This is a genomic window from Pantoea graminicola (assembly GCF_048452665.1).
GTDB lineage: Bacteria > Pseudomonadota > Gammaproteobacteria > Enterobacterales > Enterobacteriaceae > Pantoea.
In genome coordinates, this window is the sequence record NZ_JBLWSJ010000008.1 from 172777 (window position 1) to 230447 (window position 57671).

The 57671-nt window shown below is 58.2% G+C and carries 54 protein-coding genes (2 of these 54 only partly in view); 16 read left to right on the forward strand and 38 right to left on the reverse strand.

What is annotated here, in order from left to right:
* The 7 genes from dnaA to ACNY69_RS17780 all read left to right on the forward strand — a co-directional run.
* On the forward strand, nt 1–619 hold the 3' portion of the coding sequence (dnaA, locus tag ACNY69_RS17750) for a chromosomal replication initiator protein DnaA (protein WP_293773483.1). The gene continues 797 nt to the left of window position 1, outside the view; the window shows 619 of its 1416 coding nt (coding positions 798–1416); its start codon lies beyond the left edge, outside the window; it ends in the stop codon at nt 617–619.
* A gap of 4 nt (nt 620–623) precedes the next feature.
* Entirely contained in the window at nt 624–1724 is a 1101-nt protein-coding gene (gene dnaN, locus ACNY69_RS17755) for a DNA polymerase III subunit beta (RefSeq protein ID WP_111141694.1), read from the forward strand.
* 234 nt (nt 1725–1958) lie between these two features.
* Nucleotides 1959–3044, forward strand: a complete 1086-nt coding sequence (gene recF, locus ACNY69_RS17760) for a DNA replication/repair protein RecF (protein WP_111141692.1) — start codon at nt 1959–1961, stop codon at nt 3042–3044.
* Nucleotides 3045–3062: 18 nt separating this feature from the next.
* On the forward strand, nt 3063–5471 hold the full coding sequence (gene gyrB, locus ACNY69_RS17765) for a DNA topoisomerase (ATP-hydrolyzing) subunit B (protein WP_111141690.1): 2409 nt from the start codon (nt 3063–3065) through the stop codon (nt 5469–5471).
* Nucleotides 5472–5664: 193 nt separating this feature from the next.
* A complete protein-coding gene (locus ACNY69_RS17770; protein WP_418799384.1) occupies nt 5665–6144 on the forward strand; it encodes a NanQ anomerase/TabA/YiaL family protein in 480 nt (159 codons plus the stop codon).
* 99 nt (nt 6145–6243) lie between these two features.
* Nucleotides 6244–7053, forward strand: coding sequence for a sugar-phosphatase (yidA, locus tag ACNY69_RS17775; RefSeq protein ID WP_418799386.1), 810 nt, complete (start codon nt 6244–6246; stop codon nt 7051–7053).
* A 116-nt stretch (nt 7054–7169) separates the two neighbouring features.
* Nucleotides 7170–8429, forward strand: a complete 1260-nt coding sequence (locus tag ACNY69_RS17780) for a DUF3748 domain-containing protein (protein WP_418799388.1) — start codon at nt 7170–7172, stop codon at nt 8427–8429.
* On the opposite strand, the gene ACNY69_RS17785 is transcribed toward ACNY69_RS17780, so the two are convergent.
* The gene (locus tag ACNY69_RS17785; protein ID WP_418799390.1) at nt 8404–8772 is read right to left on the reverse strand and encodes a YceK/YidQ family lipoprotein; all 369 of its coding nucleotides are present in this window, start codon (nt 8770–8772) and stop codon (nt 8404–8406) included. The two genes, ACNY69_RS17780 and ACNY69_RS17785, sit on opposite strands and share 26 nt — an antisense overlap.
* A 290-nt stretch (nt 8773–9062) precedes the next feature.
* On the opposite strand from ACNY69_RS17785, the gene ibpA reads away from it, so the two are divergent.
* Nucleotides 9063–9479, forward strand: a complete 417-nt coding sequence (gene ibpA, locus ACNY69_RS17790) for a small heat shock chaperone IbpA (protein WP_009088277.1) — start codon at nt 9063–9065, stop codon at nt 9477–9479.
* Nucleotides 9480–9599: 120 nt separating this feature from the next.
* Here the strand turns inward: ibpA and ACNY69_RS17795 are convergent, their stop codons facing one another.
* The 6 genes from ACNY69_RS17795 to ACNY69_RS17820 are packed head-to-tail and all read right to left on the reverse strand — an operon-like array spanning nt 9600 to nt 15319.
* A complete protein-coding gene (locus ACNY69_RS17795; protein WP_111141051.1) occupies nt 9600–10508 on the reverse strand; it encodes an EamA family transporter in 909 nt (302 codons plus the stop codon).
* A gap of 21 nt (nt 10509–10529) precedes the next feature.
* Nucleotides 10530–11030 (reverse strand): YbaK/EbsC family protein, encoded by a 501-nt coding sequence (locus ACNY69_RS17800; RefSeq protein WP_418799392.1) that lies wholly within the window; start codon nt 11028–11030, stop codon nt 10530–10532.
* Between the two features lie 29 nt (nt 11031–11059).
* Complete coding sequence (locus ACNY69_RS17805; protein WP_418799394.1) at nt 11060–11860, reverse strand: 2OG-Fe(II)-dependent halogenase WelO5 family protein; 801 nt, start codon at nt 11858–11860, stop codon at nt 11060–11062.
* 5 nt (nt 11861–11865) lie between these two features.
* Nucleotides 11866–12573, reverse strand: a complete 708-nt coding sequence (locus ACNY69_RS17810) for a class II glutamine amidotransferase (RefSeq protein ID WP_418799396.1) — start codon at nt 12571–12573, stop codon at nt 11866–11868.
* Nucleotides 12561–13835, reverse strand: coding sequence for an ATP-grasp domain-containing protein (locus ACNY69_RS17815; protein ID WP_293773509.1), 1275 nt, complete (start codon nt 13833–13835; stop codon nt 12561–12563). Before ACNY69_RS17815 ends, ACNY69_RS17810 begins: the two co-directional genes overlap by 13 nt.
* Before the next feature lie 17 nt (nt 13836–13852).
* The gene (locus tag ACNY69_RS17820; RefSeq protein ID WP_111141060.1) at nt 13853–15319 is read right to left on the reverse strand and encodes a hypothetical protein; all 1467 of its coding nucleotides are present in this window, start codon (nt 15317–15319) and stop codon (nt 13853–13855) included.
* A 157-nt stretch (nt 15320–15476) separates the two neighbouring features.
* On the opposite strand from ACNY69_RS17820, the gene ACNY69_RS17825 reads away from it, so the two are divergent.
* Nucleotides 15477–16928, forward strand: a complete 1452-nt coding sequence (locus ACNY69_RS17825; protein ID WP_418799398.1) for an aminotransferase-like domain-containing protein — start codon at nt 15477–15479, stop codon at nt 16926–16928.
* Here the strand turns inward: ACNY69_RS17825 and ACNY69_RS17830 are convergent.
* From ACNY69_RS17830 to ACNY69_RS17865, 8 genes are all read right to left on the reverse strand, one after another.
* A complete protein-coding gene (locus ACNY69_RS17830; RefSeq protein WP_111141062.1) occupies nt 16925–18175 on the reverse strand; it encodes a valine--pyruvate transaminase in 1251 nt (416 codons plus the stop codon). The genes ACNY69_RS17825 and ACNY69_RS17830 overlap by 4 nt on opposite strands.
* A gap of 81 nt (nt 18176–18256) precedes the next feature.
* Nucleotides 18257–19231, reverse strand: coding sequence for a glyoxylate/hydroxypyruvate reductase GhrB (gene ghrB / locus ACNY69_RS17835; RefSeq protein WP_367395948.1), 975 nt, complete (start codon nt 19229–19231; stop codon nt 18257–18259).
* A gap of 115 nt (nt 19232–19346) precedes the next feature.
* A complete protein-coding gene (locus ACNY69_RS17840) occupies nt 19347–20627 on the reverse strand; it encodes an MFS transporter (protein WP_111141066.1) in 1281 nt (426 codons plus the stop codon).
* Nucleotides 20628–20660: 33 nt separating this feature from the next.
* Nucleotides 20661–21626: a sugar kinase gene (locus ACNY69_RS17845; protein WP_293773516.1), complete on the reverse strand. Its 966-nt coding sequence runs from the start codon at nt 21624–21626 to the stop codon at nt 20661–20663.
* Between the two features lie 9 nt (nt 21627–21635).
* Nucleotides 21636–22385, reverse strand: a complete 750-nt coding sequence (locus ACNY69_RS17850) for a sugar phosphate isomerase/epimerase family protein (protein WP_111141070.1) — start codon at nt 22383–22385, stop codon at nt 21636–21638.
* Between the two features lie 139 nt (nt 22386–22524).
* The gene (locus ACNY69_RS17855; RefSeq protein ID WP_418799402.1) at nt 22525–23550 is read right to left on the reverse strand and encodes a LacI family DNA-binding transcriptional regulator; all 1026 of its coding nucleotides are present in this window, start codon (nt 23548–23550) and stop codon (nt 22525–22527) included.
* Between the two features lie 361 nt (nt 23551–23911).
* Entirely contained in the window at nt 23912–24574 is a 663-nt protein-coding gene (locus ACNY69_RS17860) for an OmpA family lipoprotein (RefSeq protein WP_111141074.1), read from the reverse strand.
* A 110-nt stretch (nt 24575–24684) separates the two neighbouring features.
* Complete coding sequence (locus ACNY69_RS17865) at nt 24685–25251, reverse strand: DNA-3-methyladenine glycosylase I (protein WP_367395945.1); 567 nt, start codon at nt 25249–25251, stop codon at nt 24685–24687.
* 153 nt (nt 25252–25404) lie between these two features.
* Between ACNY69_RS17865 and ACNY69_RS17870 the strand changes: the two genes are divergently transcribed.
* The 5 genes from ACNY69_RS17870 (at nt 25405) to ACNY69_RS17890 (ending at nt 29566) form a co-directional block, all read left to right on the forward strand.
* Nucleotides 25405–26091 (forward strand): autotransporter domain-containing protein, encoded by a 687-nt coding sequence (locus ACNY69_RS17870; RefSeq protein ID WP_293773527.1) that lies wholly within the window; start codon nt 25405–25407, stop codon nt 26089–26091.
* A 75-nt stretch (nt 26092–26166) separates the two neighbouring features.
* On the forward strand, nt 26167–26847 hold the full coding sequence (locus ACNY69_RS17875) for a hypothetical protein (RefSeq protein WP_293773530.1): 681 nt from the start codon (nt 26167–26169) through the stop codon (nt 26845–26847).
* Nucleotides 26848–26954: 107 nt separating this feature from the next.
* Nucleotides 26955–27491 (forward strand): primosomal protein DnaT, encoded by a 537-nt coding sequence (gene dnaT, locus ACNY69_RS17880; RefSeq protein ID WP_111141082.1) that lies wholly within the window; start codon nt 26955–26957, stop codon nt 27489–27491.
* On the forward strand, nt 27491–28231 hold the full coding sequence (gene dnaC / locus ACNY69_RS17885; RefSeq protein WP_111141084.1) for a DNA replication protein DnaC: 741 nt from the start codon (nt 27491–27493) through the stop codon (nt 28229–28231). Before dnaT ends, dnaC begins: the two co-directional genes overlap by 1 nt.
* 201 nt (nt 28232–28432) lie before the next feature.
* Nucleotides 28433–29566: an ROK family protein gene (locus ACNY69_RS17890; protein ID WP_111141090.1), complete on the forward strand. Its 1134-nt coding sequence runs from the start codon at nt 28433–28435 to the stop codon at nt 29564–29566.
* Between the two features lie 52 nt (nt 29567–29618).
* Here ACNY69_RS17890 and xylR read toward each other — a convergent pair whose 3' ends face one another.
* From xylR to xylF, 4 genes are all read right to left on the reverse strand, one after another.
* Nucleotides 29619–30797 (reverse strand): D-xylose utilization transcriptional activator XylR, encoded by a 1179-nt coding sequence (gene xylR, locus ACNY69_RS17895; RefSeq protein WP_293773538.1) that lies wholly within the window; start codon nt 30795–30797, stop codon nt 29619–29621.
* Nucleotides 30798–30890: 93 nt separating this feature from the next.
* A complete protein-coding gene (gene xylH / locus ACNY69_RS17900; protein WP_111141088.1) occupies nt 30891–32075 on the reverse strand; it encodes a xylose ABC transporter permease XylH in 1185 nt (394 codons plus the stop codon).
* The gene (locus ACNY69_RS17905; protein ID WP_418799406.1) at nt 32068–33588 is read right to left on the reverse strand and encodes a xylose ABC transporter ATP-binding protein; all 1521 of its coding nucleotides are present in this window, start codon (nt 33586–33588) and stop codon (nt 32068–32070) included. Before ACNY69_RS17905 ends, xylH begins: the two co-directional genes overlap by 8 nt.
* Before the next feature lie 28 nt (nt 33589–33616).
* A complete protein-coding gene (gene xylF, locus ACNY69_RS17910) occupies nt 33617–34609 on the reverse strand; it encodes a D-xylose ABC transporter substrate-binding protein (RefSeq protein WP_111141404.1) in 993 nt (330 codons plus the stop codon).
* A 343-nt stretch (nt 34610–34952) separates the two neighbouring features.
* Here xylF and xylA point away from each other — a divergent pair, with 343 nt between their 5' ends.
* Both xylA and xylB read left to right on the forward strand, forming a co-directional pair.
* Nucleotides 34953–36275, forward strand: coding sequence for a xylose isomerase (gene xylA / locus ACNY69_RS17915; protein ID WP_293773545.1), 1323 nt, complete (start codon nt 34953–34955; stop codon nt 36273–36275).
* Nucleotides 36276–36292: 17 nt separating this feature from the next.
* The gene (xylB, locus tag ACNY69_RS17920; RefSeq protein ID WP_293773548.1) at nt 36293–37735 is read left to right on the forward strand and encodes a xylulokinase; all 1443 of its coding nucleotides are present in this window, start codon (nt 36293–36295) and stop codon (nt 37733–37735) included.
* Between the two features lie 116 nt (nt 37736–37851).
* Here the strand turns inward: xylB and ACNY69_RS17925 are convergent, their stop codons facing one another.
* The 19 genes from ACNY69_RS17925 to mnmG form a co-directional block, all read right to left on the reverse strand.
* Nucleotides 37852–39093: an MFS transporter gene (locus ACNY69_RS17925; RefSeq protein WP_111141401.1), complete on the reverse strand. Its 1242-nt coding sequence runs from the start codon at nt 39091–39093 to the stop codon at nt 37852–37854.
* 104 nt (nt 39094–39197) lie between these two features.
* Nucleotides 39198–39932 (reverse strand): phosphate signaling complex protein PhoU, encoded by a 735-nt coding sequence (phoU, locus tag ACNY69_RS17930; protein WP_009088225.1) that lies wholly within the window; start codon nt 39930–39932, stop codon nt 39198–39200.
* 17 nt (nt 39933–39949) lie between these two features.
* Nucleotides 39950–40723, reverse strand: coding sequence for a phosphate ABC transporter ATP-binding protein PstB (pstB, locus tag ACNY69_RS17935; protein WP_111141400.1), 774 nt, complete (start codon nt 40721–40723; stop codon nt 39950–39952).
* Nucleotides 40724–40767: 44 nt separating this feature from the next.
* Nucleotides 40768–41658 (reverse strand): phosphate ABC transporter permease PstA, encoded by an 891-nt coding sequence (gene pstA / locus ACNY69_RS17940; RefSeq protein ID WP_111141399.1) that lies wholly within the window; start codon nt 41656–41658, stop codon nt 40768–40770.
* Entirely contained in the window at nt 41655–42617 is a 963-nt protein-coding gene (gene pstC, locus ACNY69_RS17945) for a phosphate ABC transporter permease PstC (protein WP_013359566.1), read from the reverse strand. The genes pstA and pstC overlap by 4 nt, the downstream gene beginning before the upstream one ends.
* 87 nt (nt 42618–42704) lie before the next feature.
* Nucleotides 42705–43748, reverse strand: coding sequence for a phosphate ABC transporter substrate-binding protein PstS (gene pstS / locus ACNY69_RS17950; protein WP_111141398.1), 1044 nt, complete (start codon nt 43746–43748; stop codon nt 42705–42707).
* A 166-nt stretch (nt 43749–43914) separates the two neighbouring features.
* On the reverse strand, nt 43915–45744 hold the full coding sequence (gene glmS / locus ACNY69_RS17955) for a glutamine--fructose-6-phosphate transaminase (isomerizing) (protein WP_418799409.1): 1830 nt from the start codon (nt 45742–45744) through the stop codon (nt 43915–43917).
* A gap of 153 nt (nt 45745–45897) precedes the next feature.
* The gene (gene glmU / locus ACNY69_RS17960) at nt 45898–47268 is read right to left on the reverse strand and encodes a bifunctional UDP-N-acetylglucosamine diphosphorylase/glucosamine-1-phosphate N-acetyltransferase GlmU (RefSeq protein ID WP_128084225.1); all 1371 of its coding nucleotides are present in this window, start codon (nt 47266–47268) and stop codon (nt 45898–45900) included.
* 160 nt (nt 47269–47428) lie between these two features.
* Nucleotides 47429–47848 carry a F0F1 ATP synthase subunit epsilon gene (locus ACNY69_RS17965; RefSeq protein WP_008926374.1) on the reverse strand — a complete coding sequence of 140 codons (420 nt, stop codon included), beginning with the start codon at nt 47846–47848 and terminating at the stop codon, nt 47429–47431.
* 24 nt (nt 47849–47872) lie between these two features.
* The gene (atpD, locus tag ACNY69_RS17970) at nt 47873–49270 is read right to left on the reverse strand and encodes a F0F1 ATP synthase subunit beta (protein WP_111141395.1); all 1398 of its coding nucleotides are present in this window, start codon (nt 49268–49270) and stop codon (nt 47873–47875) included.
* Nucleotides 49271–49300: 30 nt separating this feature from the next.
* Nucleotides 49301–50167, reverse strand: a complete 867-nt coding sequence (gene atpG, locus ACNY69_RS17975) for a F0F1 ATP synthase subunit gamma (protein WP_418799412.1) — start codon at nt 50165–50167, stop codon at nt 49301–49303.
* A gap of 52 nt (nt 50168–50219) precedes the next feature.
* On the reverse strand, nt 50220–51761 hold the full coding sequence (atpA, locus tag ACNY69_RS17980) for a F0F1 ATP synthase subunit alpha (RefSeq protein ID WP_003849532.1): 1542 nt from the start codon (nt 51759–51761) through the stop codon (nt 50220–50222).
* A 14-nt stretch (nt 51762–51775) separates the two neighbouring features.
* Nucleotides 51776–52309 carry a F0F1 ATP synthase subunit delta gene (gene atpH / locus ACNY69_RS17985; RefSeq protein WP_111140951.1) on the reverse strand — a complete coding sequence of 178 codons (534 nt, stop codon included), beginning with the start codon at nt 52307–52309 and terminating at the stop codon, nt 51776–51778.
* Between the two features lie 14 nt (nt 52310–52323).
* Entirely contained in the window at nt 52324–52794 is a 471-nt protein-coding gene (gene atpF, locus ACNY69_RS17990; RefSeq protein WP_111140950.1) for a F0F1 ATP synthase subunit B, read from the reverse strand.
* A 108-nt stretch (nt 52795–52902) separates the two neighbouring features.
* Nucleotides 52903–53142 (reverse strand): F0F1 ATP synthase subunit C, encoded by a 240-nt coding sequence (gene atpE / locus ACNY69_RS17995; RefSeq protein ID WP_003849523.1) that lies wholly within the window; start codon nt 53140–53142, stop codon nt 52903–52905.
* A 105-nt stretch (nt 53143–53247) separates the two neighbouring features.
* Nucleotides 53248–54066, reverse strand: coding sequence for a F0F1 ATP synthase subunit A (gene atpB / locus ACNY69_RS18000; RefSeq protein WP_111140949.1), 819 nt, complete (start codon nt 54064–54066; stop codon nt 53248–53250).
* A gap of 8 nt (nt 54067–54074) precedes the next feature.
* Complete coding sequence (gene atpI / locus ACNY69_RS18005; protein ID WP_111140948.1) at nt 54075–54455, reverse strand: F0F1 ATP synthase subunit I; 381 nt, start codon at nt 54453–54455, stop codon at nt 54075–54077.
* A gap of 709 nt (nt 54456–55164) precedes the next feature.
* On the reverse strand, nt 55165–55782 hold the full coding sequence (gene rsmG, locus ACNY69_RS18010) for a 16S rRNA (guanine(527)-N(7))-methyltransferase RsmG (RefSeq protein ID WP_418799415.1): 618 nt from the start codon (nt 55780–55782) through the stop codon (nt 55165–55167).
* Between the two features lie 47 nt (nt 55783–55829).
* A protein-coding gene (gene mnmG / locus ACNY69_RS18015) for a tRNA uridine-5-carboxymethylaminomethyl(34) synthesis enzyme MnmG (protein ID WP_111140946.1) crosses the window boundary here: on the reverse strand, nt 55830–57671 show its 3' portion. 48 nt of this gene lie beyond the right edge of the window; 1842 of the gene's 1890 nt are visible here — the last part of the coding sequence; the start codon falls outside the window, past its right edge; the stop codon is at nt 55830–55832.

Consider the following 57671-nt stretch of genomic DNA (forward strand, 5'->3'; position numbering starts at 1 on the left):
GCAGATCATCCTGACATCGGATCGCTATCCTAAAGAGATCAACGGCGTCGAAGATCGCCTTAAATCGCGTTTCGGCTGGGGATTAACGGTGGCGATTGAGCCGCCTGAGCTGGAAACCCGTGTCGCAATCCTGATGAAAAAAGCGGATGAGAATGACATCCGTCTGCCGGGCGAAGTCGCCTTCTTTATTGCCAAACGTCTGCGCTCTAACGTGCGTGAACTGGAAGGGGCGCTGAATCGCGTGATTGCCAATGCCAACTTTACCGGCCGGGCAATCACCATCGACTTCGTGCGTGAGGCGCTGCGCGATCTGCTGGCGCTGCAGGAAAAGCTGGTCACCATTGATAATATTCAGAAGACGGTCGCCGAGTATTACAAAATCAAGGTGGCGGATCTGCTCTCCAAGCGCCGTTCGCGCTCGGTAGCACGTCCGCGCCAGATGGCGATGGCGATGGCGAAAGAGTTGACGAACCACAGCCTGCCAGAAATTGGCGATGCTTTTGGGGGTCGCGACCACACAACGGTGCTTCATGCCTGCCGCAAAATTGAGCAGCTGCGTGAAGAGAGCCACGATATCAAAGAAGATTTCTCTAATCTCATCAGAACATTATCTTCCTGACGCTATGAAATTTATTGTTGAACGTGAGCAGCTGCTGAAGCCGCTGCAACAAGTAAGTGGCCCACTGGGTGGTCGACCGACGCTGCCAATCCTCGGCAACCTGCTGCTGCAGGTCACTGAAGGTTCGCTGTTGCTGACCGGTACCGATCTGGAAATGGAAATGGTCGCGCGCGTGGCGCTGACTCAGGCGCACGAACCGGGTGCCACCACCGTTCCGGCCCGGAAATTCCTGGATATCTGTCGCGGATTGCCGGATGGCGCAGAAATTACGCTGGCGCTGGAAGGCGATCGTATGCTGGTGCGTTCTGGCCGCAGCCGTTTTTCCCTGTCGACGCTGCCCGCCAGTGACTTCCCGAATCTGGACGACTGGCAGAGCGAGGTGGAATTTACCCTGCCACAGGCAACGCTGAAACGGCTGATCGAAGCGACCCAGTTCTCAATGGCGCATCAGGATGTGCGTTACTACCTCAACGGCATGATGTTTGAAACCGAAGGGGAAGAGCTGCGTACCGTGGCGACCGACGGCCACCGTCTGGCCGTCTGCTCAATGCCGATTGGCCAGGCGCTGCCGAGCCACTCCGTCATTGTGCCGCGCAAAGGGGTGATTGAACTGCTGCGACTGCTGGATGGCGGCGAGACGCCGCTGCAGGTGCAGATTGGCGGCAGCAATATCCGGGCGCACGTCGGCGACTATATCTTTACCTCCAAACTGGTAGATGGCCGCTTCCCCGATTATCGCCGCGTATTGCCGAAAAATCCGGACAAAGCGCTGGAAGCGGGCTGCGATCTGCTTAAGCAGGCTTTTGCGCGTGCTGCGATCCTCTCCAACGAGAAGTTCCGTGGCGTTCGCCTCTATATCACCGAAAATCAGCTGAAGATCACCGCAAATAACCCTGAACAGGAAGAAGCGGAAGAGATGCTGGATGTCAGCTACAACGGCACCGAACTGGAAATCGGCTTTAACGTCAGTTACGTGCTGGACGTGCTGAACGCGCTGAAGTGCGAAAACGTCCGTCTGCTGCTGACCGACTCCGTGTCGAGCGTGCAGATTGAGGATGTGGCGAGTCCCGCCGCAGCCTATGTCGTGATGCCCATGCGCCTGTAGGTGGTATCTGTCGGCCTGGCTTACTTCCTGTGTTGTGCCCCGGCAGTGTTCGTCATCCTCACGTACGTCAGTACGCGCCGGTGGCGGTGTGCTGGCGGGGCGCAACATCACGGCGACGCTGTCGACCTGGTGACGTCGATACCGGGCAAACCCTGCCCCGGCATCGACGTCCTGGAATGTGACAAGGCAAAGCTCATTTCATCCCGATCACTGCCCTTCACGCTGGACTGATTCATGGCTTTAACCCGCCTTCTTATCAAAGATTTTCGTAATATCGAGCAGGCTGACCTGCAGCTGGCGCCGGGCTTTAACTTTCTGGTTGGGGTCAACGGCAGCGGTAAAACCAGTGTGTTAGAAGCCATTCATACGCTGGGGCATGGCCGGTCGTTTCGCAGCCTGCAGGCGGGCCGCGTCATTCGTCACGACGAGGCGGCGTTCGTGCTGCACGGACGGCTGGAGAGCAAAGAGCGGGAGATTTCAGTCGGGCTGACCAAAAACCGCGCCGGTGACAGCAAGGTGCGCATTGATGGCAGCGATGGTCACAAGGTCGCGGAGCTGGCGCAGCTGCTGCCGATGCAGCTGATTACGCCGGAAGGCTTCAGTCTGCTCAATGGCGGCCCCAAATACCGCAGAGCCTATGTCGACTGGGGCTGTTTTCACAACACGCCCGGTTTTTTTAACGCCTGGAACAATCTGCGTCGTCTGCTCAAGCAGCGAAACGCCGCGCTGCGCCAGGTCTCACGCTACAGTCAGATCCGCCCCTGGGATCAGGAGCTGGTTCCGCTGGCGGAACAGATCAGCCAGTGGCGCGCAGAATACAGCGCGGCCATTTCGGCGGAGATCACCGCCACCTGCAGCCAGTTCCTGCCGGAATTTGAGCTGCGCTTCTCTTTCCAGCGCGGCTGGGATAAGGAGAGCGACTATGGCGAACTGCTGGAACGTAACTTCGAGCGCGATCGCGCGCTGACCTATACCGCCAGCGGCCCGCATAAGGCCGATTTCCGTATCCGGGCTGAAGGGACGCCGGTAGAAGATTTACTCTCACGCGGGCAGTTAAAACTGCTCATGTGTGCATTGCGTCTGGCACAGGGCGAGTTCCTGACAAGCCAGAGCGGACGCCGCTGTATTTACCTCATTGATGACTTTGCTTCTGAGCTGGATGAAAGCCGCCGACGCCTGCTGGCGGAGCGGTTAAAAGCCACCCGGGCTCAGGTCTTTGTCAGCGCCATTTCGGCCGGACATGTAATCGACATGAGCGACGAAAAGGGCAAGATGTTCCGCGTGGAACAGGGTAAAATAGCGGTTCAACCTGAAGATTAAAATGAGCGAGAAACGTTGATGTCGAATTCTTATGACTCCTCAAGTATTAAAGTCCTGAAAGGGCTTGATGCGGTACGCAAACGCCCGGGCATGTATATCGGCGATACCGATGACGGTACCGGTCTGCATCACATGGTATTCGAGGTCGTGGATAACGCAATCGACGAAGCGCTCGCTGGTCACTGTAGTGACATTGTGGTCACCATCCATGCGGATAACTCCGTTTCGGTGCAGGATGATGGACGCGGCATTCCTACCGGCATTCACGAAGAAGAGGGCGTTTCCGCCGCGGAAGTGATCATGACCGTGCTGCATGCGGGCGGTAAGTTCGACGACAACTCCTATAAAGTGTCCGGCGGCCTGCACGGCGTGGGTGTCTCCGTCGTTAACGCCCTGTCTCAGAAGCTGGAGCTGACTATCCGTCGCGAAGGCAAAGTGCACCAGCAGATCTACGTCCACGGCGTCCCTGAGGCCCCGCTGGCGATCACCGGTGATACCGATTTAACCGGTACCCGCGTGCGTTTCTGGCCAAGCTATGAAACCTTTACCAACGTCCGCGACTTCGAGTATGACATTCTGGCAAAACGCCTGCGTGAACTCTCGTTCCTGAACTCGGGCGTGTCGATCCGTCTGGAAGATAAGCGTGATGGCAAAAGCGATCACTTCCACTACGAAGGCGGCATCAAGGCGTTCGTTGAGTATCTCAACAAGAACAAAACCCCGATCCACCCGACCGTGTTCTATTTCTCTAACGAGAAAGATGGCATCGGCGTGGAAGTGGCGCTGCAGTGGAACGACGGCTTCCAGGAAAATATCTACTGCTTCACCAACAACATTCCACAGCGCGACGGCGGTACGCACCTGGCCGGTTTCCGTGCGGCGATGACCCGTACCCTGAATGCCTACATGGATAAAGAGGGATACAGCAAGAAAGCCAAAGTCAGCGCCACCGGCGACGACGCCCGTGAAGGTCTGATCGCCGTGGTTTCGGTGAAAGTGCCGGATCCGAAATTCTCCTCACAGACCAAAGATAAGCTGGTCTCTTCCGAGGTGAAATCGGCCGTTGAACAGCAGATGAACGAACTGCTGGCCGAATACCTGCTGGAAAATCCGGCAGACGCCAAGATTGTGGTCGGCAAAATCATCGACGCCGCCCGTGCCCGTGAAGCGGCGCGTCGCGCCCGTGAAATGACCCGCCGTAAGGGCGCGCTGGATCTGGCCGGTCTGCCAGGCAAGCTGGCGGATTGCCAGGAGCGCGACCCGGCGCTCTCTGAAATCTACCTGGTGGAGGGTGACTCCGCAGGCGGCTCGGCCAAACAGGGCCGTAACCGTAAGAACCAGGCGATTCTGCCGCTGAAAGGTAAGATCCTGAACGTCGAGAAAGCGCGTTTCGACAAGATGCTCGCGTCACAGGAAGTCGCTACGCTGATCACCGCACTGGGTTGCGGCATCGGTCGCGACGAGTACAACCCGGACAAGCTGCGCTATCACAGCATCATCATCATGACCGATGCCGACGTCGATGGTTCACACATCCGTACCCTGCTGCTGACCTTCTTCTATCGTCAGATGCCGGAGATCATCGAGCGTGGCCACGTCTATATCGCTCAGCCGCCGCTCTACAAAGTGAAGAAAGGCAAGCAGGAGCAGTACATCAAAGATGATGAGGCGATGGATCAGTATCAGATCGCTATCGCGCTGGATGGGGCGACGCTGCACACCAATGCCAGCGCGCCAGCCCTGGGCGGCGAGCCGCTGGAGTCGCTGGTGTCTGAATTCAACAGCACCCAGAAGATGATCAAGCGGATGGAACGCCGTTATCCGGTAGCGATGCTGCGTGCGCTGATTTATCACGACACGCTGGGCGATCTGGGCAACGAAGCGGAAGTCACCACCTGGCTGAACGGTCTGGTGAGCTATCTGACCGAGCGCGAAGCCCACGGCAGCACCTGGCTGGCCCAGGTGCGTGAAAACCGCGAACAGAACCTGTTTGAGCCGGTACTGCGCGTGCGTACTCACGGCGTGGATACCGACTATCCGCTGGACGCCGAGTTCATCCAGGGCCCGGAATACCGCAAAATCTGCGCTCTGGGCAGCAAACTGCGCGGTCTGCTGGAAGAAGATGCGTACATCGAGCGTGGCGAACGTCGTCAGCCGGTGGCGAGCTTCGAACAGGCGATCGAGTGGCTGGTTAAAGAGTCGCGTCGCGGTCTCTCCGTTCAGCGCTATAAAGGTCTGGGCGAGATGAACCCGGATCAGCTGTGGGAAACCACCATGGATCCCGACAGCCGCCGTATGCTGCGCGTCACCATTAAAGATGCGATCGGTGCCGACCAGCTCTTCACGACCCTGATGGGCGATGCGGTTGAACCGCGCCGCGCCTTCATCGAAGAGAATGCGCTGAAAGCGGCCAACATCGACATTTAACCGACAGCCCCTGTCGCACAGGCCATCACTCCGGTGATGGCCTTTTTTTTGTGCCATACGGGCGGAAACCCGGATGCGCCCGCCCCGCCGCCTGCGCGCTGCGATCCCGATCACGTTTTAACCTGGTCAGCTCCCTTACTCTTGCCTCTCTTTGCGCTCTTCCGGCGCACACTTCATAACAGGGAGTTACACCATGATTGTTTGCGATCGTCACGACTGGGACAGAGAACGTCACGCCTTTCATCCGGTCGTTGATCAGGCGATAAGCTGGATTGCCGGCACAGATTTCAGCCAGCTGGAAACCGGGAAATATGCGATCCTGCCCGACGACAAAATGTTCTGTCTGGTGCAGGAGATGATGACCGAACCGGCCAGCGCGCGCCGTGCGGAGTCGCACTTTAACTACGTTGATATTCAGTATCTGCTGGCAGGCACCGAGAACATCGGCGTTGCCCGCGCCCATCCCGATCAGCAAATCACCGAAGATTTTGCTCAGCAGCGCGACGTGGTGTTTTACCAGAAGACGCTGAACGAGTCGGTGATTACGCTGATGCCCGGCATGTTCGCCCTCTTCTTCCCGCACGACATTCACCGCCCCTGCTGCGCGCCCGGCGAACCGGCAACTATCCGAAAAGCGGTGATGAAAATCCATCGCGATCTCTTTACCGCCTGACCTCGGCGACCAGGGTGCCGTTCCCGCCTGCCATGAAACTGGTCAATGTGCGCTGAATCGCGCTAGCATTGAGTAAAACCCAGACGCAACGAGGACTCTATGGCTATTAAATTGATCGCTATCGACATGGATGGCACCCTGCTCAATCCGCAACATGAGATCACGCCAGGGGTGAAATCTGCCCTGGATCGCGCCCGTGAGAAGGGGGTGGCGATTGTGCTGACCACGGGCCGGCCGTTTGTCGGCATCCAGCGCTATCTGATGGAGCTGGATATGCAGGTGCCTGGCCAGTACGCGATCAGCAACAACGGTGCGCTGGTTCATCAGGCTGAAAATGGCGACTGCGTGGCGGAAGTGACCCTGACCTTTGACGACTATCTCTACGTTGAGAAGCTGGCGCGTGAACTTGGCGTCCATTTTCAGGCGTTCGATAAATCCCATCTCTACACCCCCAACAAAGACATCAGCGAATTCACCATCCACGAGGCGAGCCTGACCGGTATTCCGGTGCGCTACCGCGCCGTGGAGGAGATGGATCCGGCCATGCGCTTCCCGAAATTAATGATGATCGATCGACCTGCCCTGCTCGACGAGGCGATTGCCCGCCTGCCTGAACAGGCTAAGCAGACCTACACCATCCTGAAGAGCGCCCCCTATTACCTCGAAATCCTCGACCGCCGGGTGAACAAAGGTCAGGGCGTCAGAATGCTGGCAGAAAAACTCGGCCTGAAACAGGAAGAGGTGATGGCGATTGGCGATCAGGAGAATGACCTGGCGATGATCGAGTACGCCGGAACGGGCGTCGCAATGGGCAATGCCATCGATTCGGTCAAACAGATCGCCCAGTTTATTACCCGAACCAATATGGAAGATGGCGTTGCGCATGCCATTGAAGAGCTGGTGCTGTAACGCCCCTGCGCTCTGCCGGGCCACGCGCGCCCGGCCTTTTTAATCCGGTAAAAAAGCTGCACCGCAAAACAGAATCGCGTAATTTGTCGGGCAACTCTTTCTCCACGGGTTTCATCATGTCAGAAAAACAGATCACCTTTGCTGCCCGTCAGCACCAGCTCACCAATATCAATGTCTGGACAGCCGACAGCCAGTGGCTGGCCTTTGACGTGCGTCCCTCTGGCGCGTCATTTACCAGCCAGACCATCGAGCGCGTCAATGTGATGACCGGGGAGGTGGAGGTGCTCTACCGGGCGCAGCACGGAGCCCACGTCGGGGTGGTGACCGTCAGCCCGGATCTGCCGCCGCGCTACGTCTGCATTCACGGCCCCGAACATCCCGATGCCAGCTGGCAGTATGACTTCCACCACCGGCGTGGCGTCATCGTGCAGAACGGCGCGGCGATCAATCTGGATGCCTGCGATATCACGCCACCCTTCACGCCCGGCGCCTTGCGCGGCGGCTCGCATGTCCACGTCTTCAGCCCGGACGGTTCGCGCCTGAGCTTTACCTACAATGACCATGTGATGCATGAGCGGGACCGTCGTCTCGATCTGCGCAACGTTGGCATCGCCGTGCCGCTGCGCGCCGTGAGGCCCGAAAAACAGCATCCGCGCGAATATGACGGCAGCTATTTCTGCCTGCTGGTAAGCCAGACGCAGGCGGACCTGGAACCCGGCAGCGATCAGATTAACCGGGCCTATGAAGAGTGCTGGATCGGCGAACGGGGCTATCAGAAAGCGGATGGCAGCTGGCAGCGCTGGGCCATCGCCTTTATTGGCGACACGCTGACGGCGCAGGGCGAAAAGTGCCCTGAAATCTTTATTGTCGATCTGCCTGAGGCGCTGGAGGATTACGCCCGTCCCGGCGAGCAGCCGCTGGAGGGCAGCAGCCAGCAGTTGCCTGCGCCACCGGCCGGTGTTCAGCAGCGCCGTCTGACGCACAGCAGAGGCGTCGCGTTGCAGCCGCGCCACTGGCTGCGTTCTGCGCCCGATGGTCGCCAGATTGCGTTTCTGATGGCGGATGCCGGGCAGACTATTCAGCTCTGGACGGTGTCACCCCAGGGCGGCGAGCCGCGACAGATCACCCGTCTCAGCCACAGCATCCAGTCCGCTTTCAGCTGGCATCCAGACGGAGAGGCGATCGCCTTTATCTGTGATAACAGTGTCATGCGATGTGATGTGGAGAGCGGCGCGTGTCAGCGGCTGACACCCCGCACGGAGGATGCGCCATCGGGGGACGCGGTGGTCTGGTCACCGGACGGCTGTCAGATTGCCTTTATGCGCGAGGTTGCGGGCTGGCGGCAGCTCTTTACGGTTGCGGCTGAGACGCCATAGCGGGCATCGGCTGCGCCTGCGCCAGGCTCTCCTGAGTGTGCGCCAGCCTTTCACTCTGCAGGATGCGTTCCCGCGGCGAGTCGAGCGTTTTATCTCTGTCGCTGCGATAGTAGTCCCACGGCAGCAGCAGCGTATCCAGCACGGCAGAGAAAGGCAGATCGATTAACGCCAGCGGCTTCAGCGCCCAGCTGGTCTGATCGTCAGTCAGCATATCGGCGCTGGCGCGGGTGCCCGGATAGTAGCCCTGACTGGCACCGGTGTGAGACATCATGCTGGAGCAGCCGGTTGTCGCCATTGTGCAGCAAATCATTCCAGCCAGAGGTAAGGTCTTCAACAATTTCATTATCATCATCCCTTCAGTCATGGCAGAAGCCTGGCTGAGTTGGCCTGCCAGACAACGTCAACACTCTGGGGCGAAGTCCGTTCGGGTCTGGCAAAAGTAATCCTGAGTGTATGTCATTTCCTCAGATTGGCGAAAAAAATTGCGTTTTGCCCTCTTGAAAATCCCCTTCTGATACCCATTTTTAGTGTACGGACGCACTCATCGTTGCCGTAAGGGAGGATGAGGTGCCGTATCCAGCCTGTCCAATAGTGGAAGGTTGCCAAAACTTGCTGAATTTCAGGAGTCTTAATATGCGTAATTTTGATCTCACCCCACTTTATCGCTCTGCTATCGGTTTTGATCGCCTGTTTAACCTGCTCGAATCTAACCAGAATCAGAGCAACGGCGGCTATCCTCCTTATAACGTAGAACTGGTCGATGAAAACCACTATCGCATCACGATTGCGGTGGCCGGTTTTTCTCAGAGCGAACTGGATATCACGGCGCACGATAACGTGCTGACGGTGCGGGGTGCTCATCCTGAAGAGCAGGCCGAGCGCAAATACCTGTATCAGGGCATTGCCGAACGCAACTTCGAGCGCAAATTCCAGCTCGCCGACCACATCGTGGTCCGCGACGCCCGTCTCGAAAATGGTCTGCTGAGCATCGACCTTGAACGTCTGGTGCCGGAAGAGGCGAAACCACGCCGTATTGAGATTCTGAAGTAATCGTGTGAGTCAGAGAGCACGATGAAAAACGCCGCGTTAGCGGCGTTTTTTTTATGTCAGCGGGCGCGGGGCCTGTACGCCATGCCCCAGAGGGTTGACGCCGCGGCGATAGTTAACTGACTACTGCGTTCGCATCGCCAGACGCTGCCCCAGCACGCCACCAAATACGTTGATCAGCAGCCCCAGAATAATCACCAGCGCCCCCAGCATCTGCTGCCCGGAGAGGTGCTCATCCAGCACCAGCGCCGCGGTAACGATCCCCACCACCGGCACCAGTAGCGACAGCGGCGCAACGCGCCAGGTTTCGTAGCGACTCAGTAGGTTTCCCCAGATGGCGTAGCCCACCACGGTCGCAATAAACGCCAGATAGCAGAGCGCCAGCACGGTCTGCAGGTCGATATGCAGCAGGCTATCCACGATCGCGGCCTGACCATCAAACAGCAGCGAGCAGGCAAAGAAAGGCAGGATCGGCACCAGCGCGCTCCAGACCACCAGCGACATGATCGGCACGCTGCGGTTCCGCATAATGATCTTATTGGTGATGTTGCCCAGCCCCCAGGAGAGCGCCGCCGACAGCGTCAGCATCATCGTGGTCAGCGTAATCCCGGCGCTGACCCGCCCGGCCATGCCTGACGTTGCCAGCATAAACATCCCCAGCGTGGCGATGATAATGCCGGTGATGTGATTCCAGCGCAGTTTCTCCGCCAGCAGCAGCGCCCCCAGCAGCAGCGTAAAAAAGGCCTGCGCCTGCAGCACCAGCGAGGCCAGCCCGGCGGGCATGCCGAGCTGAATCGCCAGAAACAGAAAGGCAAACTGACCAAAACTGATGGTCATCCCGTAAACCACCAGCCAGCGCAGCGGGATCGGCGGACGGCGCACAAAGAAAATGGCGGGAAACGCGACCAGAGTGAAACGCAATCCGGCCAGCAGGAAAGGTGGCATGCCCTGCAGCCCCAGCTTGATCACCACAAAATTCACGCCCCACGCCACCACCACGCACAGCGCTAACAACATATCTTTAACCGACATCAGAAACTCCTTGTTCCGCCCTCAGGCAGTAATCGCGATCGGGGTGGCGATATCAGCGCAGCACGCCTCCCCCACGATGCGAAAATAGTCATCCACCGCCAGCGCGATCGATCTCTCCAGCTCGCCCGCGTTAAACCACAGCGTGCCGGCCTGCTGCAGCCGCGTATCCACCCGCAGCGCCAGCCGGTCATCAAAACTAAAGGGCGGCACCGCCCCCATCACACAGCCGGTCAGCACCTGCGCCTCTGCCGGATCGGCAAAAGAGGATTTTTTACCGCCGATGGCGCGCGCCGCGCTTTTAAAATTGATCCGGCAGTCGCCCGGCACAATCGCCAGCAACGGACGCGATGGCGCACCGTCGGGCATCACGACCTCCAGCACCATCGCCTTGGCCGCCTGGCTTAGCGCATTGCCGCGTATCGCGCTGATCTGGTCGGTCTGCCCGACCGCCGCATGTTCTACCACCCGGTAGCTGGCCTGATGCTGATCCAGCAGCGCAGTAATTTTTTCAAACGTCGTCATTCCCTTCTCCTCTTCTGGCACAGCCCGGCTTAGCTCCAGGCGATAGCGTGTTTCATCTTTTTGTCGGTCAGCCCGAAAAAGAACCCCATCGTGATGCGGGTGTCCCCGTCGACCCGATCGATCTCATGATAAAAAGCGGGATTAAACAGATAAATATCGCCATTGCGCGGCGAAAATTCGCAAATTTCGCTGTTTTCGATCACCCCGCGGCGATACCCCAGCTCACCGGCCGTCTTGAACTGCTCATCCTCCGGCGCCCACTTTTTGTTGAAGATGCGCAGCGCTCCGCCCGCACTGCATTCCTGCAGGCAGACCACGCAGCTGAGCTGATGCAGGATGTTCGTCACCGCCAGCGAGGTGGCGGCCGCATCGCGCACGATATTGTCGTTATGCAGCGGGTTCGCGACGCCATCGGCGTGAAAACGGACGATAGAACCGGCGTAGTCCCCTTTCCCCGGCTCATGGGCGACGCGCAGGCTTTCCAGCCGCAGCGCATGCTCAACCCAGCGGTAGATTTGCTCACGCAGCGTCTCCAGCGAGGCGGGCAGTGACGGCCGGATATCGCGCAGTTCGGTAAAGTAGTTATCGGGGGCGGCGGTGTGGCGTGCCAGAAAGGGGCCAAGCGTGGTCAGCGCGCCGTTGGGATAGTGGGAAACCCGGATCTTCTCCCGGCACTGCTGCAGGTCAGCCACCACCGCCTCACGCACCGCAGGGGTCAGAAAATTGCGCAGCACCAGCAGCGGCACCCTGGCGGTCACGATGTCATCCAGCCAGGTTGATTCCACAAACATGTTGGGATTAATCACGCGGAACTGATTGAAAATTGCCATCTTTATCACTCCCTAAACGGTATCTCATAGAGTTCATGATTGTTCATTCGCCGCCAGTTACCGACGCTGCCAGGTATCACTACGGGTTCAGAGGCGATCAGCGTGCAATCCTCCTGCTGCTGAAAGTGCATCGTAAAATAGTCGGGCCAGGGCGTGTCGTGCGGATACCACTGCCACGCCCAGGCTTTGTCGCGGGTAACGAAAATGGCATTGCCCGCGCTGCCGCCCGGCTCAACCTGCGCCATCTTTGCGCGCAGATAGTCGCGGGTGAAATCGGCGGGCGTGATCGCGTCCACCAGATAATGCAGATACTCTTCCGAATCGAAGCGCGACGCCGCCAGGCCGAGGTGGCGATAGATCGTCGGCAGAAAACCGTTATGCATCATGTACCACTGATGTCCGCCGCTGTTGCGCCACAGCGGATGAGAAAACGCCATTCCCTGATTTTTACTCAGCGTGGCGTGGCGGACATGCACCGCCAGAAACCGGCTGCGCAGGCGATCCACATCAATCCCCGGCAGCGCGTCGGCGAACGGGCCGGTGCCGTGCAGGGTGCGGATCTCCCCCGCGTCGAGCCACAGGCAGCCCCAGCCGTTGGGGTGCGACTTTATCGGGCCATCGTGATCGGCACTTTCGCCACAGCTCATGGCGCGCGCCGCCTCCAGAATCTGCGCGCTGTCGAACCGGCCGTGCGCCATAATCATCCTGCACATACTTTGTCTCTCCCTGCGCTGACGGGCTGAGCGTCAACGATCTGCTGAAACGTGGTCATAATGGGTTCCCGCGAGGTTGCGGAGAGGCTGAACGTTGCCAGAATGCCCGCATGGCGGGTCAGATCGGCATAGAGCGATGAACGGGGCGAAACCTGCAACGCAGGCAATCTGAGGACGGGCAGCAGCGCGCCCTGCTGATGGTCGTCGATCCAGCGTTCGGCCGCCTGCAGCTGCGCCGGTTGCCGTAACCGCAGCTGACCGACCGCGCCGGAGCCGGCAAACGCAAAGCGGGGCAACGTGCCGCCCGCCTCCAGCCGGAAAGCGATCTCCGCCCAGTTGACGCCCGTCACCGCCTGCACCAGCGCGGCCACCCCCATGCCAGAGAGCCGGAACCCCATCTCCAGAAAATGGGGTACGCCGTTGACCACGATAAAATCGATGTGAAACGCGCCCTGACGGTAGCCAAAGGTTTCACAGCAGAAGCGCATCAGGCTGATGAACGACGCAGGCAGGGCCGTGGCCGCCATCGCCACATGCCCCGACTCACAGAAGCTGACGCAGCCCTCCACATCCCGCGGCTGCTCAATCACTTTCTGACAGCAGGTCAGCGCCTGAGGCGCGCCCTGATGCACCACGCCCTGCAGCGAAAACTCCGTGCCCGTCAGCGCGCTCTCCACGATAAAGCCGCTGAAGCCGCGCCCGCCGTAGTTCATGGTCTGCACCAGCTTCTGCACTACGCTGTGCAGCTGGCCCGCGTGCTCGATCAGCCAGATGCCCAGCCCGCCGCCGCCATCCACCGGTTTCACCACGCAGGGATAGATCAGCGCCTGCCCGGCCTCCAGAATGCTGAGCGGCGAGGCGAAAAAGCGGAACTCCGGCTGCGGAAAGCGCGGCCAGGCTTTTTTCAGCGCCATGCGCTGCGCATACTTATCCAGCGGGATAAAGGCGGCGGGCGCGTCCGGCCCGGCCAGCATCTCACGCAGCCGTCCGGCACTGGTGTTATAGGCTTCAAAGCCCGCCAGCACCACCGTCGGATGCACCAGTAAACCGGCGTGCAGACAGGCCTGCATCACCTCCCACGGGTTTTCAGGGCGGTCGAGGCGAATGATCAGATCAAACGGCAGCGCCAGGCTAATCGACTGGTAATCAATAAAGTCGCCCATCTCCGCCAGCACGGTAACGTACCCGTCGCGCTTCGCCACCGCACACCAGGGGTTAAGTCCGTCGCGGGTGGCGCCAATTTGCAGGAAAATCTTCTTCATCGCCTTGCCTTACCGGGTTAACGCCCGGAAATGATTTCCGTCACGATGTCGTTCAGCACACCGTTACTGACCTGAATCACCGCCTTGTGGGGATCAAAGCGCAGGACGCGCGACAGCGGATCGTCACTTTTTCCCTCCAGCAGCGAGTTGACCGGCCTGCTCTGCCAGCAGTGCCGCATCTGCGTCAGCGTCATGCCGGAGCGCTGCATCAGCTGCCGGGCCAGCGCCAGATCGTCGCTGCGCTGATCGAGCAGGTCGCGGATAGCCGCCTCATCGAGCGGAATCTGCTGCTGCGCCAGCCACTGACCGAGCTGCGCGCCCTGTCCCAGGAAGGGGGAGTAGATCAGGCAGATCAGCTGTTCGTCGCGCAGATCAAACGCCTCCCGCGCAAACGCGCTAGCGCGCTGCCGCTGCCGCTGGATGGCGGCCTCATCCTGATAGCGCGCCGCCATCTCGTCGATGAGCACGGGTGGAAACTCTTTCTTCACCATCAGCGCCAGCGCAAAACGCACATATTCCCGGATCCCTTCACCATAGCTGCGCTGCAGCAGCGTTTCGGCCCGCAGACCGCGCAGGTGCGCCATCAGCGTCGGATTACCGCAGTCGGATTCAGAAAAACTGAACATCAGCGCATCAAACCGGAAGCCCATAAAATCGCTGAGCAGCGCCCAGTGCGCGCCCGCCTCATAGGCGGTGTCCTGATAGATATTGAAAAACAGCGGATCGCGCGCCAGCTGATGGGTGATGCGGTGCGCAGGCGTCAGCTGATCGGCACCATACACCTCGCTGAAGTAGCGGCCGGCCACGCCGTCCAGCGTCTGCAGAAACCCGCTGAAGCCCCGGCTTTTGTCCGCCACCGGCGCATCAAACAGGCGTGAAAGATGGCGCGCCCAGGCCAGATAGGCGGCCTGCTCCTGCGGCGAGTCACCGGTGATAATCAGATCCACGCCGCCGTTGTAGTCCGCCGCCAGGCCAAAGGAGTTCACCATGCTGAGGTTGCAGGCGTTGCAGAAGGTCGAGCGGGCATCGGCACGAAACCGGTGGCCATTCATCAGCACATCGTTGCGATTCTGCTGCCGCACGCTCTCCGGCATCGGCAGGTCCCGGCTGAAAGGCCGGATCAGCAGGCCATCCACCACCAGACACTCCACCCGCTCATCGTCGTGCATGGCCAGCGCCTGATAAACGCGGTCGATATTCTCCATCACGCTCTGATTCATCCCCGCATGGCGGTTGGTGCTGACCCGCAGCGAGAAGGTGCGGCCCTGCTGCTGCCAGATCAGCCCCTGGATGTAACGCACCCAGGCCACCATATAGCTGCTGTCTTTTCCCCCGCCATAGGCGAGTAGCACCCGGTTCTCCTCAGGCTGCCGCGTCCGGGGTAACACCGCCAGCAGACGGGCCGCACAACGCTGCGCCGACGCAATAATGGCGGGTGACAGATACGTCTCAATCTCTTTCATCATGGCGGGCAGATTATTCATTTCTCACATTTCCTTCAGGTGAACGGCACCACGCGGTGGCCTGAACCCGGCACCGCCGGGCTGTTTAGCGTCATGAATAATTAAGAGATGCAGCCTAAAGTACTTTGAATGTACTCTGTTGAATATGCACAGATCAGCGCGATATGGGGTGGAACAGATGGCCGATATTGTCGGTGAGCAGGAGAGTCAGCGCAGTCGTTACCGCCAGATAGCCGAACAGATCAAGCAGGCCATTCATGCCGGTTCGCTGGCGCCCGACAGTCGTCTGCCGTCGGTGCGCACGCTGGCGACCCAGTACAATGTCAGCCTGACCACGGCGCTGAAAACCCTGCGCACGCTGGAGGATGAACGCTACGCCGTCGCCCGTCCCAAATCGGGTTTTTTCGTTGCGCCGGAGCGGCCCCTGGCGCGCCAGCTGCCCGCCGTCAGCGAACAGCCGCGCGCCATCGCCCCGCTGGATGAGCAGACCGAACTGCACCTGGCGATGCTCGGCTCAGACTGCCGGGTGCGGCTCGATCTGGCTAACGGCGACAGCGCGCTCTATCCGGTCAGGCGCCTCGGCCTGCTGATGCGTCAGATGGGCTACAGCAAACCGGCCCTGCTCGGCAATACGGTCAAGGGCACCGGCTATGCGCCGCTGAAAATGGAAATCGCCCGCCGCGCGGTCGATTACGGCTGCAATATCAGCGCCGATGATATCCTGATCACCAACGGCTGCATCGAGGCGATCTCGCTGTCGCTGCGGGCCACCACCCAGCCGGGAGATGTGGTGGCGGTGGAGTCGCCCTGCTATTTCGTGCTGCTGCAGATGCTGCATAACCTCAATCTGCGGGTGATCGAGGTGGAAGCCGGCCCGGAGGGATATATCAATGTCGCGAAGCTGACCGGGCTGTTTCAGCGCCGGGCGGTGCGGGTCTTTCTTACCCTCTGTAACGTCAACAACCCGCTGGGCAAGAGCATTCCCAACGAGCAGAAAGCCTATATTGCCCGCCAGGCCGATGAAAACGATGTGGTGATCATTGAGGATGATATCTTCGGCGATACCGCCTTTGGCGAGCGGCGTCCCTTTCCGATGCGCGCCTTCAGCCCCAACGCCATTCTCTGCAGCGGCTTCTCGAAAACCGTGGCGCCCGGCATCCGTATCGGCTGGGTTCACAGCGTCAACTACATGCGTAAAATCGCCTCGCTGAAATATACCTCGACCATGGGCACCTCGGTGCTGTCGCAGGCGGCGGTGGCGGAGCTGCTGCGCAGCGGCGGCTATGACGCTCACCTGCGCAAGCTGCGGCGCGAGCTGGCGCGGCAGATCCATGAAATGCGCCAGTCGGTGCTGCGGGAGTTTCCGGCGGGAACCCGGGTGTCCGATCCGGAAGGGGGATACGTGCTGTGGGTGGAGATGCCCCGACAGGCGCTGAACGTCCGCGAGCTGTTTCTGAAAGCGCGCAACGCGGGGATCGGCATTGCGCCGGGACACATTTTCGCCACCGACCCGCGTTACGATCACTGCTTCCGGCTCAATGCCGGGTTCGGCTGGAACCGGGAGGTGGAACAGGCGATTCAGCAGCTGGCACAGTGGTGCCAGCTGTCGTTAAGCACGCCGCTGGATTAGCTGTCGCGCCAGGCGATTTCGACCTCTTCCGCCAGAATCTGCACCGCCCGCTCAATGTTCTCCGCGTCCGGCACATAATTCATCCGCATACACTGATGGGTGTGCGGCCACGCCTGCTCCAGGCCGGGGAAGAAGAAGTGGCCCGGCACCATCAGCACGCCACGCGCCTTAAGGCGCTGATAAAGCAGTTCTGTCGTGATCGGCAGATCGCGGAACCAGAGCCAGAGGAAAATCGCCCCTTCCGGCTTGTGGATCAGGCAGCGATCTTCCGGCAGATAGCGTCGCAGGATTGCAAGGGTCTGCTGCACCTTCTGCTGATAAAACGGCTTAATCACCTCTTCAGAGAGACGCAGCAGATCGCCGCGACCGATCATCTCGTGGGCGATAGCCGGGCCGATACTGCCTGGCGCCAGGCTGATGATGCCGTTCATGTTACTCAGCGCCGAGATGGTCTTCTCGTCAGCGATAATGATACCGCAGCGCGCGCCCGGCAGGCCGAGTTTTGACAGGCTCATGCAGAGGATGATATTGGGATTCCACAGCGGACGGACCTCGCTGAAGATAATGCCGGGGAACGGCACGCCGTAGGCGTTGTCGATCAGCAGCGGCACATCATGCTGCTGCGCCAGCGCATCGAGCTGCATCAGCTCATCGTCAGTGATGACGTTGCCGGTGGGGTTCGTGGGACGCGAGACGCAGATCAGCCCGACCTCATCGTTCATCGGCAGATGTTCGAAATCGACATGATATTTAAACTGCCCTTCCGGCAGCAGCTCAATGTTCGGCTTCGCCGAGACAAACAGCCCCTCTTCCAGACCGGCATCCGCATAGCCCAGATATTCCGGCGCCAGCGGGAACAGCACCCGCTTTTTGCTGCCATCGGCCCGGCGACCGGCAAACAGATTAAACAGATAGAAGAAGGCGCTCTGGCTGCCGTTGGTCAGGGCGATGTTCTGCGCAGTGATCGGCCAGCCAAGCTGCTCGCTCAGCAGTGCTGCCAGCGACGCCAGCAGCGTCGCCTTACCACGCGGGCCGTCATAGTTACAGAGCGCCTCGCTGAGTTTGCCTTCCTCATGCATCTGCAGCAGCAGCTGCTGAAAGTAGTCGTTCATGGCCGGGATCTGCGCCGGATTACCGCCGCCCAGCATGATAGTGCCAGGCGTACGCAGGCCCGCGCCCATATCTTCCATCAGACGTGAGATGCCGGAATGTTGAGTAAATTTGTCGCCGAACTGAGAAAAGGACATAGCGGTTAAATATTTGTGATAGCGAATCGGGGGTCCACCATAACGCCCGCCATCGGCGGGCGCAATGGAAAGGCGTGAGGATTACTTCAGCGCCTGCGGGTTAACGCAGTTTTTATCGACGCTTCCGCCGAGCGCAGCGATGAGGTTTTCCACCGCATCCTGCATCATGCCGTAACGGGTTTCATGCGTGGCAGAACCGATGTGCGGCAGGGTGACCACGTTGGGCAGCGACAGCAGCGGAGAGTCGGCAGCGACCGGCTCCTGCTCAAACACATCCAGTCCGGCGGCGTGCAGCTTGCCCGCCTGCAGCGCGGCGATCAGCGCCTGTTCATCCACCACCGGCCCGCGACCGGCGTTAATCAGCACCGCATCCGGCTTCATCAGCGCCAGTTCAGCGGCACCGATCAGATGGTGCGTTTCGCGCGTCAGCGGCAGGCTGATGCAGACGAAATCACTCTCTTTCAGCAGCGTCTCCAGGTCACAGCGCCGTGCGCCAAAGCGCGTCTGCGCCTCTTCATGTTCACGGCGTGCGTTGTAGAGGATGTTCATGCCGAAGCCAAAGTGGGCGCGCTGCGCCAGCGCCATGCCGATACGGCCCATGCCGAGAATACCCAGGGTTTTATGATGCACGTCGATGCCGAACTGCGCCGGGCCGATGCTCTTCTGCCAGTGGCCCGCTTTGACCCAGGCATCCAGCTCCGGCACGCGGCGCGCCGTGCTCAGCACCAGCGCCATCATGGTATCCGCAACGGTTTCGGTCAGAACGGTCGGGGTGTGCATCAGCACCACGTTACGCTGGTTGAGCGCCTCGACGTCAAAATTGTCATAGCCTACCGAGACGCTGGAGCAGACGCGCAGATTCGGCATTTTTGCCAGCAGGTCCCCGTTCACTTTACCGCCCGATCCCAGCAGCCCCTCGGCCTGCCGGAACGCCTCAGCGTGTTGCTGCTGATTTTCTGGCGAGAGGTCACTGATTTCCGTCACGTCACACTGTTCAGCCAGGCGGGCATAGAGATCGTCAGGCAGTTTTTTGTAGAGAATTACAGCGGGTTTCATTCGGTCGCTCCCGATCAATAAGTAGCGGGCGGCCTGCAGGCCGCCCGGAGAAACAGAGACGCATTGTTGCGCCGGTGGGCTGACGCCGGGTCAGCCCCCTTCAGCGCTTACGCTTTCAGGCCGGTTTTGCACTCTGCAGCGGCGGCGCTGTGTTCTGCGCCGGTTTCACAATCAGCGTCAGCCACACCGCCACCAGCAGGGCTGATCCCATAAAGATGTAGGAGGCCGCCGGGCTGCCGGTAGCCCCATTAAGATAGCCGACAATCCACGAACCGATAAACGACCCCAGCGCACCCATGCTGTTGATCAGCGCCATCGCGCCACCGGAGACGTTGCGCGGCAGCATCTCAGGAATAATGGCGAAGAACGGGCCGTAAGGCGCATACATCGCGGCACCGGCGATCACTAACAGGGTGTAGGACATCCAGAAATTGTTCGACCCCACCAGCCAGGAGCCGAGGAACGCCAGCGCCCCGACCAGCAGCAGCGGCCAGACAAACAGCTTACGGTTCTGGGTTTTGTCTGACGCCCAGGAGACCACCACCATCGCGATAGTCGCGGCCAGATAAGGCACCGCAGAGAGCCAGCCCGCTTCCACCATACCCATCTGGGTCCCGTTACGCAGAATCGACGGCAGCCACAGTACGAAGCCATAGACGCCGATGCTCCAGGCAAAGTATTGCAGGCAGAGAATGATCACGTTGCGGTTGCGGAACGCTTCGCCGTAGTTGCGCACCGCTTTGATGTTCTCCTGCTCTTTCTGCAGTTCAGCCTGCAGCGCCGCTTTCTCGGCATCGCTCATCCAGCGTGCCTGCGAAGGTTTATCCTGCACCAGGAACCACCAGGCCACCGCCCAGATCACCGCCGGAATCCCTTCGATGATGAACATCTCGCGCCAGCCAAAAGATTCGATCAGATAGCCGGAAACCACAGACATCCACAGCACCGTCACCGGGTTCCCCAGGATCAGGAAGGTGTTGGCGCGGGAGCGTTCCGATTTGGTAAACCAGTTGCTGATGTAGATCAGCATCGCCGGCATTACGGCCGCTTCGACCACGCCCAGGATAAAGCGGATTGCCGCCAGCATCGGAATATTGCTGACCACCCCGGTCAGGGAGGCACAGCCGCCCCACAGGATCAGGCACCAGAAAATCAGTTTCTTCACGCTGCGGCGTTCGGCATAAATCGCCCCCGGGATCTGGAAGAAGAAGTACCCCAGGAAGAACAGCGCCCCCAGCAGCGAGGACATGCCTTTGGTGATGCCAAGATCATCATTAATCCCGGCAGCAGAAGCGAAGCTGAAGTTGGCCCGGTCGAGATAGGCCAGGCTGTAGGTGATAAACACGATGGGCATGATGAACCACCACCGTTTTGGCGCGATTGTCTGCTTTTTCATCGGGAACTCCTGTGTCTGTAGAGGGGGCGTTGACTACACATCGCCCAGTTGCTGACGCGTCGGCAGACCTTCGCTGTCACCAATAACCTGAATCGCCATCGAACCAATTTTGTTTCCGCGACGGATCGCCTGCGGCAGCGACTGACCTTCCAGCAGGGCGCTGATCACCCCTACCGCAAAGCCATCACCCGCCCCGACGGTATCCACCACGTTTTCAACCCTGACCGCCGCCACCTGGCCCTGTTCACCCTGAGCCGTTTTATACCAGGCACCGTCACACCCGGTTTTTATCACGACGGCTTTCACGCCCTTGTCGAGATAGAAATCCGCGATCGCCTCCGGCTGACGATAGCCGGTGAGGATCAGTCCCTCTTTTTCGCCTGGCAGCACCCAGTCGGCGTACTCTGCCAGCAGGTTGAGCTGCTTACGCATCTCCTCTTCGCTGCGCCACAGCACCGGCCGCAGGTTAGGATCAAACGAAATCGTTTTACCGCGCGACCGCATCTCTTTCGCAGTGTGTTTCAGCAGTTCCAGCGAGCTCTCTGACAGCGCCGCCGCGACACCGCTCAGGTGCAGATGACGCGCCGAGCCGAAATAGTCCGCGTCGAAATCGTCAACCGACAGATGGCTGGCCGCCGAACCTTTACGGAAATACTCCACCAGCGGGTCGGAACCATCATCGACTTTGGACTTCAGCTGAAAACCTGTGGGATAGCGCGAATCGACCGTCACCCGGGCGTGGTCGATCCCCTCTTTTTCCAGCTGCTGACAGATAAACCGGCCAAAGGCGTCATCGCCGATGCGGCTGACCCAGCCCACTTTCAGACCAAGACGGGCAAGGCCGGTTGCGACATTCAGCTCTGCGCCCGCGGCACGTTTCACAAAGGTCTCTGCTGCGGCCAGGTCGCCGGTTTCACGGGCGACGAACATCGCCATCGCCTCACCAATCGTGACAACATCAAGCGGACCGTTATGATGCATAGTGTGATGCGTCATCATCTTTACTCCTTACACGTTACGCAGCAGCGACACATAGTGGCGTGTCACCGCAGTCAGATCGTCGCCTTCGAGCGGAAATTCGATGCCGCGCGGCGCGGTAGCCGGTAGCTGTTGCAGCAGGGCGAGCCAGCAGTCGTCAGCATCATCCAGCGCAATCGCCCGGAAGCTCTCCTGATGCGGCACTGCGGCTTTGACATGCACATAGCCCACCTGCGCGGCCAGCAATGCTGCCGCCTGACCGGCATCCTCACCGGTCCAGCACCAGTTGCCCATATCAAAGGTCATGTTAATGGCCAGCCCGGCTTCCCTGACCGCCGTAAAAAACGCCACCGTCGGGGCCAGCCGGCCCTGTTCGGTCTGATCGTTTTCTATCGTCAGCTGAAACGGCAGCGAGGCCAGCAGCGCCTGCAGCGTGTCGCGTGGCAGCGCACCGGTAAAGTCGCCCAGCGCCAGCTTCAGTCGCTGCGCGTTTAACTGGCGCGCTTCTTCAACGTAGTGAGTTATGCGCGGATTGATTTCGCCGCCGTCACAAAACAGGGTATCGGGCACCGAATAGCTGGCGTGGAGCTGATGCTGCGCCACCGCCTGGGCCAGCGACGGCAGCGTCGCCAGTGCCGCGTCATCAAGCAACTCGCGGCGAATTTCGACGCCGTCAGCGCCCGCCTGCTGAATAATCGGCAGCAGCGCACGCTGACCGCCGAGCGCGGCGATTTGAGCATGGCCATAGGCGGCGGTCACCACGATGATGTCAGGTTTCATGTTCTACTCCATGGCAGATGGCTGCCCATAACGAATAGAAAAACCCTAAATGGAACCGGTTCCAAAGCAAAGGGGCAAACTGTGAAATTATGATCGTGCTCACGAAGCGAGCACGTAAAGGAAAGGTTAAATCTGAATTTCAGCCCAGAGGCTGGCTGGAGCCGCGAACGATCAGTTCGCCAGAGAAAACCTGTTCGGCAACCGGCAAATCGCTGCCCTCTATGCGCGCTATCAGCCGTTCCAGCGCACTGAAGCCAATCTGCCAGGTAGGCTGTTTCAGCGTGGTGATCCCGACACCCGCCAGTGCCGCCCACTCCAGTTCGTCGAACCCGAGGAGCCCGATATCGCGACCCCAGTGCAGATTGAGCCGTTGCAGCGATCGCGCTACCTGCAGCGTCAGTGCGCCGTTGGCGACCATCACCGCACAGCGTTTGCCGGCGTGACGCTGCCGGAATGTCAGCAGCGCCTGGTCCAGCGCGGCAGGCTGATGCAGCGGGACCTCCGCATTTTCATGCGCAACCTGTGGATGCGAGCCCAGCAGCTGACGAAAAGCCTGCAGGCGCTCGCGGCGGGTGTTGACGCTGCCCAGCGGCTCACTGAGAAACAGCAGCGCCTCGTAGCCATTCTCCACCAGATGGCGCGTGGCGGTTTCGGCGGCTTCGGCATTATTCAGGCCCACCACATCGCAGGGAAAATCGGGGATTTTGCGGTCAATCAGGACCATCGGCAGCAGCGACTGTTGCAGGTGATTGAGCACCTCTTCGCGCATGCCGACCGCGTTGACCACAATGCCCTCCACCTGATAGCTGCTCAGCAGTTGCAGATAGTGCTGTTCCAGATCCACTTCATTGTTGGTGTTACACATCAGCAGCGTGAAGCCCTGCTCGCGGCAGGCGGCTTCAATCCCGCTCATCACATCCACAGAATAGGGGTTGGTAATATCGGCAATAATCAGACCGATCAGCCGGGTACGACCGCGCTTCAGGCCGCGTGCCATCTGACTGGGGCGATAGCTGAGATCGGCAATAGCCTGCTCGATCCGCGTTTTTAAATCCGCAGAGAGCAGATGCAGTTCGCCATTCAGATAGCGCGAAACGCTGGTTTTTCCGGTTCGTGCCGCGCGAGCAACATCGCTGATGGTGGCGCGAGGCGGCCTGATTTTCATGAGATATCCTGCGAAATAAGAAACCAGGCAGAGACTAGCACAAGCCAGGCCCGGTGCAAAAAGTGCTGCGCCGGAAATTGCTGCCCGGCGTGTTTACTTTTTCGACGGCAGGCCGGTCATCAGCCGCCGCAGATTTTCCAGCACCTGTTCAGCCAGATGAAGAGGCAGGAGAGGATGGGGGATAGCCGTGCGTGGCTGGCTTTGATCGCGAAAGGGGAAGTGCAGAAAGGCGGTAAAAAGGGCTGTGTCGTTCAGAACGGTTTACGCTCAGGTTTCAGCTGGCCCTGTTTACAGAAACGAGACAGACGCTGAGAGTGAGTTTCGCAGAACAGCGAGCGCCCCCGGACGGGGGCGACCGCGATTAGCCCAGCGGGCTGAGGGTGATCTCAACGCGACGGTTTTGCGCTTTACCGGCTTCGGTGCTGTTGGTGGCAACCGGATTATCCGGGCCTGCACCCTGAGTGCGCAGGCGGTCGCTGGCAACGCCCTGCGTGATCAGTGAGCTGGCCACGCTTTCAGCACGCTGCTGTGACAGGCGCATGTTCAGTGCACGGCTGCCGGTGCTGTCGGTGTAACCCACGACGTTTACCGCGGTTTTCGGATACTCTTTCAGCACTAACGCCACACCGGTCAGCGTGTTCGCGCCAGCCGGTTTCAGGTTGCTGCTGCTGGAGTCGAACGTCACATTGTTTGGCATATTCAGGATGATGTTATCGCCGTTACGGGTCACGCTGACGCCGGTGCCACGCATCTTGTCGCGCAGTTTGGCTTCCTGCACATCCATGTAGTAACCGACGCCACCGCCCAGCGCGGCACCACTTGCGGCACCGATCAGAGCACCCTTACCGCGATCTTTTTTCGACGAAGAGAGCACGCCGACACCGGCACCCACTAACGCCCCCAGACCTGCGCCCACGCCTGACTTGCCCGCCTGAGATTCGCCGGTGTAGGGATTAGTAGTACAACCTGGCAGGGCCAGACTGCCGCTTAATAACAAGGTGATGGCGATTAATTTCTTCTGCATTTCTGTTCCCTTACATTCGAGAAACCGGGAAAAACCTTTCCCATAAGTGGCACGATTATGCCGCCTGTGACCAGGCAATGTAGTGCGGAAAAATCCTGATTTGTCAGGAATCAGCCTTTCTGGTTGTCAGGATGGCGGAAACAGTTGCTCTGATGATCGTTTATCAGCCCGCAGGCCTGCATAAAGGAGTAGCAAATTGTCGGGCCGATGAATTTAAAACCACGCTGCTTCAGCGCTTTCGAGAGCGCTATGGCCTGCTCTGAGGTCGCGGGCGCCTGGCGGTAATCGGGATGATGGTGAACGATTTGCACGTTATCGACAAATTGCCACACGAAGTGGCCGAAATCCTCGCCTTTGGCTTCCATCTCAAGAAAAGCCCGGGCGTTGGCAATAATGGCCGCAATTTTACCCGCATGGCGAATAATGCCGCTGTTATGCATCAGCGCGTCGATCGCTGCGGCATCCATCTGCGCAATGGCCGCGGGATCAAACTGATGAAACGCCATCCGGTAGTTTTCGCGCTTTTTCAGCACAGTAATCCAGGATAATCCCGCCTGCTGTCCCTCCAGACAGAGCATCTCAAACAGCGCATGTTTGTCTCTCTGTGCCACACCCCATTCCCTGTCGTGATAAGCCAGATAGAGGGGATCCTGCGTTACCCAACCACATCGTTGCATCGCTTTTTTCCTTTATGACGAGAATATTTTAGCGGTCCGCTTGATCTTAGAATTAATCGGTTGATAGTTAAACGAACACCGGGTAAATAACAGAGACAGCTCGGAATTTGATCAGAACGTTGGATAACCACTTCAGCTCTGCCTGGAGAAAAGATGTTGCCAGAAAGCGGTGGAAAAGGTCTGCGGACCTGCTGTGCTGTAGGGCTATTAATCTTATCGCAACCGACGTTTGCCCGCGGAGGCGCTCCCGCGCCTCAGCACCCCGATCTGCTGCCCGACTACGACACGATTCTGGCCGAAAAAATTGCCCTGACGCCCCTCGCCTTCAGCGATGACAGCCGCGCCCTGTTTGAGGCCGCCATCAACTCCCCCACGGCTTCACCGATCGCGTTGCACAGCGAAACCGGCAGCGCAGGCACCACACCGCTGGGAAAACGCTACCGGGCTGGCATTGATCTGCCCCTTTCCTCCTCCTTCACCACCGGGCCGGTGGCGCAGTATGCAGTTGACCCGCAGCAGACGAACTGCCTGCAATGCGACTACAGCGATCCGCAGAGCCGTGAGCAGAGCGCCAGCGTTGGCTGGCGCATCGATTCGCAGCAGGGATGGATAGCGCCCTGGGCGCAGGTAAGTTATCACTATTTTCTGGCCGATACGCCGCAGAGTGTCGGGCGCGACATCACCAGCGGCTCAGATCAGAGCAATGGCATCGACCTGAGTATCGGGGCGCAGCTGCCTCTGAATGATAATCTGGCGGCATTTGCCTCCTTTTCACAGAGCGAAGCACTGAATAACGAGGAGCAGCAACTCTACAGCTTTGGCTTCAGTGCCAGCTTCTGAGCGGGGCATAAAAAGAGAAAGGCGACCGGATGATTAAAATATAATGAGGCTGCTAATCATTATACCGGTAACATTATGCGCAACGATTTGACAATTATTGGCCGCGAAATTGTGGTCTTCCTGCTGGCCGCTCTGGTTCTCGCCCTGACTATCATTCCTGTCTACGTTGATGTCGCCTGGATGAACGATGCCCTGCACGAAACCTCTTTTACCGAAACCACGCAGGAACTGATGCTGGCGATCATCGCCGCGCTGTTTTTCATTGCGGCCCGCGGCCGCGCTGGCCAGCGTGGGGGGCTGACCTTAGTGGCTGGCTTTTACAGCTGCATGCTGATCCGCGAACTCGATTTCGTCTTTGACACTATTCAGCACGGCAGCTGGGTCTGGTTTGCGCTGGCCATGACGGCAGGTTCACTGGCCGTGGCGCTGCGCACGCCGAAACAGACCATAAAGGGGCTGGCGGCGCTGGTGCAGCATCGCAGCTGGCCGGTGATGGCCTCCGGCTTTCTGGTGGTCCTGGTCTTCTCACGGCTGTTTGGGATTCATGCGCTGTGGCAGCACCTGATGCCGGGCGATTACAACCGCGCAGTGAAAAACATGGCCGAAGAGGGCACCGAACTGCTGGGATACAGCCTCTGCTGGCTCGCTTCGGTTCGCTATTTATGGCAAACCCGTCCCGCCGCCACAGCCGTCAGCCTGCATGCCGCTGAATCCGCACCGGCCCGCCACGCTGCGCCTCCGGCCACCTCGCACTGATCACGGCCCTTTTTAAGCGATCCCCCTCGTTAAAAAAGGTACAATATCCCCTTCTGCGCTGGCGACCGTTTCCCGGCGCAAGGTGTTTGTTAACCTCAGGTCTTTTCATGTCAGCTAAAATCTTAACTTCAACGCTCATTGGCCTGGATGCCTTCCGACAGGATCCGCTGACTGCCCTCCAGCAGGCGGAAAAGGGCACGCTGGCGGTGTTAGATAACTACGCGCCGGTGATGTATGCCATCACCCCGGCGCGTCTGGCGGAGCTGCTGGCGCTGGAAGCCGCCGCCCGGCAGCCAAACGATGTGGCGCTGGATGACAGCCTGTATGACGATACGCCCGCCCCACTCCACACACCGGCCGGGAAGTTCGCCATGTATCCGGGCTGGCAGCCGGATGCCGACTTTACGCGTCAGGCCGCCATCTGGGGCGTGGCGCTGAGTGAACCGGTGACGCCCGCCGAGCTGGCGGCCTTTGTCGCCTACTGGCAGGCGGAAGGCCGGATGTTCCACCATGTGCAGTGGCAGCAGAAGCTGGCACGCAGCATCCAGATGAATCGCGTCGCCAGCGGCGGGCAGCCGAAGCGTGATATCACGCAGTTGCCCGATCCTGACCGTACTATTCCCGATGGTTTCCGAGGTGAATAATGAAAACGCCCGACGATCTCTTTAACCGTCTGAAAAAAATGATGCCCGCCGGTACCCGGCCGAAATTCGCCAATGGTGAAGAGCTGCTGGCGTGGAACCAGGAGCAGGGTCGCCTGCGTTCAGAGGCGATTGTGCGTGAGAACCGCGCAATGAAAATGCAGCGCGTGATGGGCCGTTCCGGCATTCGGGAACTGCATATCAACTGCTCCTTCGACAATTACCGGGTCGAAAACGAGGGACAGCGCAAAGCCCTGGAGCTGGCGCGTCAGTACGCCGCTGAATTTGATGGCAGCATCGCCAGCTTTGTCTTTTCAGGCCGCCCGGGTACGGGTAAAAACCATCTGGCCGCCGCGATCGGCAACGACCTGATCCTGCGCGGAAAAAGTGTGCTGATCGTGACGGTCGCCGACCTGATGTCGAGCATGAAGGGCACCTTCAGCGGCAGCAGCGGCATCACCGAAGAGCGTCTGATTCAGGATCTCAGCAGTGTTGATCTGCTGGTCATCGATGAGATTGGTATGCAGAGCGAATCGCGCTACGAGAAGGTGATTATCAACCAGATCGTCGACCGCCGCTCCTCGTCGAAACGGCCGACCGGTATGCTCTCCAACCTCGATCATGCGGGCATGAATGCCCTGCTGGGTGAACGCGTGATGGACCGTATGCGCCTGGGCAACAGCCTGTGGGTTCGCTTTGACTGGGAAAGCTATCGCAGTCGGGTGCGCGGCGACGAATATTAATCCCCGCCGGATAACGCGGCTGGCTTGCGGCGACCGCGTGCCGGATCTGCCGGAACCGCAGGCTGACCCGGCGATCCGATCGCGGTCAAGCTCCCGGCCAGGGGCGCTTCTGTTGTGTGAAACAGGCCGCAAAAGTGTGGGGTATAGAACGCGCAGGGGCTGATAAACTCAATGTTTACTCCTCTGTTGGGTGAACCCGTGATGAAAACGAACGGCAAAGGCCCTGCACTACTGCGACTGAATAATCAGAAACGCGTGATGGCCCGGTTGCGTAAACAGCGAGTCACGTCGCGTCAGGAGCTGGCGGAGGCGCTGGCGCTCAGCAAGAATACCGTGTCGTTAATCATTGACGATCTGCTGGAGCAGGCGCTGATAGAGGAGCTGGGGCCAGTCAGCGTGGCGGCCGCCGGGCGGCCCAAGATCGGCATCCGGCTGCGGCCGGAAAAACTGCAGAGCGCAGGCGTGATGGTGGAACGCAACGTCATCCACTGGCGGGTCTGTGACTACTTTTCTCAGGTACTGGCTGAACAGACGCTGCGAACCGACACCAGTAACCCGAACCGGTTACTGGCCGAGCTGGCCACGCTCTGCCGCCAGCTCACCGAACGTTACCCCCATCTGCTCGGCATTGGCCTGGGCTTTCCGGGCATCGTCGATCCCCGGCGCGGCTGGATGCATATCTCGTTGCCGCTGGAATGGCAGGATGTTGACCTGCTGACCTCGCTGCGCAGGCAGATTCAGCTGCCCATTCGCATTATGAACAATGTCAAAGCGGCGGCGCTGCTGGCGGTGGAGCAGTGTGGATTACCCACAGAGAGCGGCCACTTCTATCTGCGCGTGTCTGAAGGGATTGGCGGTGCACTGATCCAGCACGGGGACGTCTTTACCGGGCACAGCTGGACCGCCGGAGAGGCGGGACATCTGATCGTTCAGCCCGGCGGACCGCGTTGCAGCTGCGGTCGCCGCGGCTGTCTGGAAGCGCTGATCAGCAAACCTGCCGTCAATCAGCAGCTGGCGCAGCGCCAGCCAGGCTTGAGCTGGCAGAGCCGGGACAGTGCGACGCGGGTAGTGGATGAGGTGATGACGCAGGCTGGCGGCTTTCTGGGTGCCGCGCTGGGTCAGATCATGCTGCTGCTCAACCCGGCCACCATCATCATCGATTGCCCGTGGAACGTCAGTGAGACATTCTGTCAGGCGGTGCGCAAAACGGCCCAGAGCAACACGCTGGCCTTTACCGCTTCCCACACGCAGCTGCACTTTCCCGAAAACCGGATAGATCCGGCCAACGGCCTGGCGCTGGCGGTGATCGAGGAGAGTGAGCAGCGGCTGATCTAGTGGCGCGGGCCGCACCGATTTACAGGCCTCGCTTCACACCCGGCGCGCTCTGCTACAGCACATTCTCCCCGTGATGCTGGCGATACTCTTTCGGCGTGGTGTCGTAGCTTTTGCGAAACACCGAGTAGAAATACTGCAGTGAAGGATAGCCGCACATCTGCGAGATCTCATTGATATTGAGTGAGGAAGAAGCCAGCAGTTCGCGCGCTTTTTCCAGTTTTTCGCGGTGGATCATCGCATGAATGGTGTCGCCGGTTTCATCCCGAAAACGCTTCTCCAGGTTGGAACGCGACAGCCCGACGGCATCCAGCACCTGCTCCACTTTAATCCCCTTGCAGGCGTTGAAGCGGATATAGTGCATCGCCTGAATCACCGCCGGATCGCGCAGCGAGCGGAAATCCGTTGAGCGCCGGGCGATGACCTTCACCGGCGGCACCAGAATGCGCTGAAGCGGCAGCGGCTGCTTATCCAGCAGCCGGTGCAGCAGTTTGGCCGCCTGATAGCCCATCTGTCGCGAGCCCTGCGCCACCGAAGAGAGCGCCACCCGCGACAGATAGCGGGTCAGCTCCTCATTATCGATCCCGATCACCGTAAGCTTCTCCGGCACCGGAATCTTCAGATGCTCACACGCCTGCAGCAGATGACGCGCCCGCGCATCCGTGACGGCGATGATCCCGGTCTGCGGCGGCAGCGTCTGCAGCCAGTCTGCCAGCCGGTTCTGGGCGTGCTGCCAGTTATCCGGCGCGGTTTCCATCCCCTGATAAACCACACCCTGATAGCGCTCGCGTCCCACCAGTTTACGGAACGCCTGTTCCCGCTCCTGCGCCCAGCGCTTGCCGCTGGACGCCGGTAAACCGTAGAAGGCGAAGCGGTTAATCCCCTTCTCTTTCAGATGCAGAAAGGCTTTTTCGACCAGCGCGGCGTTGTCTGTGGCGATATAGTGCACCGGCGGATAATCTTCCTGGCGATGGTAAGAGCCGCCGACGCCGACGATCGGAACAGAGACGTTCGACAGCAGGGTTTCGATGGAGCGATCGTCATAGTCAGCGATCACCCCATCGCCCAGCCACTCGCGGATGTTGTCGATGCGACAGCGAAAATCTTCTTCGATGAAGATATCCCAGTCAGTCTGAGACGCCTGCAGATACTCCCCGACGCCCTCAACAACCTGACGGTCATACACCTTGTTGGCATTAAACAGCAGCGTAATGCGATAACGTTTATCATGCATGGTGGCGCGTTCCCTTAAATCCTCAGCGCATTGCATAACACGCCTGAAAGGGGCAAAAAAATTGTTTGCGCCACAATGTGATCGCCCGCGCGATTACACCCGACGTCGCGTGGCGGTATCCATCCACACCGCCAGCAGCAGGATCGCGCCCTTCACGATGTACTGCCAGAAGGTCGGCACATCCATCATGCTCATGCCATTGTCGAGCGAGGCCATAATAAAAGCCCCCATAACGGCCCCCGCCACCGATCCGACCCCACCCGCCAGGCTGGTGCCGCCGATGACGCAGGCGGCGATAGCATCCAGTTCGGCGATGTTCCCCGCCGAGGGTGAGCCAGCGCCCAGTCGCGAACTGAGGATCAGCCCGGCAATCGCCACCATCACCCCATTAATGGCAAACACCGCCAGCTTGGTACGCGCGACGTTAATGCCCGACAGGCGCGCGGCGTCGATGTTGCCGCCGATGGCGTAGATGCGACGGCCAAAGGCGGTACGGGTTGCCATAAACATGCCCGCCAGCAGCAGCACGGCCAGCAGTAACACCGGCGTAGGCACGCCGCGATAGTCATTGAGCAGCCAGATAGCACCCAGCACCAGGATGGCGGTGATCGCCTGACGTCCCACGGTGCCGCTGGCTGCACCCTGTGGCAGCCCGAGCTGCTGACGACGCAGCCGCAGCCGCCACTGCCAGAGCATAAACAGCGCCAGACCGGCGATGCCAAAGCCGAAACCGACGCCACCTGGCAGATAGCTCTGACCGATCTGCGACATGCCCGGCGTGATGGGCGCCACGGTGGTGCCATCGGTGATGCCGACCAGCACACCACGGAAGGCGAGCATCCCCGCCAGCGTCACGATAAACGAGGGCACCTTGCGGTAGGCCACCCACCAGCCATTCCAGGTGCCCAGCAGCAGCCCCATCACCAGCGTCACCACGATGGTCAGGGGCAGCGGCCAGCCGAGCCAGACGTCAAAAATGGCCGCCGCGCCGCCCAGCAGCCCCATCATCGAACCCACGGAGAGATCGATCTCGGCTGAGATAATCACAAAGACCATGCCGACCGCCAGAATGCCGGTGATGGCGGTCTGACGCAGCAGGTTAGAGACGTTACGCGCGCTGAGCCAGGCGCCATCGGTGGTCCAGGTAAAGAACAGCGCAATCAGCACGATCGCGCCCAGCATCACCAGAACCTGCAGATTGGGCAGCGTGAATCGGCCCGGTGACGGCTTGCCCGGCGTACCGGAGAGGCGACCTGGGGTACTTTCACTTTTAAGCATAATGTTCACTCCGCAGGGCGGCTTCCATCACCTGCTCCTGAGTCAGATTGTCGTTAATCAGATCGGCTTTGATCTGCCCTTCATGCATCACCAGAATCCGGTCGCTCAGACCCAGCACTTCCGGCAGTTCAGAAGAAATCACAATCACCGCGATACCCTGCTGAACCAGCGCATTAATCAGCAGATAGATCTCCTGACGCGCGCCCACGTCAATGCCGCGTGTAGGTTCATCGAGGATCAGGATTTGCGGATTCAGCAGCAGACACTTCGCCAGAATCGCTTTCTGCTGATTGCCTCCGCTTAGCCGGCCAATCGGCAGTTCTGAAGAGGAGGTTTTTACCCGCAGCCGCCTGATGGCCTCGTTAATCGCCTGCTGCTCCTGCGCTTCATTCAGCGTGGAGAGCCGGTGACTGAACTGATCCAGCGCCGCCAGGGTGATATTTTTGCCCACCGCCATCAGTGGCACGATGCCATCTTTTTTGCGATCTTCCGGCACCATCGCGATGCCGTGCGCAATGGCGGCGCGGCAATCAGTGATGTTCACCTGACGGCCATTGATCCAGATATCGCCCTGCCAGCGCCCTGGCCAGACGCCAGACAGACACTGCACCGTTTCGGTCCTGCCCGCGCCCATCAGCCCGGCGAGGCCGAGGATTTCACCGCGCCTGAGCGTGAACGAGACATTGTTGACGCGCCGGATATGGCGATTGACCGGATGCCAGGCGGTGAGGTTTTCGACTTTCAGTATCTGTTCGCCAATCTGATGCGGCGAATGGGGATAGAGGGTGGTCAGCTCACGGCCGACCATCATCGTGATGATGTCATCTTCGCTCAGGCCCGCCGCCGGTCGGGTGGCGATATGCTGGCCGTCGCGGATCACGCAGATGACGTCGGAGATCGCCTTTACCTCATTCAGCTTGTGGGAGATGTAGATGCAGGCGATGCCGTGTTCGCGCAGGTTACGGATGATGCCGAGCAGCACATCCGTCTCCTGCTCCGTCAGGGAGGAGGTCGGCTCATCGAGAATCAGCAGCCGGACCTGCTTGTTCAGCGCGCGGGCGATCTCCACCAGTTGCTGCTGGCCCAGGCCTAACTCACCGACCCGGGTGGCGGGTGAGACATTCAGCCCGACCCGCGCCAGCAGTTGCTGACAGCGCAGCGTCATGGTTTCGTCATCCACCATGCCGAAACGACTGAGTTCGGCCCCCAGGAAGATGTTCTCCATCACCGTCAGCTGCCGCACCAGCGCCAGCTCCTGATGAATAATCACGATGCCCTTACGCTCGGTATCGCGAATGGTCTGCGCCTGAATTTCGTCGCCAGAGAAGTGAATCTGCCCCTCAAAATCGCCGTGCGGATAGAGTCCGCACAGGATCTTCATCAGCGTCGATTTTCCTGAACCATTCTCCCCGCACAGCGACATCACCTCGCCCGCCTCCAGCTGCAGGCTGATGTCATTCAGCGCCTTTACGGCCCCGAAACGCTTGGTGATGTTTTTCATTTCCAGCAGCATAGATGGTCCTCCCTCACGCTCTGCGCGGTCAGAGTTCGCTCTGTTTGTGGAAGCCGTCTTTCACCACGGTGCTTTCGATATTGTCTTTATTAACCGGGATCGGCTTCAGCAGCCGTGACGGCACATCTTTGAGGCCATTATTCAGCTTGCTGTTGCTGGCAGGTGTTTTACCGTCGCCCAGCTCGACGGCGATTTTCGCCGCTTCGGTAGCCAGCTCGGTAATCGGTTTGTAAACCGTCATGGTCTGAGTGCCCGCTTTGATGCGCTTAATCGCCGCAAGATCCGCATCCTGACCGGAAATCGCCACTTTTCCTGCCAGCCCCTGCGCACTCAGCGCCTGAATTGCACCGCCAGCGGTGGCATCGTTAGAAGCCACCACCGCATCGATATGGTTTCCGTTAGCGGTCAGGGCGTTTTCCATGATTTTCAGGGCATTTTCCGGCAGCCAGGCATCGACCCACTGATCGCCGACAATTTTAATTGCGCCTTTATCAATATAAGGTTTTAACACTTTCATCTGTCCGGCACGAAACAGACGGGCGTTATTATCCACCGGTGAACCACCCATCAGAAAATAGTTGCCCTGAGGCACCTGTTTCACAATGCTTTCAGCCTGCAGCTCACCCACTTTTTCATTATCGAAAGAGATATAGAAGTCGATATCGGCGTTATTTATCATCCGGTCATAGGCCAGAACTTTAATGCCTTCCCGTTTCGCTTCGGCGACAACGTTACTCAATACCTGACCGTTATAGGGAATAATGACCAGCACATCGACACCGCGGTTGATCATATTTTCAATCTGCGACATCTGGGTCTCTTCATTACCGTTGGCTGACTGAACAAACACTTTAGCGCCCAGCGTTTCAGCCTGTTTCACGAAAATGTCACGATCCTTCTGCCAGCGTTCGAGTCGCAAATCATCAATCGCCATGCCGATCTTCACTTCTTTTGCCACGCTGGTCTGGCTGAACAGCGCCAGCGCCGCGCAGGCGGCTAACAGTGCATGTTTCATCTTCATTAGGGTTATCCTGTAGGTTGAGGCTATTGTCGTTTCAGGCCGATAAACCAGGCGGATGAATTGTTGCCCTTCTTTTCCGGTTACAGCAATTACTGATTTTTATCCGGCTATTACGTTTTTTGGTTTATTTCTTTTTTTATGAGCGCGATCGAGGTTTCACCTTTTTCGGACAGGTGAGAAATCTAAAAACCCGGTTATCAGAGAAGGATAATTTGCGACTCAGCGCACAAATAATAATTATCTGAAACCCGGAGTGAAATATCGTAATTGAGCCGGGACAGTCGCCTCTGTCAAATAGGGCTTCAACGCAGACCATTCGGGTACTGATGCTAAGGAGCAAACCATGCACGCTTATTTCGATCAGATCGACCGGGTTCGTTATGAAGGCACCCAGTCGACTCATCCTCTCGCTTTCCGTCACTACAATCCCGACGAGCTGATCCTCGGTAAGACCATGGCGGAGCACCTGCGCTTTGCCGCCTGTTACTGGCACACCTTCTGCTGGAACGGCGCGGATATGTTTGGCGTCGGTGCCTTTGATCGCCCCTGGCACAAAAGCGGCGATGCACTGCAGCAGGCAAAACTCAAAGCCGATGTCGCTTTTGAGTTTTTTTATAAGCTGAATGTCCCCTGGTACTGCTTCCACGATGTTGACGTTTCGCCGGAAGGGGATTCGCTGCGCAGCTACAAAGAGAACCTGGCCGCGATGACCGATAAACTGCTGGAAAAACAGCAGGAGACCGGCGTGAAACTGCTGTGGGGTACGGCAAACTGCTTTACCCATCCGCGCTACGGCGCCGGGGCCGCCACCAATCCCGATCCAGAGGTCTTTGCCTGGGCCGCCACCCAGGTCTGCAGCGCCATGCAGGCCACCAAAACGCTGGGTGGCGAAAACTATGTGTTGTGGGGCGGTCGTGAAGGGTATGAAACCCTGCTGAATACCGATCTGCGTCAGGAGCGTGAGCAGATTGGCCGCTTTATGCAGATGGTGGTGGAGCACAAACATAAAACGGGCTTCCAGGGAACGCTGCTGATTGAGCCAAAACCGCAGGAGCCGACCAAGCATCAGTATGACTACGATGTCGCTACCGTCTATGGCTTCCTGAAACAGTTCGGGCTGGAGAAAGAGATCAAGGTCAACGTTGAGGCGAATCATGCCACCCTGGCCGGTCACTCTTTCCATCATGAAATTGCGACTGCGATTGCGCTGGGTATTTTTGGTTCGGTGGATGCCAACCGTGGCGACGCGCAGTGCGGCTGGGATACCGACCAGTTCCCGGTCAGCGTGGAAGAGAATGCGCTGGTGATGTACGAAATCCTCAAGGCGGGCGGCTTTACCACCGGTGGCTTAAACTTTGATGCCAAAGTGCGCCGTCAGAGCACGGACAAATATGACCTCTTCTACGGCCATATTGGCGCGATGGATACCATGGCGCTGGCGCTGAAGGTCGCGGCTCGCATGATCAGCGATGGCGAACTGGATAAGCGTGTGGCGCAGCGTTACAGCGGCTGGAATGGTGAGTTCGGCCAGCAAATTCTGAAAGGGGAGTTTTCACTGGCGACGCTGGCGGCGCATGCTCAGCAGCAGCAGCTTAATCCGCAGCATCAGAGCGGACGCCAGGAGCAGCTGGAAAATCTGGTGAATCACTATCTGTTTGATTTCTAAACCTTCAGGAGCAGAGCATGTTTATCGGGATCGATTTAGGCACCTCCGGCGTCAAAGTGGTGCTGATGGATGCACAGGGCAACGTGGTGGCCACGGAAACGGCGGCACTGCAGGTTTCACGTCCGCAGCCCTTGTGGAGCGAACAGGATCCCGAGAGCTGGTGGCAGGCGCTGGATGTGGCGATGCAGGCGCTGAGTGCGCAGCAGGATCTGCAGGCCGTGCAGGCCATTGGGCTGAGCGGGCAGATGCACGGGGCGACGCTGCTCGACAGCGCAAACCGGGTATTGCGTCCCGCCATGCTCTGGAATGATGGACGCAGTGAGGCGCAGTGCCGTGAGCTGGAGCAGAAAGTGCCGGATTCGCGGACGATCACCGGTAACCTGATGATGCCCGGCTTCACGGCGCCCAAGCTGCTGTGGGTACAACAGAACGAACCGGCTATTTTCAGTCAGATTGCGCATGTCCTGCTGCCCAAAGATTATCTGCGCTGGCGAATGAGTGGCGACTTTGCTACCGATATGTCCGATGCTGCCGGCACGATGTGGCTGGATGTGGCTCAGCGTGACTGGAGCGACGTGATGCTGCGCGCCTGCGATCTCAGCCGCGATCAGATGCCGAAGCTCTGTGAAGGCAATGCGCAGACCGGCACGCTGCACGCGGACCTGGCGACCCGCTGGAAGATGAAGGTGGTGCCGCTGGCGGCGGGCGGCGGCGACAACGCGGCGGGCGCGGTGGGCGTCGGCATGACGGAGCCGGGTCAGGCGATGCTGTCGCTGGGCACCTCGGGCGTCTATTTCGTGGTGAGTGACGGCTACCTGAGTAACCCACAGCGTGCGGTCCACAGCTTCTGTCACGCCTTACCGCAGCGCTGGCACCTGATGTCGGTAATGCTCAGCGCGGCGTCCTGCCTCGACTGGGCAGCCACGCTGACCGGCTGCCGGGATGTGCCTGAACTGCTGGCTGAAGCTGAGCGCGCGCGCAATGATGTGCCGTCGCTGTGGTTTCTGCCCTATCTTTCCGGCGAACGTACCCCGCATAACAACCCCAATGCCCGGGGCGCGTTCTTCGGCTTCACCCACCAGCACGGGCGGCCGGAGTTGGCTCGTGCGGTGCTGGAAGGAGTCGGGTTTGCGCTGGCGGAGGGGATCGACGTGGTGCATGAGTGTGGCGTTAAGCCTGAGAGCATTATGCTGATCGGCGGCGGCGCGCGCAGTGCGCTGTGGCGTCAGATGCTGGCGGATATCAGCGGTCAGACGCTCGATTATTGTCATGGCGGGGAAGTTGGCCCCGCACTGGGTGCGGCACGGCTGGCGCAGCAGGCGCTGGATCCCGGCGTGACCGTGCCGACACCGGCGCGGGTGCAGCGCCATCAGCCGGATCCGGCCAGGATGGCCGGTTACGCATCACGCCGGGCGACTTTTGCCGCCCTTTATCAGCAGCTCCTGCCGCTGATGCATTAACCTCACAGGGCTGCCAGGCCCGCCTGCACGGTAGCCTGGCAGTCTGCTCTCTCTGTCAGCGCCCGACTGGATGGCAGCGCCGGAAAGCGGTTTTCCGGCGCGTTCTCATCACTGCATCAGCCAATCGCGCCCAGCGTGTCTTCCTGCCCCTGCTTCTTCGGCAGCAGGAACAGGGTCGCCACAATATCCAGCAGGTAAATCAGCGCCAGCAGGGTGATGGCTGCGGTGAACGAGAACTGACTCGCCAGCAGACCGATCACCACCGGGCCAAAGCCGCCCACGCCACGCCCCAGATTAAACAGAACGTTTTGCGCGGTGGCGCGCACCTGAGGCGGGAAGGTATCGGAAATCAGCGCACCGTAGCCGCCAATCATGCCGTTAACGAACATCCCCATGATGGCGCCGGTAAAGAGCATCATGGTCGGGTCACGGAGCTGTGCATAAATCACCACCATCGCTACCGCGCCAAACTGATAGAGCAGGAAAATTTTCCAGCGCGCAAAGCGATCGGCCAGCACGCCAAACAGCCAGATGCCAAAGGTCATGCCGACGACGGTCACGGCGGTCCAGAGGCCCGACTTTGTCAGGCTGAAGCCAAAGCTGGAAGAGAGGTAGCTCGGCATCCAGATCATCAGTCCGTAATAGCCAAAGTTCTGCACGGAGCAGAGGATAAAAATGCCGAGGCTGGCTTTGGCGGTGGCGCGGTCACGCACCAGCAGCTTCAGGCGCGCCGGAAACGAGAGCGACGGCACATGCTTAACCTGCTTCTGATACGCTTCCGGTTCACCCATGCCACGGCGGATGGCAAAGGAGACCAGCGCAGGCAAAACGCCCACCAGGAACATGCCGCGCCAGCCGATCAGCGCCAGCAGCGGGGGCGTGATAAAGGCCGCCATCAGCACGCCCAGCTGCCAGCCCATGCCGACCCATGCTGAGGCGCGATTGCGCTTCTCCACGGGCCAGGCTTCGGCAATCAGCGCCATGCCGATACCAAACTCGCCGCCCAGACCGACCCCTGCCAGCGTCCGCCAGGCGAGCAGATCCCAGTAGCCCTGCGCGACTGCGCACAGGCCGGTAAAGATCGAGAAAACCAGGATCGTGACGGTCAGCATACGGATGCGACCAAAACGATCGCTGAGATGGCCAAAGACGATGCCACCGATAACCGCGCCAATCAGCGTCCAGGTCACCAGCGATCCCGCCTGTGATGGATTGAGCGCCAGCGAAACGCTGATAGCCGGCAGCATAAAGCCGAGTATCAGCAGGTCAAATCCATCCATGGCATAACCACTGACCGCAGCCAGCATCGCTTTGCCAGGCGTCACGCCCGGCTTAGATTGGGGAGAAGGGGAGATCATTGCGCACCTCTGAAAGAAAAGTGTCGCAATTATAAAGAGAGTTCAGGATGTGACCAATCGAAAAGGGTTATCCCTGCGCCGTTCAGGCGCAGGGATCGATTTTATCAGGAGGGGCGGTTGCTGCCATCGTCACCCGACAGCAGCTCGTCGAGCCGGTCGCCGCCGACATGACGGAAATCCTGACCTTTGACAAAATAGAAGATAATCTCGCAGATGTTCTGGCAGCGATCGCCGATGCGCTCAATGGCACGGGCACAGAACAGCGCCGTCAGCACGCTGGGAATGGTGCGTGGATCTTCCATCATGTAGGTCATGAGCTGGCGCACAATCCCTTCGTACTCTTTATCTACCTTCTTGTCTTCGCGGTAGATGGTGATCGCTTCATTGAGATCCATGCGCGCAAAGGCATCCAGCACGTCATGCAGCATCTGCACGGTGTGACGCCCCAGCGACTCCAGGCTCACCAGCAGCGGCAGGTGCTGCTGACCAAACTTCTCCAGCGCCGTGCGGCTGATCTTTTCCGCCACGTCGCCGATGCGCTCCAGCTCGGAGATGGTTTTGATGATCGCCATCACCAGGCGCAAATCGATCGCGGTGGGCTGACGCTTGGCGATGATGCGCACGCACGCCTCATCAATCTCCACCTCCATCATGTTGACCTTCTGGTCGCCGTCGATCACCCGCTGCGCCAGTTCGCCGTCCAGGTTATGCATCGCGGTAATGGCATCGGTCAGCTGCTGCTCAACCATGCCGCCCATGATCATCACCTGGGTACGGATATGCTCCAGCTCGGCATTAAACTGACCGGAGATGTGTTTATTCAGATTCAGATTATCCATGTTGATCTCCTGTCAGATCAGCCGTAGCGGCCGGTAATGTAATCTTCGGTTTGCTTCTGTGCGGGCTTGGTGAACAGCGTGTCGGTGTCGCTGAACTCAATCAGTTCGCCCAGATACATGAAAGCCGTATGGTCAGAGCAGCGGGCCGCCTGCTGCATGTTGTGCGTCACGATCACCACGGTGTAGTCCTGTTTCAGCTCGGTGATCAGCTCCTCGATACGGCCTGTGGAGATGGGGTCCAGCGCGGAGCAGGGTTCATCCAGCAGCAACACTTCCGGCCGAATCGCGATGCCGCGGGCGATACAGAGACGCTGCTGCTGGCCGCCGGAGAGACTGTAACCGCTCTGATGCAGCTTGTCTTTGGTTTCGTTCCACAGGGCTGCCTTGGTCAGCGCCCACTGCACGCGCTCATCCATATCGGCACGCGAGAGCTTTTCAAACAGGCGAACGCCAAAGGCGATGTTGTCATAAATCGACATCGGGAACGGCGTCGGTTTCTGGAAGACCATGCCCACACGGGCGCGCAGCAGCGCGATATCCTGCTGGGTGGCCAGAATGTTTTCGCCATCCAGCAGAATGTCCCCTTCTGCCCGCTGCTCCGGATAGAGTGAGTACATTTTATTGAAGGTACGCAGCAGGGTCGACTTACCGCAGCCCGAGGGCCCGATAAACGCAGTTACCTGATTCTTAGCGATATCCAGGTTGATGTTCTTCAGCGCATGAAACCTGCCGTAATAGAAGTTCAGATTACGGACCTGGATCTTACCGGCTGATGCTGTCGCGATACTCATAATTCATCTCTCTTATACGGCGCCGCACAGGGCCGCGCCGGAAATTAACCGTGTTTACCTTTGGCGAAAATGACCCGCGCCAGAATATTCAGCAGCAGCACGCAGAAGGTAATAATCAGCACGCCTGCCCAGGCCAGGCTCTGCCATTCGGCGAAGGGGCTCATGGCGAACTTAAAGATGGTGACGGGCAGGTTTGCCAGCGGCTGCATCATGTCGGTGCTCCAGAACTGGTTCGACAGCGCCGTGAACAGCAGCGGGGCGGTTTCACCCGCGATGCGGGCGATCGCCAGCAGCACGCCGGTAATAATGCCGGAGACCGACGCTTTCAGGGTGATGGCCGAGATCATCTTCCACTTCGGCGTGCCGAGCGCATAAGCCGCTTCACGCATGCTGTCCGGCACCAGACGCAGCATGTTTTCAGTGGTGCGGATCACAATCGGCACCTGCAGCAGCGCCAGCGCAATCACCCCGGCCCAGCCGGAGAAGTGCTGCATCTGCGACACTACGAGGGTGTAGACAAACAGGCCGACCACAATCGAAGGCGCCGACAGCAGAATGTCGTTAATAAAGCGGATCACCTCTGACAGGGCGGATTTACGCCCATATTCCGCCAGATAGATCCCGGCCATGATGCCCAGCGGCGTACCGAAGAAGGTCGACCAGAAAATCAGTAAGCCACTGCCCGCCAGGGCGTTGGCCAGACCGCCACCTGCCGTGTTCGGCGGCGGAGTCGATTCGGTAAACAGCGACCAGGAGAGGCCATCCACGCCGCGCGTGACGGTGGTGAACAGGATCCACACCAGCCAGAACAGCCCGAATGCCATCGTCAGCATCGACAGCGTCAGCGCAATTTTATTTTTGGTGCTGCGCCAGGCCTGCATTTTGCGGCGTGACGCTTCCAGTTCGGCGCGCGCCTGAATTTCAATAGTGGTCATGAGCGCGCTCCTTCACTTTTCGCCAGGCGCATAATCATCAGTTTTGAAATCGCCAGTACGATAAAGGTAATCACAAACAGGATCAGACCCAGCTCCATCAGCGCCGCAACGTGCACGCCCGACTCCGCTTCCGCGAACTCATTAGCCAGCGCCGAGGTGATGCTGTTGCCCGGCATAAACAGCGACGGGCTGTCGAGCTGGTAGGTGTTGCCGATAATAAAGGTCACTGCCATCGTCTCACCCAGCGCACGTCCCAGCCCCAGCATCACACCGCCAATCACGCCGTTTTTGGTAAACGGCAGCACGATGCGCCAGATCACTTCCCAGGTGGTACAGCCGATGCCGTAGGCGGACTCTTTCATCATCACCGGAGTCTGCTCGAAAACGTCACGCATCACCGAGGCGATGTAGGGGATGATCATGATCGCCAGAATCACGCCCGCCGCCAGGATCCCGATCCCGAACGCGGGGCCGGAGAAGAGCTCGCCGACAATCGGAATGCCCGACATCACGTCGTTGACCGGCGTCTGAAAATATTCGGCAAACAGCGGCGCAAAGACAAACAGGCCCCACATGCCGTAAACAATACTCGGAATTGCTGCCAGCAGTTCGATGGCGGTGCCCAGCGGGCGACGCAGCCAGCCTGGCGCGAGTTCAGTCAGGAACAGCGCGATGCCAAAGCTCACCGGCACGGCGATGATCAGCGCGATAATGGAGGTCACAAGGGTGCCGTAAATCGGTACCAGTGCGCCAAACTGTTCGTTGGGCGCATCCCAGGTTTTGGTCCACAAAAAGGCGAAACCAAATTTCTGGATGCTGGGCCACGAGGAGATGATCAGGGAGACGATAATGCCGCCCATCAGTAACAGGACAATCAGCGCCGCCAGCCTGACCAGCGCGCCAAAAATTCTGTCACCCTGTTTGCCTGGGGCTTTGAATGCCGGCTTCGTTGCAGCCATAAAAGTCTCGGTCTTCAGAAGTTATCAGGGCGGCATCACGCCGCCCGTTGGGTCTGACCGGCGCAGTGTCCGGTCAGGATCGGTCCATTACTGATAAAGCGCCTTACCAGAGCTGTCTTTGATGTTGGCTTTCCAGGCCGCGCGAATCTGTTCGGTCACGCTATCCGGCAGCGCAGCGTAATCCAGCGCGGTGGCCGTTTTACTGCCGCTTTTGAACGCCCAGTCAAAGAACTTCAGCACTTCTGCACCCTTGGCCGCATTCGCCTGGTCTTTGTAGATCAGGATGAACGTGGTTGAGGAGATCGGCCAGGCATCCGCCCCCTTCTGGAAGGTCAGATCCTGGGCGAACGATTTGCTCCAGTCTGCGCCTTTCGCCGCATTGCTGAAGCTGGTTTCGCTCGGCGCGACCGCTTTGCCATCGGCATCCACCAGTTTGGTGTAGGTCAGGTTGTTCTGTTTGGCGTAGGCGTATTCCACATAGCCGATTGAGCCCGGCAGACGCTGAACAAAGGCAGCGACGCCGTCATTGCCCTTACCACCCAGACCCACCGGCCAGTTAACGGTGTTGCCTTTACCAATTTTGCTGTTCCACTCTTCGTTCACTTTCGCCAGATAGCTGGTGAAGACGAAAGAGGTGCCTGAACCGTCAGCGCGGCGTACCACGTTGATGTTGGTTTCCGGCAGTTTCACGCCCGGGTTGAGTTTAGCGATCGCCGGGTCGTTCCACTTTTTGATGGTGCCGAGGTAGATGTCACCCACGGTTTTGCCATCCAGCGTCAGCTGACCTGACTTGATCCCTGGCAGGTTCACCGCCAGCACCACGCCACCGATCACGGTCGGGAACTGGAACAGGCCGTTTTTCTGCAGGTCTTCCTCTTTCATCGGCGCATCGGACGCACCGAAATCCACGGTTTTGGCGATGATCTGCTTCACGCCGCCAGATGAACCGATACCCTGGTAGTTAATCTTGCTACCGGTGGCTTGCTGATATTCTGCTGCCCACTTGGCATAAACCGGCGCCGGGAACGTCCCGCCTGCGCCGGTGAGATCGGTTGCCGCAAAAGCAGATACCGCGCTTACAGCGAAAGTGGTGGCGAGGAGTCGGGCTACGGTGCTACGCATCAGTGTCATGTTCCCTCCAGGGGAGAAAAGTCAGGCTCGGGGCCGTTTTAGTAAGAGTCAGTGATTGCTGCAGGAGGGAAAATAGGACAGTTTGATGACAGTGAAATGTACGAAATGTGACAGTTATATGACAGTGCGCTGAAATGAAGCGGGCCCGCGACGGGGCCCACTTTTTTTATTCCACGGTAACGGATTTCGCCAGGTTACGTGGCTGATCGACGTCGGTGCCTTTGATCAGGGCGACGTGATAGGAGAGCAACTGCAGCGGCACGGTGTAGAAGATCGGTGCTATCACCTCTTCGACGTGCGGCAGCGGGATAATCTTCATTCCGTCGCTGTCGCTGAAGCCTGCATCCTGGTCGGCAAAGACGTAGAGCAGGCCGCCACGCGCGCGCACCTCTTCGATGTTGGACTTGAGCTTCTCCAGCAGTTCATTGTTAGGCGCCACCACGATCACCGGCATATCGGCATCGATCAGCGCCAGCGGGCCATGTTTCAGCTCGCCGGCCGCATAGGCTTCCGCATGAATGTAGGAGATCTCCTTGAGCTTCAGCGCCCCTTCCATCGCGATCGGATATTGATCGCCACGGCCCAGGAACAGCGCATGATGCTTGTCGGAGAAGCCTTCGGCCAGATTTTCGATCAGCTTATCCTGCGCCAGCATCTGCTCGATGCGGCTCGGCAACGCCTGCAGCGCATGCACGATCTCATGCTCGGTGTCGGCAGACATCCCTTTCAGACGGCCCAGTTTGGCCACCAGCATCAGCAGCACCGCGAGCTGAGTGGTAAAGGCTTTGGTGGAGGCAACGCCGATTTCGGTGCCCGCTTTGGTCATCAGCGCCAGGTCCGATTCCCGCACCAGGGATGAACCGGCCACGTTGCAGACCGCCAGCGACCCCAGGTAGCCCAGCTCTTTCGAGAGGCGCAGCGCCGCCAGCGTATCGGCCGTTTCACCGGACTGCGACAGGGTAATCAGCAGGCTGTTCCTGCGCACCGCGGATTTGCGGTAGCGGAACTCCGAGGCGATCTCAACATCGCAGGGAATGTTTGCCAGCGACTCAAACCAGTAGCGGGACACCATGCCGGAGTTGTAGGAGGTGCCGCAGGCGATAATCTGGATATGCTCGACCTGGCTCAGCAGCGCCTCTGCGCCCGCGCCCAGTTCGCTGAGGTCAACCTGCCCGTGGCTGAACCGGCCGCTCAGGGTACTTTTCAGCGCCATCGGCTGTTCGTAGATCTCTTTCTGCATATAGTGACGGTAGATGCCCTTGTCACCGGCGTCATACTGCAGGTTCGATTCGATCTCCGCGCGCGTCAAGATGCTGCCGTCACGATCGACGATGGTGACATCACGACGGCTGATCTCCGCGATGTCGCCCTCTTCCAGATAGATGAACCGGCGGGTGACCGGCAGCAGGGCCAGCTGATCCGAGGCGATGAAGTTTTCGCCAACGCCACGGCCGATAACCAGCGGACTGCCTGAACGGGCGGCCACCAGCAGTGACGGATCGCGGCTGTCCATGATCACCATACCGTAGGCACCGCGCAGCTGCGGGATCACACGCAATACTACTTCGCGCAGCGAACCGCCCTGCTTCTGCTCCCAGTGGATCAGATGCGCCACCACTTCGGTGTCGGTTTCGGAGGCAAAGACGTAGCCGCGAGCGATCAGCTCTGCGCGCAGCGGCTCATGGTTCTCAATGATGCCGTTATGCACGATGATGATGTGCTCTGAGACGTGCGGATGCGCGTTCGCCTCAGACGGCTCACCGTGGGTGGCCCAGCGCGTATGCGCGATACCGGTGCCCCCAATCAGCGGCTGCTGTTCGGCCGCTTCCGCCAGTTTCTGCACTTTTCCCAAACGACGCAGGCGCGTCACGTGCCCCTGACGATCGACCACGGCCAGCCCGGCCGAATCATATCCGCGATACTCAAGACGACGCAGACCTTCCAGCAGAATCTCTGCGATATCGCGCTGTGCTACTGCACCAACAATTCCACACATAATGATGTTTTCCTGACTACATGGCTTTTCGCCACTTCTGTTGTCATGCGACCTGATATCCGGCGTTGCCGGTTCCCCGAGCCTTGTAGAGAGTGGGGATTATAGTTCTGGCACTGCACTGCACCGGCCCGCGTAAAGCGGGCCGTTAAAATTTTATTTTTTCTTCACCGGACGCTGCCAGTCCGCTTTGTGGTTCTGCGCTTTGCGGTTATAGACCAGACCCGCCTCAGTCACATCCTTCATGATGGTGGTGCCTGCCGCAATGGTGGTGCCTGCCGCCACGCTGACCGGTGCCACCAGCTGCGTGTCGGATCCCACAAAGACATCATCGCCAATCACGGTTTTCGATTTATTGGCGCCATCATAGTTACAGGTAATGGTGCCCGCGCCGATGTTCACGTTGTCGCCAATCTCGGCATCACCGAGATAGGAGAGGTGACCGGCTTTTGATCCCCTGCCCAGGCGCGCTTTCTTCATTTCAACGAAGTTGCCTACGTGAGCGGCGGCCGCCAGCTCGCTGCCGGGACGCAGACGGGCAAAGGGGCCAACGGTACAGGCGGTCGCGAGATTGGCATCCTCGATCACCGAATAGGGACTGATTTCGCAGTCATCACCGATCACGCTGTTTCTGATGATGCAGCCCGCGCCGATTTTTACGCGCGCGCCCAGCGTGACCTGGCCTTCAATAATGACGTTAGTATCGATCTCCACATCCCGGCCATGCGTCAGCGTGCCGCGCAGATCGAACCGCGCCGGGTCGCGCAGCATCACGCCCGCCAGCAGCAGTTTTTCCGCCTGTTCCGCCTGGAAGGTGCGCTCTAATGTCGCCAGCTGAAGCCGGTTATTCACGCCGTCGGTTTCGCTGATGCGTGTCGGATGGACGGCGTTAATCACCCGCCCCTCCTGATGCGCCAGCGCGATGATGTCGGTGATGTAATATTCGCCCTGCGCATTATTGTTGGTGAGCTGCGCCAGCCAGCGTTTCAAATCGCCGCCGTTGGCGATCAGGATGCCGGTATTGATCTCATTAATGCGGAGCTGCGCCGGGCTGGCATCTTTCTGTTCGATAATGCCGACGATAGTGTCGTTTTCGCGCACAATGCGGCCATAGCCGGTGGGATCGTCCAGCACGACGGTGAGTAAGCCGATGCCGCCCTCGGGTTTTGCTTCACGCAGACGCTGCAGCGTGGCCTCAGCGATCAGCGGCACGTCGCCGTAGAGCATCATGATATCTTCATCATCGGCAAACGCGGGTGCCGCCTGCTGCATGGCATGGCCGGTGCCGAGCTGCTCCGCCTGCAGCACCCAGTTAAGTGTGCTGTCGGTCAGCGTCGCTTTAAGAAGATCGCCGCCGTGACCATAAACCAGATGCACCTGCTGCGCACCCAGCCCTTTAGCGGCATCAATCACATGCTGAACCATCGGTTTGCCTGCCAGCGTGTGCAGCACTTTAGGCAGATCGGAATACATACGGGTGCCCTTGCCAGCGGCCAGGATCACCACACTCATCGCACTGTTAGACATAACCATCCTGAGTGAATTTTTACGGGTGAAAGTAAAGCGGTTTGGGGTTGAGATTACTACATTTTTCTCAGGCCGAAATTAGGCGAACAGGCCGATCGTGCCCGTCAGACAAAAAAAATGCCAGCCCGAGGGCTGGCATTTCGTGACGCATAAAGCTGGATTACATCGCTTTTTTGGTCAGTTCGATCACGCGCAGTTTAGCAATGGCTTTCGCCAGCTCGGCAGAGGCCTGAGCATAGTCCACGTCGCCGTGGCTGCTGTTCATGTGCTCTTCTGCTTTGCGTTTTGCTTCCAGAGCACGCGCTTCATCCAGATCGGTACCGCGAATCGCGGTATCGGCCAGGACGGTGCTGCTGCCCGGTTGCACTTCCAGCACGCCGCCAGAGAGGTAAATATACTCCTCTTCGCCGTGCTGTTTCACGATACGGATCATTCCAGGCTTAATGGCAGTCAGCAGCGGCGCATGGCCAGGGAAAATCCCCAGTTCACCTTCGCTACCTGACACCTGAATTTTCTGTACCAGACCAGAGAACAGCTGTTCTTCTGCGCTGACCACATCCAGGTGATAAGTCATAGCCATAATCTTCCTCCCGGGAAACCGTTATTACAGTTTCTTCGCTTTTTCCACGGCTTCTTCGATGGCACCAACCATGTAGAAGGCCTGCTCTGGCAGGTGGTCAAACTCACCTTCCATGATGCCTTTAAAGCCACGGATAGTGTCTTTCAGCGTAACGTATTTGCCCGGTGAACCGGTGAATACTTCCGCAACGAAGAACGGCTGAGACAGGAAACGCTGGATCTTACGCGCGCGTGCCACCAGCAGTTTGTCTTCTTCAGACAGCTCATCCATACCGAGGATGGCGATGATGTCTTTCAGCTCCTGATAACGCTGCAGCAGTGACTGAACGCCACGCGCAACATCATAGTGCTCCTGACCCACAACCAGCGGATCCAGCTGACGGCTGGTGGAATCCAGCGGGTCAACGGCCGGGTAGATACCCAGAGAGGCGATCTGACGGCTCAGCGTTACCGTTGAGTCTAAGTGCGCAAAGGTGGTCGCTGGTGACGGGTCAGTCAGGTCATCCGCAGGAACGTAAACGGCCTGTACGGAGGTGATTGAACCGGTCTTGGTGGAGGTAATACGCTCCTGCAACACACCCATCTCTTCGGCCAGCGTTGGCTGGTAACCTACCGCAGATGGCATACGACCCAGCAGTGCAGAGACTTCTGTACCGGCCAGGGTGTAACGGTAGATGTTATCGATGAACAGCAGAACGTCGCGGCCTTCATCACGGAATTTTTCCGCCATGGTCAGACCGGTCAGTGCCACGCGCAGACGGTTACCCGGCGGCTCGTTCATCTGGCCATAGACCAGGGCAACTTTATCGATAACGTTTGAGTCGGTCATTTCGTGGTAGAAGTCGTTACCCTCACGAGTACGCTCACCCACACCGGCAAACACAGAGTAACCTGAGTGCTCAGCCGCGATGTTACGGATCAGTTCCATCATGTTGACGGTTTTACCTACACCCGCACCACCGAACAGACCCACTTTACCGCCTTTGGCAAACGGACACATCAGGTCGATAACCTTGATGCCGGTTTCCAGCAGTTCCTGCGAGTTAGACTGTTCTTCATAAGAAGGCGCTGCGCGGTGAATAGAGGCGATCTCTACTGCGCTGCCATCTTCTTCTTTCAGGTCGCCTTTCATATCGATTGGCTCGCCGAGAACGTTCATGATACGGCCCAGTGTCGCTTTACCGACGGGTACCTGAATCGGTTTCTGCAGGTCGTTGACGCTCAGACCACGCTTCAGGCCGTCAGACGTACCCATTGCAATGGTACGTACTACGCCGCCGCCCAGCTGCTGCTGAACTTCCAGCACCAGACGCGCATCACCATTCATCACCTCAAGGGCGCTGTACACTTGCGGTACCGCGTCCTGAGGGAATTCGACGTCAACAACGGCGCCGATAATCTGGACAATCTTTCCAGTTGCCATCTTGAATCCTCTACCTAATTCCAAACCTGGTTAAACCGCGGAGGCCCCCGAGACGATCTCGGTAAGTTCCTGGGTGATGCTGGCCTGACGAGCTTTGTTGTAAATCAACTGCAGCTCTTTGATCAGATTTCCGCCGTTGTCGGTTGCGGCTTTCATCGCCACCATACGTGCGGCCTGCTCACTGGCCAGATTTTCCACCACACCCTGATAAACCTGCGATTCGACATAACGACGCAGCAGGGTATCCAGCAGCGCTTTCGGATCGGGTTCGTACAGGTAATCCCAGGTCTTCGCCTTCATCTCTTCTTCACCTTCCGCTGGCGCTAACGGCAGCAGTTGGGTGATGGTCGGAGTCTGAGACATGGTGTTATTGAACTTGTTACTGACGATCATCAGCTTGTCGATGCGGCCTTCATCATAGGCCTGCAACATCACTTTTACCGGGCCGATCAGATCTGACAGGGCAGGTTTATCGCCCATGCCGCTGACCTGTGCCACAATATTGCCACCGACAGCACTGAAGAATGACGTCCCTTTCGAACCGATAATCGACAGATCGCTCTGAACGCCTTTATCGGACCAGGACTTCATATCCGCCAGTAATTTTTTGAACAGGTTAATGTTCAAACCACCACAAAGCCCGCGGTCTGTTGAAACGACCAGGTAGCCGACGCGCTTCACGTCGCGCTCTTCCAGGTAAGGGTGCTTGTATTCCAGATTACCCAACGCAAGGTGACCAATCACTTTGCGCATGGTGTCTGCATACGGACGGCTGGCCGCCATGCGTTCCTGCGTTTTACGCATTTTGGAGGCGGCGACCATTTCCATCGCTTTGGTGATCTTCTGCGTGTTTTTCACGCTTCCGATCTTGCTTCGTATCTCTTTTGCGCCGGCCATTAGCTTCTCCTCAAAGCCTTGCGGCCTGCCTTTTCAGACAAGCCGCCAGACATTACCAGGACTGGGTTGCTTTAAACGTATCGATGAGGCCTTTCAGCTTCGCTTCGATATCGTTGTTAAAGTTGCCAGACTGGTTGATTTCAGCCATCAGCTCAGCGTGGTCGCGATCGGCGAAGGCCAGCAGCGCAGCTTCGAAGCTGCCAATTTTTGCCAGTTCAACGTCGTTCAGGTAGCCACGCTCTGCAGCGAACAGAACCAGACCCTGCTGCGCGACAGACATCGGCGCATACTGTTTCTGCTTCAGCAGCTCGGTCACTTTCTGACCGTGGCTCAGCTGTTTGCGGGTTGCATCATCCAGATCGGAAGCGAACTGCGAGAACGCCGCCAGTTCACGATACTGTGCCAGCGCGGTACGGATACCACCGGACAGTTTTTTGATGATCTTGGTCTGAGCAGCACCACCCACACGGGATACCGAAATACCTGGGTTAACCGCCGGACGAATACCGGAGTTGAACAGGTTCGATTCCAGGAAGATCTGACCATCGGTAATCGAGATTACGTTGGTCGGAACGAACGCAGAAACGTCGCCCGCCTGGGTTTCGATGATCGGCAGCGCGGTCAGTGAACCGGTTTTACCTGTCACAGCGCCATTGGTGAAACGTTCTACATAATCAGCGCTTACGCGTGATGCACGTTCCAGCAGACGGGAGTGGAGATAGAACACGTCGCCAGGGAAAGCTTCACGACCTGGTGGACGACGCAGCAGCAGCGAGATCTGACGGTAAGCGATAGCCTGCTTGGAGAGGTCATCATAAACGATCAGCGCATCTTCACCGCGGTCACGGAAGTATTCACCCATCGCACAGCCGGCGTATGGAGAGAGATACTGCAGCGCAGCAGATTCAGACGCAGACGCCACAACAACGATGGTGTTCTGCAGTGCGCCATGCTCTTCCAGCTTACGAACCACGTTGGAGATGGTTGAGGCTTTCTGACCAATCGCAACGTAGACACACTTGATGCCTGAATCGCGCTGGTTGATGATCGCATCGATTGCCATTGCGGTTTTACCGGTCTGACGGTCACCGATGATCAGCTCACGCTGGCCACGGCCGATTGGAATCATCGCATCGACGGACTTATAACCGGTCTGAACCGGCTGGTCGACTGACTGACGATCGATAACGCCTGGCGCGATCACTTCAACCGGTGAGAAACCATCGTTGTCGATGGCGCCTTTACCGTCGATAGGCGCACCCAGGGTGTTCACGACGCGGCCCAGCAGGCCACGGCCTACCGGTACTTCAAGAATTCGGCCAGTACACTTAACCTTCATGCCTTCGGCGAGGTCAGCGTAAGGACCCATCACCACTGCACCAACCGAGTCACGCTCGAGGTTCAGGGCGATAGCGTAACGGTTACCCGGCAGGGCAATCATCTCACCCTGCATTACATCGGCCAGGCCGTGTACGCGGATGATACCGTCACTTACAGAAACAATCGTACCTTCGTTGTGAGCTTCACTCACGACATTGAACTGAGCAATGCGCTGCTTGATCAGTTCGCTGATTTCGGTGGAATTCAGTTGCATATGCTCCAGTCCCCTTAAGACTGCAAGACGTCAGCCAGACGGTCAAGACGGCCGCGTACGCTGCCATCAATAACCAGATCACCCGCACGGATGATCACGCCTGCCATCACAGACTTATCAATTTTGCAATTCAGCTTAACTTTGCGTGACAGACGTTTTTCCATCGCGGCGCTGATTTTATTCAGCTGGTCGTCACTCAGCGTACTGGCGGAGATAACATCGACTTCAGCGGTAGCTTCGTGAGCGTCACGCAGTTCGATGTAAAGAGCCAGTACAGCCGGAAGCGCTGTCAAACGTCCGTTTTCCGCCATCACCTTAATCAGGTTCTGCGCGGGTTCATCCAGTTGATCACCACATACTGCGTTAAACGACGCTGCCAACGCTTCAGGTGCTAATGCACCGGAAAGAAGATCAGCCATCTGTTCATTGCGAGCCACTTCTGCGGCAAACGCCAGCATCTGTTGCCAGCGTTCTATACTTTGATGCTCAACAGCAAAGTCAAAAGCTGCTTTGGCGTAGGGGCGAGCTACAGTAATCAGATCAGACATCAGCCCCTCCCTCCTTACAGTTCAGCGACCAGTTTATCAACGATGTCGCTGTTAGCAGCTTCATCCACGGAACGTTCGATGATCTTCTCGGCACCAGCCATAGCCAGCAACGCAACCTGCTTACGCAGTTCTTCACGCGCACGTTTGCGTTCGGCGTCAATTTCAGCCTGCGCTTGTGTCACGATGCGATTACGTTCGTTTTCAGCTTCGGTTTTGGCTTCGTCCAGAATCTGCGCGCGACGCTTGTTCGCTTGCTCGATAATGACCTGAGCGTCTTCTTTGGCTTTTTTCAGCTGGTCGGTCGCATTAGCCTGCGCGAGATCCAAATCTTTCTTTGCACGTTCAGCAGAAGCAAGGCCTTCAGCAATTTCTTTCTGGCGCTTTTCGATGGCAGCCATAATCGGCGGCCATACGTACTTCATGCAGAACGCGACAAACAGGATGAACGCGATAGCCTGGCCGAGGATTGTTGCATTAATGTTCACAGCACAATGCCTCTAGATTGAGTATTTAACTTTTCTGCCGTTATCGCTGTGATAAGCGGCAGAATCCGTTCACCCCTGCACATTGTGCGTTGAGTGAACACAAGGGCTTTAGGCGACAGCAAACATCACGTACAGACCCAGACCAACAGCGATCATCGGGATTGCATCCACCAGACCCATTACAACAAAGAACTGCGTACGCAGCAGAGGAATCAGGTCAGGCTGACGAGCAGCGCCTTCCAGGAATTTTCCTCCGAGGATGCCGATACCGATCGCAGCACCGATTGCCGCCAGGCCCATCATCACAGCGGCAGCCATGTACAGCAGATCCATATTCAGGTTTTCCATGACAGTCTCCAGTTTGTTTCAGTTAAATGCTCCCTTCATCTTCCGGGCTTCAGCGACGTGCGCTGCCGCCCGAAATCAAGAGGGAAAGTAGTGTTGAGAAAAAAATCAATGTTCTTCAGATGCCATCGACAGATAGACAATCGTGAGGACCATGAAAATGAAAGCCTGTAGCGAAATGATCAGGATGTGGAAAATGGCCCACGGCACATTCAGCACCCACTGCGACCACCACGGCAACAGACCGGCAATAAGGATAAAGATCAGTTCACCCGCATACATGTTACCGAACAGTCGTAAACCCAGTGACACAGGCTTAGACAGCAGGCTCACACCTTCCAGAATCAGGTTGATCGGGATGAAGATCGGGTGGTTAAAAGGCTGCAGCGTCAGCTCTTTCGTGAAGCCGCCAATGCCTTTCATTTTGATGCTGTAGAACAGAATCAAAATAAATACGCCCAACGCCATAGACAGCGTGATGTTCACGTCTGCAGACGGTACGACGCGCAGCGCCGGTAACCCCAACAGATGCTCACCAATATATGGCAGCAGGTCGATTGGCAGCAGATCCATGAAGTTCATCAGGAAGACCCAGACAAAAATTGTCAGAGCCAGCGGGGCGATAAGTTTGCTCTTACCGTGATACATGTCGCGCACGTTACTATCAACGAAACCGACAACCAGTTCGATAGCCGCCTGCATTTTCCCTGGCACACCGCTGGTGACAGACTTCGCCACGCTACGGAACAACACCAGGAAGATAACTCCCAGCACCAGAGAGAAAAACATGGAATCGATATTTAATACCCAGAACGTCGCGGGAGCGTCGTGCGGATTCACTAACTCGAAGGTACGCAGGTCCAACTGAAGATGTGTCAGGTGGTGACCAATGTACTCTTGCGGAGTAGAGATTTCTCCTGCAGCCATGATGCCTCTTACCCTTTGTTGTTAATTACCGCCGGTGCCAGCATTTGTACCACCAGCACCGATAACCAGGTTATCCCGACCGGCCAGAAAGCCGCTCCGAATAGACCCAACGCCACAATGAGCAAAATGATGGTCGCAAACACTTTGGCTATTTCACCCAAAGCGAAGCTCCACGCGACTCGCCCCGAAGCGGGGGGTTGCCCCTGCAGGCGCCAGGCTAAAAACAAAAACAATACGTTTGGCAGCCAGGCTGCCGCACCGCCAGCCAGAGCAGAGACACCCCAGATGACATCTTTCACAGCAAAGAGTGCGCCGATGATGACTATTGTCACCAGCTGAATCATCAGCACCGTTCGGGCGAATTTTACACTGTAAAGAGACACTGACATGACGCTGATACTCTCCTGCCCCGTTAGGGGTATGTCGCGTGTCGTATAAGACTGCCTTTGCGCAGTTGAGTCAAGCAGCAAAAGCCGTGCAAATTATACGGGCCGCACCTGCGATTTCAATCGGTAAGTAGCGAAAAGGTGAACAATTATTTAAATTTCTTTCCGGAGGGCTATTTTTCCAAAGATTACCCTGCGGCGATTCACCCTCATCTGGCCAAAAATTCTCGTCTGTCGGGCTTTTAAAGCGTGCTTTAGATCACATAATAAGCACTTGTGCCAGCCAGAGTTTTATCTTCACGCTATTTAAGAACAATCCGCAAAAAGTTTTAACCCTTTTAAATCATTGGCTTAGGATTTTAAAAAAGCCTTTCCGGAACTATTTTCACAGAAAATACGCTATTGACATCGAACGTTGCCTGATAAACGTGAAATTCATATTACGTACGCGAAGTTATTACCTCGATATATTTTCATCCGTGACTACCTCTATTCCGTCACACCGCTATACAGGTGATATTTCTGATAACTAAATGTGAATTAATCGTTAAATGTAACAGAGCTTTTCGGATAATTTCCGTCACCCTTTTAACCCTCACACCGTTACGTCTTAATCAAAATCTTTTATTGATGGCGCATCATCTGCCCTTTTTTGCCACAAAGCCGATCGCGGAAGTGGCAGAAAAGTGTGCAGTTCCTGACCATCAGGCTCTTACTGCCGACGAAGGATCACCAGATGACGATCGCCTTCCAGCTGCGGAACCTGCAGCTTAATAACCGCATCAGTAACGTAGCCCGCCGGTAACTCAGCAATTTCATCATCCGGACGCACGCCTTTAAGCGCGAAAAAGCGCCCTTCCCCACCCGGCAGATGATGACACCAGTTCACCATGTCGGTCAGCGAGGCGAACGCCCGGCTGATGACGCCATCAAAAGGGGGCTCAGGGGGGAACGCTTCAACCCGGCTCTGAACCGGAGCAATGTTAGTAAGTCCTAACTCATGCTGAACCTGGCGCAGGAAGCGGACCCGTTTGCCCAGGCTGTCGAGCAGCGTGAAGTGCGCATCCGGCATCACGATAGCCAGCGGAATGCCAGGCAGACCCGGGCCGGTACCGACATCGATAAAGCGTGACCCGCTGAGATGCGGCGCCACTACGATGCTGTCGAGGATATGACGGACCAGCATCTGCTGCGGGTCGCGCACCGAGGTCAGGTTATAGGCTTTGTTCCACTTATCCAGCAGGCCGACATAGGCAACCAGCTGCTGTTTTTGTTGATCGGAGAGGGAAATACCGGCTGCTTTCAGCAGCGATGTGAGTGTGTTGATCACAGCATAAGTCCATTCAGCGGGGGCGAGTTACCTCGCCCCGTTTCAGATCAGGCGCTTTTGCGCAGCAGACCCTGTTTTTTCAAGTAGATCAGCAGAATTGAGATGGCCGCCGGCGTAATGCCCGAGATGCGGGTCGCCTGACCAATCGACGTCGGCTTATGATCGTTCAGCTTGGCGATCACCTCGTTTGAGAGGCCACTGACCTGACGATAGTCGAGCTCCACCGGCAGCAGCGTATTCTCGTTACGCAACTGGCGATCGATCTCTTCCTGCTGACGCGCGATATAGCCTTCATATTTGACCTGGATCTCAACCTGCTCTGCGGCCTGCTCGTCTGCCAGTGCCGGACCATAGCTCTCCAGGGTCATCAGCTTCAGATAGGTCATTTCCGGGCGGCGCAGCAGATCTTCACCACTGGCCTCTTTGGTCAGCGGCGCACTGAGCACCCTGTTCACATCTGTCACATGATCGGACTTCGGATGAACCCAGATATCACGCAGACGCTGACGCTCCTGTTCGATCGCTTCCAGCTTCTGATTGAAACGTGCCCAGCGCGCATCATCCACCAGGCCAAGCTCACGACCGGTTTCGGTCAGGCGCAGATCGGCATTATCTTCGCGCAGCATCAGACGGTACTCAGCACGCGAGGTAAACATGCGGTACGGCTCTTTGGTGCCGAGTGTGCAGAGGTCATCAACCAGCACGCCCAGATAAGCCTGGTCACGACGCGGCGCCCAGCCCTCTTTGTCAGCAGACTGACGGGCCGCATTCAGACCGGCCAGCATCCCCTGCGCAGCCGCCTCTTCATAACCGGTGGTGCCGTTGATCTGGCCGGCGAAGAACAGGCCGTGAATAAATTTGCTCTCCAGCGTCGGTTTCAGATCGCGCGGATCGAAGAAGTCATACTCAATGGCATAGCCAGGGCGCACGATCTTCGCGTTCTCCATGCCCTGCATCGAGCGGACGATCTGAATCTGTACGTCAAACGGCAGGCTGGTAGAGATACCGTTCGGATAGATCTCGTTGCTGGTCAGCCCTTCCGGCTCCAGGAAGATCTGATGCGAGTTGCGATCGGCAAAGCGCATCACCTTATCTTCGATCGACGGGCAATAGCGCGGGCCGATCCCTTCGATAATCCCGGCGTACATCGGGCTGCGATCCAGGTTGCTGCGGATCACCTCATGGGTTTTCTCGTTGGTATGGGTGATCCAGCACGGCACCTGCTGCGGATGTTCAGCAGCACTGCCCATGAAGGAGAAGACCGGCATCGGGTTGTCACCGTGCTGCGGCGTCAGCACCGAAAAATCGATGGAGCGCGCATCGATGCGCGGCGGCGTACCTGTCTTAAGGCGGTTCACCCGCAGCGGCAGCGCACGCAGGCGTTTTGCCAGCGGAATGGACGGCGGATCGCCAGCGCGACCACCACTGTAGTTGTCCAGACCGATATGAATTTTGCCATCAAGGAAGGTGCCGACGGTCAGAACTACGGTTTTTGCGCGGAACTTCAGGCCCATCTGGGTGACCGCGCCCACGACGCGATCGTTTTCCACGATAAGATCGTCGACCGCCTGCTGGAAGATCATCAGGTTAGGCTGATTCTCCAGTGCCGTGCGCACGGCCTGACGATAGAGCACGCGATCCGCCTGCGCACGGGTCGCCCGGACGGCCGGCCCTTTGCTCGCGTTTAGTATCCTGAACTGGATACCCGCCTGGTCGATCGCACGGGCCATCAGACCCCCTAAGGCATCCACTTCCTTCACCAGATGTCCTTTGCCAATGCCACCGATCGCCGGGTTACAGGACATTTGTCCAAGCGTATCAATGTTATGGGTGAGTAACAGGGTTTGCTGACCCATTCGGGCGGCCGCCATTGCGGCTTCGGTGCCCGC

Excerpts from the sequence above, each read along its gene's own strand:
- dnaN (WP_111141694.1), top strand. The coding sequence starts at position 624 with ATGAAATTTATTGTTGAACGTGAGCAGCTGCTGAAGCCGCTGCAACAA.
- recF (WP_111141692.1), top strand. The coding sequence starts at position 1,959 with ATGGCTTTAACCCGCCTTCTTATCAAAGATTTTCGTAATATCGAGCAG.
- gyrB (WP_111141690.1), top strand. The coding sequence starts at position 3,063 with ATGTCGAATTCTTATGACTCCTCAAGTATTAAAGTCCTGAAAGGGCTT.
- ACNY69_RS17770 (WP_418799384.1), top strand. The coding sequence starts at position 5,665 with ATGATTGTTTGCGATCGTCACGACTGGGACAGAGAACGTCACGCCTTT.
- yidA (WP_418799386.1), top strand. The coding sequence starts at position 6,244 with ATGGCTATTAAATTGATCGCTATCGACATGGATGGCACCCTGCTCAAT.
- ACNY69_RS17780 (WP_418799388.1), top strand. The coding sequence starts at position 7,170 with ATGTCAGAAAAACAGATCACCTTTGCTGCCCGTCAGCACCAGCTCACC.
- ACNY69_RS17785 (WP_418799390.1), bottom strand. The coding sequence starts at position 8,772 with ATGAAATTGTTGAAGACCTTACCTCTGGCTGGAATGATTTGCTGCACA.
- ibpA (WP_009088277.1), top strand. The coding sequence starts at position 9,063 with ATGCGTAATTTTGATCTCACCCCACTTTATCGCTCTGCTATCGGTTTT.
- ACNY69_RS17795 (WP_111141051.1), bottom strand. The coding sequence starts at position 10,508 with ATGTCGGTTAAAGATATGTTGTTAGCGCTGTGCGTGGTGGTGGCGTGG.
- ACNY69_RS17800 (WP_418799392.1), bottom strand. The coding sequence starts at position 11,030 with ATGACGACGTTTGAAAAAATTACTGCGCTGCTGGATCAGCATCAGGCC.
- ACNY69_RS17805 (WP_418799394.1), bottom strand. The coding sequence starts at position 11,860 with ATGGCAATTTTCAATCAGTTCCGCGTGATTAATCCCAACATGTTTGTG.
- ACNY69_RS17810 (WP_418799396.1), bottom strand. The coding sequence starts at position 12,573 with ATGTGCAGGATGATTATGGCGCACGGCCGGTTCGACAGCGCGCAGATT.
- ACNY69_RS17815 (WP_293773509.1), bottom strand. The coding sequence starts at position 13,835 with ATGAAGAAGATTTTCCTGCAAATTGGCGCCACCCGCGACGGACTTAAC.
- ACNY69_RS17820 (WP_111141060.1), bottom strand. The coding sequence starts at position 15,319 with ATGAATAATCTGCCCGCCATGATGAAAGAGATTGAGACGTATCTGTCA.
- ACNY69_RS17825 (WP_418799398.1), top strand. The coding sequence starts at position 15,477 with ATGGCCGATATTGTCGGTGAGCAGGAGAGTCAGCGCAGTCGTTACCGC.
- ACNY69_RS17830 (WP_111141062.1), bottom strand. The coding sequence starts at position 18,175 with ATGTCCTTTTCTCAGTTCGGCGACAAATTTACTCAACATTCCGGCATC.
- ghrB (WP_367395948.1), bottom strand. The coding sequence starts at position 19,231 with ATGAAACCCGCTGTAATTCTCTACAAAAAACTGCCTGACGATCTCTAT.
- ACNY69_RS17840 (WP_111141066.1), bottom strand. The coding sequence starts at position 20,627 with ATGAAAAAGCAGACAATCGCGCCAAAACGGTGGTGGTTCATCATGCCC.
- ACNY69_RS17845 (WP_293773516.1), bottom strand. The coding sequence starts at position 21,626 with ATGATGACGCATCACACTATGCATCATAACGGTCCGCTTGATGTTGTC.
- ACNY69_RS17850 (WP_111141070.1), bottom strand. The coding sequence starts at position 22,385 with ATGAAACCTGACATCATCGTGGTGACCGCCGCCTATGGCCATGCTCAA.
- ACNY69_RS17855 (WP_418799402.1), bottom strand. The coding sequence starts at position 23,550 with ATGAAAATCAGGCCGCCTCGCGCCACCATCAGCGATGTTGCTCGCGCG.
- ACNY69_RS17860 (WP_111141074.1), bottom strand. The coding sequence starts at position 24,574 with ATGCAGAAGAAATTAATCGCCATCACCTTGTTATTAAGCGGCAGTCTG.
- ACNY69_RS17865 (WP_367395945.1), bottom strand. The coding sequence starts at position 25,251 with ATGCAACGATGTGGTTGGGTAACGCAGGATCCCCTCTATCTGGCTTAT.
- ACNY69_RS17870 (WP_293773527.1), top strand. The coding sequence starts at position 25,405 with ATGTTGCCAGAAAGCGGTGGAAAAGGTCTGCGGACCTGCTGTGCTGTA.
- ACNY69_RS17875 (WP_293773530.1), top strand. The coding sequence starts at position 26,167 with ATGCGCAACGATTTGACAATTATTGGCCGCGAAATTGTGGTCTTCCTG.
- dnaT (WP_111141082.1), top strand. The coding sequence starts at position 26,955 with ATGTCAGCTAAAATCTTAACTTCAACGCTCATTGGCCTGGATGCCTTC.
- dnaC (WP_111141084.1), top strand. The coding sequence starts at position 27,491 with ATGAAAACGCCCGACGATCTCTTTAACCGTCTGAAAAAAATGATGCCC.
- ACNY69_RS17890 (WP_111141090.1), top strand. The coding sequence starts at position 28,433 with ATGAAAACGAACGGCAAAGGCCCTGCACTACTGCGACTGAATAATCAG.
- xylR (WP_293773538.1), bottom strand. The coding sequence starts at position 30,797 with ATGCATGATAAACGTTATCGCATTACGCTGCTGTTTAATGCCAACAAG.
- xylH (WP_111141088.1), bottom strand. The coding sequence starts at position 32,075 with ATGCTTAAAAGTGAAAGTACCCCAGGTCGCCTCTCCGGTACGCCGGGC.
- ACNY69_RS17905 (WP_418799406.1), bottom strand. The coding sequence starts at position 33,588 with ATGCTGCTGGAAATGAAAAACATCACCAAGCGTTTCGGGGCCGTAAAG.
- xylF (WP_111141404.1), bottom strand. The coding sequence starts at position 34,609 with ATGAAGATGAAACATGCACTGTTAGCCGCCTGCGCGGCGCTGGCGCTG.
- xylA (WP_293773545.1), top strand. The coding sequence starts at position 34,953 with ATGCACGCTTATTTCGATCAGATCGACCGGGTTCGTTATGAAGGCACC.
- xylB (WP_293773548.1), top strand. The coding sequence starts at position 36,293 with ATGTTTATCGGGATCGATTTAGGCACCTCCGGCGTCAAAGTGGTGCTG.
- ACNY69_RS17925 (WP_111141401.1), bottom strand. The coding sequence starts at position 39,093 with ATGATCTCCCCTTCTCCCCAATCTAAGCCGGGCGTGACGCCTGGCAAA.
- phoU (WP_009088225.1), bottom strand. The coding sequence starts at position 39,932 with ATGGATAATCTGAATCTGAATAAACACATCTCCGGTCAGTTTAATGCC.
- pstB (WP_111141400.1), bottom strand. The coding sequence starts at position 40,723 with ATGAGTATCGCGACAGCATCAGCCGGTAAGATCCAGGTCCGTAATCTG.
- pstA (WP_111141399.1), bottom strand. The coding sequence starts at position 41,658 with ATGACCACTATTGAAATTCAGGCGCGCGCCGAACTGGAAGCGTCACGC.
- pstC (WP_013359566.1), bottom strand. The coding sequence starts at position 42,617 with ATGGCTGCAACGAAGCCGGCATTCAAAGCCCCAGGCAAACAGGGTGAC.
- pstS (WP_111141398.1), bottom strand. The coding sequence starts at position 43,748 with ATGACACTGATGCGTAGCACCGTAGCCCGACTCCTCGCCACCACTTTC.
- glmS (WP_418799409.1), bottom strand. The coding sequence starts at position 45,744 with ATGTGTGGAATTGTTGGTGCAGTAGCACAGCGCGATATCGCAGAGATT.
- glmU (WP_128084225.1), bottom strand. The coding sequence starts at position 47,268 with ATGTCTAACAGTGCGATGAGTGTGGTGATCCTGGCCGCTGGCAAGGGC.
- ACNY69_RS17965 (WP_008926374.1), bottom strand. The coding sequence starts at position 47,848 with ATGGCTATGACTTATCACCTGGATGTGGTCAGCGCAGAAGAACAGCTG.
- atpD (WP_111141395.1), bottom strand. The coding sequence starts at position 49,270 with ATGGCAACTGGAAAGATTGTCCAGATTATCGGCGCCGTTGTTGACGTC.
- atpG (WP_418799412.1), bottom strand. The coding sequence starts at position 50,167 with ATGGCCGGCGCAAAAGAGATACGAAGCAAGATCGGAAGCGTGAAAAAC.
- atpA (WP_003849532.1), bottom strand. The coding sequence starts at position 51,761 with ATGCAACTGAATTCCACCGAAATCAGCGAACTGATCAAGCAGCGCATT.
- atpH (WP_111140951.1), bottom strand. The coding sequence starts at position 52,309 with ATGTCTGATCTGATTACTGTAGCTCGCCCCTACGCCAAAGCAGCTTTT.
- atpE (WP_003849523.1), bottom strand. The coding sequence starts at position 53,142 with ATGGAAAACCTGAATATGGATCTGCTGTACATGGCTGCCGCTGTGATG.
- atpB (WP_111140949.1), bottom strand. The coding sequence starts at position 54,066 with ATGGCTGCAGGAGAAATCTCTACTCCGCAAGAGTACATTGGTCACCAC.
- atpI (WP_111140948.1), bottom strand. The coding sequence starts at position 54,455 with ATGTCAGTGTCTCTTTACAGTGTAAAATTCGCCCGAACGGTGCTGATG.